The organism is Streptomyces sp. enrichment culture, from assembly GCF_964273255.1.
Taxonomy (GTDB): domain Bacteria; phylum Actinomycetota; class Actinomycetes; order Streptomycetales; family Streptomycetaceae; genus Streptomyces.
Genome location: NZ_OZ186835.1, coordinates 2,806,317 through 2,863,987, shown reverse-complemented (window position 1 = coordinate 2,863,987; position 57,671 = coordinate 2,806,317). Strand labels below are relative to the sequence as shown.

Sequence of the window (57,671 nt, the reverse complement as noted above, 5' to 3'; positions counted from 1 at the left end):
GCCCCGCCCCCCAGTCGGGGGCGGCCGGACTCACGGCCTGGCCGCCGCACCGGACCCCGGTGCCGGGCCCGGACCGGGGGGATGCTTGGGTGCAGACGTCGTCGACGAACTCCGGGACCGGGGTGGTGTCCGAAGGGGCGGACGCCGGTGTCCCGGGGCCGTCCACCCCCTCTGAGAGACTGAGCGCGATGAACGAGACACCTGCCTCACCGGGGGCCGCGCAGCTGCGGGCCCGTGCAGAGATCGACCTCGCCGCGGTGCGCGCCAACGTGCGCAGCCTGCGGTCCCATGCGCCGGGCGCCGCCTTCATGGCCGTGGTCAAGGCCGACGGGTACGGGCACGGCGCGCTCCCCTGCGCGCGGGCGGCCGTCGAGGCCGGGGCGACCTGGCTGGGCGCGGCCACTCCGCACGAGGCGCTCGCGCTGCGCGCCCCCGGGTCCGGCGTGCCGGCCGACGTGCGGGTGATGTGCTGGCTGTGGACGCCGGGCGGTCCCTGGCGGGAGGCCGTCGAGGCCGACATCGACGTCTCCGTCAGCGGCCCGTGGGCCCTGGAGGAGGTCACGGCCGCCGCGCGTCTGGCCGGGCGCCCGGCCAGGGTGCACCTCAAGGCCGACACCGGCCTCGGCCGCGGTGGCTGCCAGCCCGCCGACTGGGCGGACCTGGTCGCCGCCGCGCTGCGCGCCGAGGCCGACGGGCTGGTGCGGCTCGTCGGCATCTGGTCCCACCTGGCGTGCGCCGACGAGCCCGGCCACCCGGCCACCACGGACCAGCTCACCCGGTTCCGGGAGATGACCGCGGCCGCCGAGGCACGGGGCGTCCGGCCCGAGGTCCGGCACATCGCCAACTCGCCGGCCGTCCTCACCCGCCCCGACAGCCACTTCGACCTCGTACGGTCCGGCGTCTCGGTGTACGGCATCGCGCCGAGCCCCGCCCTCGGCACCCCGGCCGACTTCGGACTGCGCCCCGCGATGACCCTGTCGGCGTCCCTGGCCCTGGTGAAGCGCACCCCCGGCGGCCACGGCGTCGGCTACGGCCACCGGTACGTCACCCCGGGCCCGACCACCCTCGGCCTGGTCCCGGTCGGCTACGCGGACGGGGTGCCGCGGCAGGCTTCCGGCGCGGGCCCGGTGCTCGTCGACGGCAAGCTGCGCACGGTGGCCGGCGGGATCGCGATGGACCAGTTCGTGGTCGACCTGGGCGGGGACGAGCCCCCGGCCGGCGCCGAGGTGGTGCTCTTCGGCCCCGGCGACCGGGGTGAGCCCACCGCCCAGGACTGGGCCCAGGCCGCCGGTACGATCGCGTACGACATCGTCACCCGGATCGGCGCCCGGGTCCCGCGCGTCCACCTGAACGAGGTCCCGGAAGGCGCCGGGGCCCCGTCCCCGGAGGGCGGCCGGGAGCACGGCGGCCCGCGGGACGGGAGCGGCGCGGACGCCCGGCGGGAGGGCGCCGGCGCATCCGGCACCCCCTGAGCGGGCATCCGAGGAACGAGGCCCCGGCGGCCGGGTGAACCACGCCCGGCGCGGGGGCGTCACACGACGTGAGACGGCGTCCGGCGGGACCGTTCCCGCCGGACCGGCCCCGGGAGCCCGCCCGTGAGACCCACAGCCCCTGCGACCAGCGGCCCGGGGACCCCGGCCGGCCGGGTGCGCCCGGAGCGTCCGGTGAGCCCGGAGAACCCGGAGAACCCGGAGAACCCGGGGAACCCGGTGAAGAGGAGCGGTACGTGAGCGAGACGAGTGCCCAGGCCGTGGCGACGGCCGCCACGGCGGCCGCCGCCTCCGCCGCCGGGGCGTCCGCCGGCTGGCGCCGGGCGACCGGTGTGGCCGGCGTCGCGATAGGCGTGCTCGCCACCGGCGCCGCGGCCGGGGTCGCCCTGGAGCGGATGACGGTCGGCCGGGGCATGCGGCGCAAGGCGCGGCTGGTCCTGGACTCCGCCGGCCCCTACGGGGCGCTGCGCGGCACCCCCGGCAAGGCGTACGCCGACGACGGCACCGAGCTGTACTACGAGGTCGACGACCTCGATCCGGAGCCCGCTCCGGCCCGACGGCGGCGGTTGTTCGGCCGCAGGTCCCCGGCCCCGGTCACCGTGGTCTTCTGCCACGGCTACTGCCTCAACCAGGACTCCTGGCACTTCCAGCGGGCCGCCCTGCGGGGCGTCGTGCGCACCGTCCACTGGGACCAGCGCAGCCACGGCCGCAGCGGCCGTGGGGTGGCCCAGACGGAGCGGGGCGAGCCCGTCACCATCGAACAGCTCGGCCGGGACCTGAAGGCGGTCGTCGACGCGGCGGCGCCGGAGGGACCGATCGTGCTGGTCGGGCACTCCATGGGCGGCATGACGGTGATGGCCTTCGCCGACCTCTACCCCGAGCTGGTCCGCGAACGGGTCGTCGGCGTGGCCCTGGTCGGCACGTCCTCGGGACGGCTCGGCGAGGTCAACTTCGGGCTGCCCGTGGCCGGGGTCAACGCGGTGCGGCGGGTGCTCCCGGGCGTGCTGAAGGCGCTGGGGCAGCGCGCCGAACTCGTGGAGAAGGGCCGCCGGGCCACCGCCGACCTGTTCGCGGGGATCATCAAGCGCTACTCGTTCGCGTCCCGGGACGTCGATCCGGCCGTCGCCCGGTTCGCCGAGCGGATGATCGAGGGCACGCCCATCGACGTCGTCGCCGAGTACTACCCGGCGTTCAACGACCACGACAAGACCGAGGCCCTCGCCCACTTCGCGGACCTGCCGGTCCTGGTGCTGGCCGGGGTGCAGGACCTGGTCACGCCCAGCGAACACAGCGAGGAGATCGCGGGCCTGCTCCCGGACGCGGAGCTGGTCCTGGTGCCGGACGCCGGGCACCTGGTCATCCTGGAGCACCCGGAGGTCGTCACCGACCGCCTCGCCGACCTCCTCACCCGTGCGGGAGCGGTGCCGGCAGCGGCTACCGTGAAGGGCTATGGAAGCACCAGCAGCACCGCACGGCCCGGCTGAGCCGCCGTCCGCGCCTCCCGTAGAGCTGACCGTCACCTCACCCGAGCAGATGCGGGACCTCGGCCGCAGGCTCGCGAAGCTGCTGCGCGCCGGTGACCTCGTGATGCTGAGCGGCGAGCTCGGTGCCGGGAAGACCACGCTGACCCGCGGGCTCGGGGAGGGGCTCGGGGTGCGCGGCGCCGTCACCTCCCCGACGTTCGTGATCGCGCGCGTGCACCCGTCCCTCGGCGACGGGCCGCCACTGGTCCACGTGGACGCCTACCGGCTGTCCGGCGGGCTGGACGAGATGGAGGACCTCGATCTCGACGTCTCGCTGCCCGAATCGGTGGTCGTGGTCGAGTGGGGCGAGGGCAAGGTCGAGGAGCTGACCGACGACCGCCTCCAGGTGGTCATCCACCGGGCCGTCGGGGACACCACCGACGAGGTCCGGCACGTGACGCTCACGGGCGTGGGTGACCGCTGGGCGCACACCGACCCGAGCGTGCTGTCGGCCTGAATCCTGCGCACCCTGAAACCGTGGAACCTGCGCACCCTGAAACCCTGAAACCCTGAAACGCGGACGCGGGCCTCGCCCGGCCGGCCGCTCCTCCGCACACGGGGTCGGCGAGGCCGGCGAGGCCGGTTGGGGTCGCCGGGCCGGGGCGAGAGGGCCGTGGGGGCGCAGGGCGGTCCGGGCCCGGTCGGATCGGCCCGGGCGCGGCACGCGGGGCGCCGTGAAGACGCTGGCGCCCGGGTGCGCCCGGGGTGAGCGCCCAGCTTCCGGAGCCCGGCTTCCCGCGCGCCGGGGTCATGGCGCCCGCATCCCCGCCCGCCCGCGGCACGGCGCCCGAATCCCGCGCGCCCGGCTTCTTCCGTTCGTGCGCAGGTCCTGCGCGCGTCCTGCGCGGGTCCCGGCGTGACGGGTGCTGCGGGCCGCCGTGAACGCGCGGCGCCGGGGCCGGAAACGCCGCGTCGGTGCGGACCCGAGGGGTCGCGCCGGGCTTTCCGACATCGCGTCGGGAAAATGTTGCGTTCCGCCTCTCCGGCGTGGTCACATGGTATCCAGATCGTGGTTAGGTCTACCTAACCACGCCCGCCCCCGACTTCACAGGAGGCGTCCGTGGCAGCCAACGAGAGCGCCCGCCCGGCCCCGGCGCGGCCGATGTCCCCGCAGTCGTCGTCCGTGCTGTCCATGCGTGAGCTGCTGGCGTCCTGCGACGCCGCCACCGCGGTCTCGACTCCGCCCCCGGCTCCGGCACCGCGCCCGTACGGGCCCGAGGAGCAGCATCGCGAGGCCGCGTGACCGCGGCCCGGAACGACCGCACCGCCGGGAACGGGGGACGTCGCCGCCGGTGAAGGGCGGCGGTGCCGGCGAAGGGAGGTCGGCGGCCGTCGGCGGTGTCAGCGGACGACGACGACCGTGCGCCCGATCGTCGCGAACGTCCACATCGCCGCGCCGTCCGCGCGTTTCTCGCGGATGCCGCCGGTCCGCACGCCGGGATCGAGCGCGGGCGTCGACCCGTCCACCGCCGCGCTGAACCCGATCACCGTGCCCTCGACGCTCGTGAACCGGACGACGTGCTCGACCGGAATACCGTCCGAACCGGTGATCCGCTTGGAGCGCGAGGTGACCTGATAGGTGCCGGGCGCCGGGTCCACCGTGCTGGGGCTGACCGTGAACGTGCGCTTGACCCGGCCGCCGTCGCCGACGAGCCACACCCGGTCGGCACCGAGCGAGTAGACCACCCGGACACCTTGACCGGAGCGAGCGGGCAGGGCCTCCGGACCCCGCTTGGCCCCGGGTGCCTCGGAGGCCGCGGCCGGGGCCGCACCGGAGGAGGCCGCCCGGCGCAGGTCGGCGGGGACGTTCGCCGACGCCTGGTAGCCGAGGTAGCCGACCGCCGCGAGGGCAGCCGCGGTGAGTCCCGCGACGATCGCCGAACTGCTGCCTGCCACCGTTGTCACCTCTGTCCCGATCTGCCCCTTGTGTGCGTGCGCCGCACCGACGGTAGCAGTCCGTGACCGTTCGCCCCGTGCGGCCGTGGCGCCGCCGCGAGCGCCGTAGGCTGTTTGCGTGCTCTTGCTCGCTCTGGATACCGCCACCCCCGCCGTCACCGTCGCGCTGCACGACGGCGACGACGTCATCGCCTCCTCCAGTCAGGTGGACGCCCGCCGCCACGGGGAGCTGCTGCTGCCGGCGATCGACCGGGTCCTCGCCGAAGCGGGCCGGGGGCTGGACGCGGTCACCGGCATCGTCGTCGGCATCGGGCCCGGTCCGTACACGGGACTGCGCGTCGGCCTGATGACGGCCGACACCTTCGGGCTCGCCCTCGGGGTCCCCGTGCACGGCGTGTGCACGCTGGACGGCCTCGCTCACGCCGCCGCGGTGGACGGCCCCTTCGTGGTGGCGACCGACGCCCGCCGCAAAGAGGTCTACTGGGCGCGGTACGCGGACCCGCACACCCGGGTGACCGACCCGGCCGTGGACCGGCCCGCCGACATCGCCGAGCAGGTCAAGGGCCTGCCCGCGGTCGGCGCGGGCGCGCTGCTCTACCCCGAGACGTTCCCCCGTGCCCACGAACCCGAGCACGTGTCCGCCGCCGCGCTGGCCCGGCTGGCCGCCGGGAGACTCGCGTCCGGAGCGGAACTGCCCGCCCCCCGGCCGCTGTACCTGCGCCGTCCCGACGCCCAGGTCCCCAAGAACTACAAGGTGGTCACCCCGAAGTGACCGGAGCCGAGACTGTCGTGCTGCGTGAGATGCGTTGGTGGGACATCGAGCCCGTCCTGGAACTCGAACGCGAACTGTTCCCGGAGGACGCCTGGTCCCGCGGGATGTTCTGGTCCGAGCTCGCCCATGCCCGCGGCCCGGGGGCGACCCGGCGGTACGTGGTCGCCCAGGAGGGCGACCGGATCGTCGGCTACGCCGGGCTCGCCGCCTCCGGCGCGGCGCAGGACGGGGAACCGGACGGGGCCGCGGCCGGTGAGCGCGCGGGCGATTCACCCGGCGGCGGGTTGGCCGGCGGCGACTCCCCGGCAGGCGGCTCACCGGGCGGCGGCGCCGACGTCCAGACCATCGCCGTCACCCGGGACCACTGGGGGACCGGCCTGGGCTCGCGGCTGCTGACCGACCTGCTGCGCGCCGCGACCGCGTTCGAGTGCTCCGAGGTGCTGCTGGAGTGCCGGGTCGACAACGTCCGCGCCCAGAAGCTCTACGAGCGCTTCGGGTTCGAGACCATCGGGGTCCGGCGCGGCTACTACCAGCCGGGGAACGTGGACGCCCTGGTGATGCGCCTGACCGACCCCTCCACCCCGCCCACCGCCCCGGACCGATCCGCGAACGGCGTACAAGGAACCGAGAACCATGGCTGACGAACCCCTCGTTCTGGGGATCGAGACCTCCTGCGACGAGACCGGTGTCGGTGTCGTGCGCGGCACCACCCTGCTGGCCGACGCCGTCGCGTCCAGCGTCGACGAGCACGCCCGCTTCGGCGGTGTGGTCCCGGAGGTGGCCTCCCGCGCGCACCTGGAGGCGATGGTCCCCACCATCCGCCGTGCGCTGAAGGACGCCGGGGTGAGCGCCCGCGACCTCGACGGCATCGCCGTCACCGCCGGCCCCGGCCTGGCCGGCGCGCTCCTGGTCGGCGTCACGGCGGCCAAGGCGTACGCCTACGCGCTGGGCAAGCCGCTGTACGGGGTCAACCACCTCGCCTCCCACATCTGCGTCGATCAGCTGGAGCACGGCTCGCTCCCCGAGCCGACGATGGCCCTGCTGGTGTCCGGCGGGCACTCCTCCCTCCTGCTGTCCGCCGACATCACCTCCGACGTCCGCCCCCTGGGCGCGACCATCGACGACGCGGCGGGCGAGGCCTTCGACAAGATCGCCCGGGTGCTGAACCTCGGCTTCCCCGGCGGCCCGGTCATCGACCGGTACGCGCGCGAGGGCGACCCGGACGCCATCGCCTTCCCGCGCGGCCTGACCGGCCCGCGCGACCCGGCGTACGACTTCTCCTTCTCCGGGCTGAAGACGGCCGTGGCCCGCTGGATCGAGGCCAAGAGGGCGGCGGGGGAGGAGGTGCCGGTGCGCGACGTGTCGGCCTCGTTCCAGGAGGCGGTCGTGGACGTCCTCACCCGCAAGGCCGTGCGCGCGTGCAAGGACGAGGGCGTCGACCACCTGATGATCGGCGGTGGGGTCGCCGCCAACTCCCGTCTGCGGGCCCTGGCCCAGGAGCGCTGCGACGCTGCCGGCATCCGGCTGCGTGTCCCCCGCCCCAAGCTGTGCACGGACAACGGCGCGATGGTCGCCGCCCTGGGCGCGGAGATGGTGGCCCGCAACCGGCCGGCCTCCGACTGGGACCTCTCGGCCGACTCGTCCCTGCCGGTGACGGAACCGCACGTGCCAGGCACCGCGCACCTCGAGGACGACGGGCGGGCCCCCTCCCACGGGCACCCGCACGGTCACAGCCACAGCCACAGCCACAGCCACGACCACGTGCACGAGACGGCCAAGGAGAACCTGTACTCATGACGGTCGCCCTGATGTGGGAGGCCCGCGCGCTCCCCGGGCGCGGCCCCGGCCTGCTGGCCTGGGCCGAGGAACGGCTGCGGGACCTCCCCGGGGAGCCTGTCCGCCGCGAGATCCTCCGGGCCCCGCAGGACCGGGTCCTGGTGATCACCTGGTGGGACGCCCCGTACGACGCGGACCTGCCCGAACTCCCCGAACCGGACGAGGGGACGACCGCCCGGCCGGTGCACCGCTGGCGGTTCGAGTCCGTCGGCGGCGCGTGACGCCCCGTCCCGCCGGGGAGGAATGAGCCGGGCCGGAACGGGCGGGGAGGGGCGGACAGGGACGGGGAGTCGGCGGGCCGGGAACGCGTGGGGAACGACGGGGGAGTCGGAGGGCCGGAACGCGCGGGCAGCGATGAGGGAGTCGGCGGCCGGGCGGAGACGGCTTCGGCCGGGGGTGGCCCCGCCGCGGAGGCCGGCCGGTGCGGCGCCTCCGGCGCTGCGGAGCCCCGCGAGAACCGACGACCGCGAATGTTTAGCCCCTGAGGGCGAAAGTTCCGGGCACAGGTCGTTTCTTATATGGCTTCCCGAGCACTTCGCCACCGGCCCCCACGGGGTTACGATCGCCGCCATGACTTCCCCGCAGCCTGCCGAAGCCCGGCCGCGACGGCGCACCGCACAGTCCGCGACCCTCGCCGAGATCGCCCGTGAGGCGGGTGTCTCCGCGCCGACTGTTTCGAAGGTGCTCAACGGCCGCGCCGACGTCGCGCCCGGCACCCGCAACCGGGTGGAGGAGCTGCTGCGCGCCCACGGGTACCGGCGCCGCCGGGCCGAGGCCACCCGCTCGCCGCTGATCGACCTGGTCTTCCACGAACTGGAGAGCGCCTGGGCGATGGAGGTCATCCGGGGCGTGGAGAACGTCGCCAGGAGCACCGGGCTGAGCGTCGTGCTGTCCGAGAGCGCCGGACGGCTCACTCCGGGCCGCACCTGGGCCGACCAGGTCGCCGCCCGCCGCCCGCACGGCGTGATCCTCGTCCTCTCCGGCCTGGACGCGTCCGGGCAGGCGCTGCTGACCAGCCGTTCGATCCCTTTCGTGGTGATGGACCCGGCCGGCGACCCGGGCACCGACGTGCCGTCCATCGGCGCCACCAACTGGCAGGGCGGGCTCGCTGCCACCCGCCACCTCATCGAGCTCGGCCACACCCGGATCGGCGCCATCAGCGGGCCCTCCCGGATGATGTGCAGCCGCGCCCGCGTCGACGGCTACCGGGCCGCCCTGGAGACCGCCGGACTGCCGGTGGACCCGGGGCTGGTCGTCACCGGCGACTTCCACCACGAGGCCGGCTACCGGCAGGGCCTCGCCCTGCTGCGCCGGCCCGACCGGCCCACCGCCGTCTTCGCCGGCAACGACCTGCAGGCGCTCGGGCTGTACGAGGCCGCGCGCGAGCTGGGACTGCGGATCCCGGAGGACGTCAGCGTGGTCGGGTTCGACGACCTGCCGATCGCGCGCTGGGTGGGACCGCCGCTGACGACCGTCCGGCAGCCGCTGACCGAGATGGCGGAGGCGGCGGCGAGGCTGGTGCTCGACCTCGGCCGCTCCGACGAGGCGCCGGCCGCGACCCGGGTCGAACTGGCCACCAGCCTGGTCGTGCGCAGCAGCACGGCACCCCCGGGGGGCGCCGCGTAGAGCCTCCGGGGAGGCCGTCCGGCCGCTTGCGGCGCTCCCGGCGGGCCGCTGACGCTCCGCCCGGTGAGACGCTGACGGTCGCCCGGCGGTCGCGGGCAGGGCGAGGCCGGTCGCGGGCGGGGCGCTCACGGCGCTGGGGGCGCGTGGGGAACTGGCGAGCGCGGGCGGGCGCGAGGATCTGACGCGGGTGCGCGGGTGCGCGGGCCATCGAGGGCCGCGGGCGGGTGCGCGGGAAACTTCGGAGAATGTCCGGGAGGCGTGTCGAATCCGGCGTCGTCCGTTCGACGCAGGGGTGAGAGGCCGGGAAGGACCCGGTCCGCACGACACGAGGAGTCACCATGCCGCGTTACCTCTCCATGATCCGGATCGACGAGAACAACGCCCCCGCCGAGGGCCCCAGCCCGGAGCTGATGCAGCGCATGGGCGAGCTGATCGAGGAGATGACCAAGGCGGGCGTCCTGCTGGACACCGCCGGACTCACCCCGACCGCACAGGGGGCCCGGGTGCACTACGAGGGCGGTGAACTGTCCGTCACCGACGGGCCGTTCACCGAGAGCAAGGAGGTCGTCGGCGGCTACGCCCTGCTGCAGGCCAAGGACAGGGCCGAGGCGATCGAGTGGACCAAGCGGTTCCTGAAGGTCCACGAGCCGCACTGGACGGTGACCTGCGAGGTGCGCGAGGTCGTCGAGGCCTGAGCGGGCGGCGGCTGGACCCGGGACGCGCGGGAGGGCCCGTCCCGTCGGACGCAGGCCGGTCCGGCCCGCCCACCCCGCCTGTTTGGCCCGGCCGCCGTACCGGTGTCTGATGGTGGGCTGTGACACCGCAGCCCACCACAGGCCCCTGTGACGGCGGAGGCGGAGACGGGACCGGCGGCACCGCCGGCGCCCGTTCCTCCGGGCGGCCGGACGCCCCCGCGCCCGTCGATGCCGCCGCGCCCTCGGGGCCGGAGCCCACCGGGACCGCCGCGACCCCGCCGGCCGCGCCGCGCGCCGGTACCGCCCCGGGCACCGGCAGTGCGCCGGCCGACGCCGCCGCGCGGACCATCGACGCCGTCTTCCGCATGGAGTTTCCCCGGCTGGTCGCCGGGGCCGCCCGGATCGTCCGGGACGTCGGCATCGCCGAGGGGCTCGCTCAGGACGCCCTCGTCGCCGCGCTGGAGCGGTGGCCGTCCGACGGCGTGCCCGACAACCCGGGCGCCTGGCTGATGACCACGGCCCGCCGCCGTGCCGTCGACCTGATCCGGCGTCGCGAGACGTACGCCCGCAAGCTGGCGGAGATCGGGCGGGACCTCCCGGCCGCGGTGCCGCCCGAGGAGCCCGCCGACCCGGACGCGATCGACGACGACCTGCTCCGGCTGGTGTTCACCGCCTGCCACCCCGTGCTGTCCGCCGAGGCCCGGACCGCCCTCACCCTGCGTCTGCTCGGCGGGCTGACGACGGCCGAGATCGCCCGGGCGTTCCTGGTCCCGGAGCCGACGGTCGCCCAGCGCATCGTGCGCGCGAAACGCACGCTGGCCACCCGGAACATCGCCTTCGAGGTGCCCGGCGGCCCCGACCGTGAGGCCCGCCTCGGGTCGGTCCTGGACGTCATCTACCTGATCTTCAACGAGGGCTACGCCGCCACGGCCGGCGACGACTGGCTGCGCCCCGCCCTGTGCGAGGACGCGCTGCGGCTGGCCCGGGTGCTGTCCGGGCTGATGCCGGACGAACCGGAGGTGCACGGACTGACCGCACTGCTGGAGTTCCAGTCCGCCCGCGCCGCCGCGCGCACCGGCCCGGACGGCGAGCCGGTGCTGCTCAAGGACCAGAACCGGGCCCGCTGGAACCGCCTGCTCATCGCCCGGGGCGTCACCGCCCTCGGCCGCGCCGAGGCCGTCTCCGCCGGGGCACCGGGGCCGTACGCCCTCCAGGCCGCCATCGCGGCCTGTCACGCCCACGCGCTCCGCTACGAGGAGACCGACTGGGCCCGCATCGCCACCCTGTACGGCGTGCTCGCCGCCCGGGCGCCGTCGCCGGTCGTCGAACTCAACCGCGCGGTCGCCGTGTCCATGGCCGAGGGTCCGGCCGCCGCGCTGCCCCTCGTCGACGCCCTGACCGGGGTGGCGGCGCTGCGCGACTACCACCTGCTGCCCAGCGTGCGCGGCGACCTGCTGGCCCGCCTGGGCCGCACCGGGGAGGCCCGCGCCGAGTTCGCGCGGGCCGCCGCGCTCACCCGCAACGAGCGGGAACGGCGGATGCTGCTGCGACGGGCGGAGGAGACGGGCGCATAGGCGCACGAAGAGGGCACGCGAAGACGGCACGTGAAGACGGCGCGCGAAGAGGCGCGAGCAGACCCGAGCCGGTGCGGAAGTCCGGCGGCCGTGCTCTCCGCGACGCCCGCCGACTCCGTGACCGCCCCGGCGACCGCCCCGGCTCTTCCCGGGCCGCCCCGGCGTCGCCCCAGTGGCTCCGGCTCCGGCCGCGTCCGGGAGGAGGTCGCGGAACCCGAGGGCGCTGACCCCGAGGGCGCGGTACCCGAAGTCGCGTAACCCGGGGGCGCGGGACCCGGGGCAGGAGCTTTCGCGGGGGAGGACCCCAGGGGTGCGGCGCGCCGGTGTTGGTGTCACGTCACGGGGTGGCCCAGCAGCATCGTCGGGGCGCCCGCCACGCGGGTCAGGAAGACCGTGACGGCGGCGCTGCCGTGGGGCTTGGGCAGGACCTTGCGGCGCAGCTCCTCCGGTTCCACCGCCGAGCCGCGCTTCTTCACGGTCAGCGTGCCGACCCGGCGCTCCCGCAGGAGGGCCTTCAGCTTCTTGGCGTTGAACGGCATCCGGTCGGTGATCTCGTAGGCGGTGGCGTACGGCGTCGGGCGGTGGGTGTCGGCGGTGACGTACGCGATGGTCGGGTCGAGGAGCCCGCCGTCGAGCTCCTGGGCGACCTCGGCGACCAGGTGCGCGCGGACGACCGCGCCGTCCGGCTCGTACAGGTACCGGCCGGGCGGACGCACCGCCGGGTCGGGCAGGCCGCGCGAGAGGAGGGTGCGCGGCCCGGGCAGCAGGGTCGCCCGGACCGTGCCCGGGGGCACCTGCTGCTCGGGGCCGCACCACAGCACGGCCTCCTTCACCTCCCCGCCGTCCGAGATCCACTCGGCGGCGAAGTCCTCGGGAACGGCCTCGTGCGGAATGCCGGGCGCGACCTTGAGCGCGGCGGCGCGTGTCGCCGCGCGGGCCGCCCCGACGGCCCAGGACAGCGGGGGCGAGTACGCCTCGGGGTCGAAGACCCGGCCCCGGCCGCCCCGCCGGGCCGGGTCGACGAAAACGGCGTCGTACCCGCCCGTGTCGACATCAGCGACGTCGGCCTCCCGCACCTCGATCAGACCGTCGAGCCCCAGGGCCTGCGCGTTCGCCCGCGCCACCGCCGCGGTCAACGGGTCCCGGTCCACCGCCAGGACCCGGATCCCGGCGCGGGCCAGCGCGACCGCGTCCCCGCCGATGCCGCAGCACAGGTCCGCCACCGAGGTCACGCCCCGCTCCACGAAGCACCGCGCCCGGTACGCCGCCACGCTCGCCCGGGTCGACTGCTCGACGCCGTGGGGCGTGAAGAACATCCGGGCGGCGTCCTCCTCCCCGAACTTCGCCACCGCCCGTTGCCGCAGTCGCGCCTGGCCGAGTGCCGCCGACACCAGCTCCGCCGGGTGGGTGCGGCGCAGCCGGGTGGCGACGGCGAGTTCCTGCGCGGGGGAGGTGTCGCGCACCTCGTCGAGGAGGGCGCGGCCTTCGGGGGTGAGGAGCGGGGCGAGGTCGTTCACCGGGTCATTGTGGGCCAGTCGGTGGACCGCGCGCGTCCCGCCGCGGTGTCGGGCCGGGGCCGGGGGGACGGGCTGCGAGGATCCGGCACCATGCGAGTAGTAGGACAAACTGATAAAAGGTCGGCGCGCGGAAGGAGGCGGACCGGTCTCGCCGCTCTCGCCCTCGCCGCCCTCGCCGCGGGCTGCGGCCAGGGTGCCGCCACCGAGGTCCAGGGGGCCGGGGGCCGGCAGCCCCTGAACGCGCCCCCGGCCCGCGCCCTCGACTCCTATGCCGACAAGCTCCACGCCCGCCACGCGGCCCGGGCCGCCGCCGCCCGCAGCTGGGGCCTGAAGCAGACACCGCTCACCGCCCCGGCACCGCCCGCGCGCAAACCGACGATCACCACCCGCAAGGGCTTCGAGGTGGAGGGGCACCGGCGGCTGGGCCTCCCCCCGGTCTTCACCACGGTCCCGACGGACCAGAAGGTCGTCTTCCTCACCATCGACGACGGCGCCGAGAAGGACCCGGCCTTCCTGCGGATGATGAACGAACTGCAGGTCCCGTACACCGCCTTCCTCAGCGACTACGTGGTCAAGGACGACTACGCCTACTTCGAGAAGATGCGGGACCTGGGCGTCGGCCTGCACAACCACACGCTCCACCACCCCTACCTGCCCAAGCTCTCCTACGACCGGCAGAAGCGCGAGATCTGCGGTATGCAGCGGGTGATCGAGAAGCGGTACGGCGAGCGCCCCGTCCTGTTCCGCCCGCCCTTCGGCAACTACAACAAGGACACCCTGCGCGTCGCCAAGTCCTGCGGCATCACCCACGTGCCTCTGTGGAACGAGGAGGTGTTCGCCGACCGCTGGGACTACCGCGAGTGGGACCGCAAACTGCGCCCCGGCGACATCGTCCTCAGCCACTTCCGGGGACGGGACGACTGGAAGGGCACGATGCCCGACATGATCCGCCGCTTCCTCGACAAGGTCACGGCCGAGGGCTACGCGGTGGGACGCCTGGAGGACTACCTGTGAGGCGGGGCCCGGCGACCACGCTCCGCCTCCTGGCCGCCGGTGCCGCCGCCCTGCTCACGACCCTCGCGGCCTGCGCCACCCCCGCCGCCGGACCCCCCGGCGGCACCGCCCGGCACGGACACGGCGCCGCAGCACACGGAACGGGCGGCCACGACGGCCCCGGGGCGGACGGCGGCGCCGGGGCGGACGGCGGCGCCGGGGCGAGTGACGGCACCCGGGCAGGGGACGGACCCGGGAAGGGTGACGGAACCGGGGACGGTGACGGGTCCGGGGACCGTGACGGGTCCGCAGCGGACGCCGGCGCCGGCGTCGGTGCGGGTGAGGACGCGGGGGCACGGGCCGGGACCGGGGCAGGCGCGGGGGACGGCACCGGAAGCGGAGCGGGGCGGTCGGCGGGCGGGGGCGGGGAAGCCCGGGCGGGGAATCACCTTCCCCCCGTGATCGACCGTGTCCCGACGCGCGACCGGGTCGTGTTCCTGACCTACGACGACGGTGCCGGACGCGACCCCGGGCTCATCGACCTGATCCGCGACCGCCGTCTGCCGGTCACCCTGTTCCTCACCGACGCCGTGGCCGGTCCCGGGTACGGCCGCTTCGCCCGGCTGCGGGCGGTCGGCGCCGGCCTGCAGAACCACACCCTGGACCACCCCTCCCTGCGGGGCCTGCCCTACGCGGGCCAGCGCGCCGAGATCTGCGGCCAGCAGCGCAAGCTCAGGGCCCGCTTCGGGGTCCGGGCCCGCTTCCTCCGCCCGCCCCACGGCACGTACGACTCCACGACGCTGCGCGCCGCCGCCGACTGCCACATCGCCGCGGTGGTCCTGTGGAGGGCCACCGTGCAACCGGACGGCACCCTCGCCGACGCCCGCGGTCCGTACCGGCCGCGCCCCGGCGACATCATCCGCGTCCCGTCGGACGGAGCGCCGGCGCCGTCCCTCCGGGAGCGCACGGAACGGCTCCTGGCCGAGCTGGACGGGCACGGCCTGACGGTGGCCTCCCTGGAGGACCACTGGGACGCCGCCGGGTCACCGGCCGCCGACGGACACCGCGACGCCTCGGCCCCGCCCTCCGGCGGCACGCCACCCGGCGATGCGCGGCCCCGCGGGACGGCCCCCGGGAGCACCTGAGGCCCGGCGCGGACGGCGCACCCGTCTCCGACGCGCGGCACGCAATTGGCACTCCGCTTGACCGAGTGCTAATCGCGGTCATAGTCTCGGGTCTGGCACTCCCCCCTGGAGAGTGCCAACAACGCGACGGGCAGGTCCGGCACCCGCGACGACGGATCGACCTGGTCGCCACCTCAGACAGTTAACCCCGTGAGATCTCCGAAGGGGGAGGTCGGATCGTGACGACCGCCAGCTCCAAGGTTGCCATCAAGCCGCTCGAGGACCGCATCGTGGTCCAGCCGCTCGACGCCGAGCAGACCACGGCTTCGGGCCTGGTCATTCCGGACACCGCCAAGGAGAAGCCCCAGGAGGGCGTCGTCCTGGCCATCGGCCCGGGCCGGATCGAGGACGGCAAGCGCGTCGAGCTCGACGTGAAGGTCGGCGATGTCGTGCTCTACAGCAAGTACGGCGGCACCGAGGTGAAGTACAACGGCGAGGAGTACCTCGTCCTCTCGGCTCGCGACGTCCTCGCGATCGTCGAGAAGTAAGCCACCTCGAAGCACATTTGCTCGAACTGCGCCCCTGGCCCCCGCCATCGCTGAGAAGCCGGGCGCCCGGGGCGCAGTGTTGTCATCCAGAATTCCGAGAGGGCTCCCGCTGCCATGGCGAAGATCCTGAAGTTCGACGAGGACGCCCGTCGCGCCCTCGAGCGCGGCGTCGACAAGCTGGCCGACACGGTGAAGGTGACGATCGGCCCCCGGGGCCGCAACGTCGTCATCGACAAGAAGTTCGGCGCCCCCACCATCACCAACGACGGTGTCACGATCGCCCGTGAGGTCGAGGTCGAGGACCCGTACGAGAACCTCGGCGCGCAGCTGGTGAAGGAGGTGGCGACCAAGACCAACGACATCGCTGGTGACGGCACCACCACCGCCACCGTGCTCGCCCAGGCCCTGGTCCGCGAGGGCCTGAAGAACGTGGCCGCCGGTGCCTCTCCGGCCGCCCTGAAGAAGGGCATCGACGCGGCCGTCGCCGCGGTCTCGGAGGACCTGCTCGCGTCGGCCCGCCCGATCGACGAGAAGTCCGACATCGCCGCCGTGGCCGCGCTGTCCGCCCAGGACCAGCAGGTCGGCGAGCTCATCGCCGAGGCCATGGACAAGGTCGGCAAGGACGGTGTCATCACCGTCGAGGAGTCCAACACCTTCGGCCTGGAGCTCGACTTCACCGAGGGCATGGCCTTCGACAAGGGCTACCTGTCGCCCTACTTCGTCACCGACCAGGAGCGTATGGAGGCCGTCCTCGACGACCCGTACATCCTGATCACGCAGGGCAAGATCAGCGCGATCGCCGACCTGCTGCCGCTGCTGGAGAAGGTCATCCAGGCCAACTCCTCCAAGCCGCTGCTGATCATCGCCGAGGACGTCGAGGGCGAGGCCCTGTCGACCCTGGTCGTCAACAAGATCCGCGGCACCTTCAACGCCGTCGCCGTGAAGGCCCCCGGCTTCGGTGACCGCCGCAAGGCGATGCTCCAGGACATGGCCGTCCTCACCGGCGCCACGGTCGTCTCCGAGGAGGTCGGCCTCAAGCTGGACCAGGTCGGCCTGGACGTGCTCGGCTCCGCCCGCCGCGTAACCGTCACCAAGGACGACACCACGATCGTCGACGGCGGTGGCAACAAGGAGGACGTGACCGGTCGCGTCGCCCAGATCAAGGCCGAGATCGAGACCACCGACTCCGACTGGGACCGCGAGAAGCTCCAGGAGCGCCTCGCGAAGCTGGCCGGCGGCGTGTGCGTGATCAAGGTCGGCGCCGCCACCGAGGTGGAGCTCAAGGAGAAGAAGCACCGTCTGGAGGACGCCATCTCCGCGACCCGCGCCGCGGTCGAGGAGGGCATCGTCTCCGGTGGTGGCTCCGCGCTGGTCCACGCCGTCAAGGTCCTCGAGGGCAACCTCGACAAGACCGACGACGAGGCCACCGGTGTCTCCGTGGTCCGCAAGGCCGCCGTCGAGCCGCTGCGCTGGATCGCCGAGAACGCCGGCCTCGAGGGCTACGTGATCGTCTCCAAGGTCGCCGAGCTGGAGAAGGGCAGCGGTTACAACGCCGCCACCGGCGAGTACGGCGACCTGATCAAGGCCGGCGTCATCGACCCGGTCAAGGTCACCCGCTCCGCCCTGGAGAACGCCGCTTCCATCGCCTCCCTGCTCCTCACGACCGAGACCCTGGTCGTCGAGAAGAAGGAAGAGGAGGAGCCGGCCGCCGCGGGCCACGGCCACGGCCACGCCCACTGAGGCACCCGCCCGTCCGGTGAAGCCCCCGCTGCCCGTCAGGGCGCGGGGGCTTCCCCATGCCCTGCACGCGCACGACCGGGCGCGGGCGGGCGTGCGCCGCAGCCGCCCGGTCGCGCGGTCGCGCGGTCGCGCGGCCGACGCCGGGATCTCGGAACTCCGGCGGGGCTCGCGTCCGGGGTGAGGATTTCGTGGGGCTCGCGTCCGGGGTGAGAGCTTTGGCGCGGTCCGCGCACGGGTTGAGGGTTTCGGCGGGGCTCGCGTCCGGGCAGAGGGGGGCTTCGGCGCGGTCCGCGCACGGGCTCAGAGCTCCGTGGGCTCCAGGGCACCGAGTTGCGCCATCAGGCCCAGCCGGTCGTACTGCCACCAGCCCTCGGCGATCCGGCCGCGGTCGTCGAAGCGGAAGACGGTCGTCCCCGTCATGGCCGCCTTCTTGCCCGTGGCGGGGATGCCCAGGAACTCGCCCTTCTGCGTGCCCTCCCAGGACCACCGCGTGCACACCCGGTCGCCCTCGGCGAACTGGTCCTCGATCCGGAGGACGAAGTCGAACCCGTCCCGCCAGACGTCCATCTCGCGCCGCAGGTGGTCCAGCCCGATCACGTCCTGTTCGTTGGCCGGATCGTGGTCGCGGTAGTGCTCCGCGACGATCCCGGCCATCGGGGACAGGTCGCCGTCACCGGCCAGCACCTCGAAGAACCTCCGCGCGGTACCGGTGTGCAGCTGTGCGTCCCGTACGACGTCCAGGTTCGTGAACGTCGGGGAGCCGTCGCACAGGGCCACCATCTCCCGGAAGATGCGGTCGGTCTCCGGCAGCCGCGAGTTGCGCATCGCCTCCTCGTACGACGGGAACTCCACGATCTCGATGAGGTGCGACGCATCCGAGCGGTCCTTGGCGACCACCGCGTGCGTCGCCGTCCGCTTGCCCCTGGACTGCTCGACCCACTGGTCCATGAGCCGGTTGATGTCGTCGAAGCGGTTGGTCCTGCAGTCGATGAGCTGGACGAAGGTCATCACGTTCACCTCCGGCCCCCCTGCGTTCCGGGTCCGGGTCCGGTCAGAAGCCGCCACCTCATTTTCCCACCGGACCCCGGTCGCCACATCGCCTCACCGGGCGGGCGGCGACCGGACACCGTCGCCCGGTGAGCGGCCGGCGCACCTGCCGTGCGCCGGCACACCCCTCGCGGGCACCGCCTCCCGGGCACCGCCGGCAATGCGGCAGGCCGGCCGCCGAGCGCGGCACCGCACCGGCACGCACCCCGCCACCGCTTCCGCCGGTGGCCCGGGGAGAGGGGGCCGGGTGTCACCGGCGCTGCCCCTGGGGCTTCGCCACCGCTTCTGCCCGCACCTTGTCCGACGGCACTTTGTCAGCCGGTACCGACGGCACTTTGTCCGCCGGTACCGGCGCGGCACGGGCACCGGCGCCGGCACCGGCACCGGCACCGGCAAGGACCCTGGCGCCCCGGCAAGGCCCCTGGCGCCCGTGCGTTCCTGGATGGTGACGTGCTGGACGGAGCTGTTCTCCCCACAGCGTCCCGTCCGTCCCGTCGTCCCGTTCGTCCCGTCCGGAACCGGCCGCTTCCCCTGTTCGCGCCAGGCCCTACTGCGGGCCGTATTTCCGTCCCGTACGGGAGGTGATCCCGCCGAGCAGCCCGCGCGGGACCAGCTTCGCCGCACCCATGAGCGCCTTGTAACGCGGGTCGGGGATCGACACCGACTTGCCGCGGGCCAGATCCGCCAGCCCGGCCTCGGCCACCTTGTCGGCGTCCAGCCACATCCAGTTGGGGATGCTGTCCGTTCCCATCCCCGCTCGCTCGTGGAATTCGGTGCGCACGAATCCCGGGCACAGTGCCATCAGGCGTACCCCGCTGCCGGCCAGGTCCTTGGCCGCACCCTGGGTGAACTGCACGACCCACGCCTTGGACGCCCCGTAGGTCCCCCGCGGTACGAACGCCGCCACGGAGGCCACGTTCACCACGCCGCCGCGTCCACGTTCCCGCATCGCCTCGGCCGCCGCCGAGGTCAGGCGCAGCACGGCCTCGCAGTGCACCTTGATCATCCGCAGCTCGTCGGCCATGGAGACGTCCAGGTAACGGCCCTTGTTGCCGAATCCGGCGTTGTTGATCAGCAGGTCGACGGGGTTCTTGCGGTCCCCGAGACGGTCGGCCACCGCCTCGATGCCCTCGTCCTCCGCCAGGTCGGCCGAGAGCACCTCGGCCTCGATGCCGTGCAGGTCGTGCAGCTCGGTCGCCTGCTCCCGCAGCCGGGCGATGTCTCGGGCCACCAGCACCAGGTCATGTCCGTCGGCCCCCAGCCGCCGCGCGAACGCGGCACCGATGCCTGCCGTCGAACCCGTAATCAGAGCCGTTGTCATGGCGCAAGACTAGTTACCCGGAGGCAAGCCGTCCGCTCGGTGTCCCCGCCTCCGGCGGTGCACGGGAGCCCGGCCCGCCTCCACCGTGCGCCGCCCCGCGCCCGTGGCCCTGGTGCCTCGCGTGGTCTGCGTGACCGGGGTGGGCGCGCCGGGTGACCACCGGACTCACCACGGCATCCGTCCACCACCGGGCGAACAGGGCGCCGATGGTCACCGCCAAGGCGGTGACCATCGAACTCAGTGCGACGACGAGGCGCTTCCGGCGGAAGCCGCGACGGGAGGCACCGGGCGGGACTTCTCCGCCCGGCGCCGCGCTGGGGGTCGGGTAACGAGGCATGCAACGAGCCTCGTGGATCACTGTCCTCCGGACATCGGGGAACCGCCCCCAGTCACCCCGGAGACAACCCGCGGCCGCGGTCCGGGGTTTCCCCTTAGGAGCCGTCTGCGGTCTGCCATCCTGCCGTCAGCCGAGCGTCATCTGCCGACCGTCATCTGCCGTCAGCCGACCGTCATCTGCCGTGTGGCGTCGGCCCTGTGACTCAGCCGTGTGGCGCCGGCCGTCTGGCGTCGGTCGTCCGCCGTCCCCCGCGTGCCATGCCCGTGGCTGTCGGCCCGTCAGCCCGCGCGCACAGTTCCGGACTCCGCGGAGTCCTGGCGCTTCTCGGCCCTGCCGGACTTCCTGGTCGTGTCGGGCATCCCGCCGTCGTCGTCGTTCTCGTCGGCCCTCTCGTTCCTGTCCGGCCTTCCGGCCTCCCTGGACCTCTCCACGTGGGCCCGTGCAGCCGCCAGGGACTCCGGGTGGAGCGCCGGCCCCGCCGCCAGCAGCCGGGGGAGCAGCGTCCGGTCCGTCGTCATGGCCCGGAACTGCAGGGCGACCGTCACGTCGTGAGCAGGGCGGTGCACGATGCGCACCGGGTCGCCCGCCCGTATCTCACCCGGGCGCACGACGCGCAGATACGCCCCCGGCGCACCCCGCTCGGTGAACCGCTTCACCCAGCCCTTCTCACCCAGATGCCCCTGGAAGGTGCGGCACGGAATGCGTCCGCTCGTGACCTCCAGGATCACCTCGTCGCCGATGGCCCAGCGCTCGCCGATCAGCGCGCCGGACACCTCGACGCCCTCCGTGGTCAGGTTCTCGCCGAAGCATCCGTGGGACAGGGTCCGCCCCAGGGTGCGTTCCCACGCGTCGAGATCCTCCCGGGCCATCGCGTAGACGGCCTGGTCGTTCCCGCCGTGGTGCCGGGTCTCGCACACCGCGTCCCCGGCCAGCCCGCTGCCCCCGACACCCTTGGGTCCGGGTGCGGCCACCCGGACGGGCCCGTCCACCGGTCGCTTGTCGATGCCGGTCACGCCCTCGGGCTGGGACGTGTAGGTGACGGGCCGGGGGCGCCCCAGGTTCACAGAGAGAAGCCGCATGAGCGAACGGTAGGCGATGCGGGTCAAAGCGTCGACGGAGTTCGGGGCCGGACGTCAAAGGATCGCTTATCCTTGCCGGTGTGATCGAAGCCCGTCACCTCCGTGTGCTGCGCGCCGTGTCCGCCAGCGGTTCCTTCTCCGCGGCGGCCCGCGAGCTGGGCTGCACCCAGCCCGCCGTCAGCCAGCAGATGAAGGCTCTGGAGGCGTCCGTCGGCACTCCGCTGCTCGTCCGCAGCGGCCGCGAGATGCGTCTGACCCAGGCCGGCGAGGCGCTGGTGCGGCACGCGGCCGGGATCCTCGCCGGGCTCACCGCCGCCGAGGAGGAGGTCGCGGCCATCGCCGGGCTGCGGGCGGGACGGGTGCGACTGGTGTCCTTCCCCAGCGGCAGTTCCACCCTGGTGCCGGCGGCGCTGGCCGCGCTGCGCGACGCGCACCCCGGGACCCGGGTGTCCCTGGAGGAGGCGGAGCCGCCCCGTTCCGTCGGACTGCTGCGGGACGGCGACTGCGACGTGGCCCTCGCGTTCCGCTACGAGGGGGCGGCGGGCGCCGAGGAGTGGGACGACCTCGTCGTCCGGCCGCTGCTGTCGGACCGGCTGGTGGGCCTCGTCCCGGAACGGCACCGGCTCGCGCGCGCCGAGTCCGTCGCCATCGGGGAACTCGCCGACGAGCCGTGGATCGCGGGCTGTCCGCGCTGCCGCGGGCAGTTGGTGGAGGTGTGCGAGACGGCCGGCTTCACCCCGCACATCGACTTCGCCACCGACGACTACCCGGCCGTCGCCGGTCTGGTCGGCGCCGGCCTCGGTGTGGCGGTGCTGCCGCAGCTGGCCGTGGAGTCCGTCCGGCCCAGGGGCGTGCGCACGGTCCGCCTGGAGCCCGCGGTGCGGCGTGAGATCGTCGCCCTCACGCTTCCAGATCTCGCCCAGGTCCCGGCGGTCGCCGCGACGCTCGACCACCTCGCGCGGGCTGCCGCCCGGTAGCGGAGCGGCGCGGCCCGGCCGTCACCCCCGCCGCGCGATCGCCTGCGGCGGCCGAACGGTGATCACCTCCAGCGACAAAACAAGGGCACCTGCGTGCCCCCTGCGGAGAAACGTTCCTTCAGTTGTTCGAAGCGGCGTGCCCGCCGCCGGCCGACGCCGACACCAGCCGGTGCCGCGCCCGCCCCATCAGTTCTTCGCGCTCGTCCTCGGTCAGTCCGCCCCACACGCCGTACGGCTCGCGTACCGCCAGCGCGTGGGCCGCGCACTCGGCGCGCACCGGGCACCTCATGCAGACCTCCTTGGCCGAGTTCTCGCGAGCGCTTCGCGCCGCACCGCGCTCGCCCTCGGGGTGGAAGAAGAGGGAGCTGTCCACCCCGCGGCACGCAGCCAGGAGCTGCCAGTCCCACAGGTCCGCGTTCGGTCCGGGAAGGCGGGAGAAATCTGCCATTGCGTGACCCCTTGTAGCCGTTCTGGGCGGATCTGGTGTCCACGACCGTACAACTACGATCCAAGGAGATGAAAATATGACTCATTGCGAATCTAGTCGCAGACACCAACAAGAGGGAAGAAAAGGGTCTAAATGGGGCACGGGTTGTGATGAATCGTGGAGGGTCTGCGCGCATGTCTGCACCGTGTCCGCGTCCTCACGTAGAGTGCCGAAGATGGCAGACGGCCCCGTAACTCTTTCGAGTGACCGTCGTTGAGAGTGCGAGGCGGTTGAAGGAACAAGCGCTCGGGCGGGCGTCCGAGACGGTCGACCGCACAGGTGACGATTTCGTACCAGCCTGGAGGCTCAAGGTGACGCGCATCAGCTGCGGAGGGCGGCCATGACTTCCGTCCTCGTCTGCGACGACTCCCCGCTTGCCCGAGAGGCGCTTCGCCGCGCGGTCGCGACCGTGCCCGGCGTGGAGCGCGTGACGACGGCGGCCAACGGCGAGGAAGTCCTCCGCCGCTGGGGCGCCGACCGCTCGGACCTGATTCTGATGGACGTACGCATGCCCGGCCTGGGCGGCGTCGAGACGGTCCGGCGGCTGCTGTCCGCCGACCCCGGTGCACGCATCATCATGCTCACCGTGGCCGAGGACCTCGACGGCGTGGCGCTCGCCGTCGCCGCCGGGGCCCGCGGCTACCTGCACAAGGACGCCTCCCGCGCGGAACTGCGCGCGACCGTCACGCAGGCCCTCGCCGACCCGACCTGGCGGCTCGCCCCGCGGCGGCTGCGCTCCGCCGAGATGGGGGCCGCGCCCACACTCACCGCACGGGAGATCCAGGTCCTGGAGGGCATGAGCCACGGCCGCTCCAACGCGGAGATCGGCCGTGAGCTGTTCCTCTCCGAGGACACCGTGAAGACGCACGCGCGGCGCCTGTTCAAGAAGCTGGGCGCCTCGGACCGGGCCCACGCGGTGGCGCTCGGATTCCGGTGGGGTCTGGTGCGCTAGGGCCTGTCCTTCGGATCGGACCGGACGCGGTGCCCGGCACCGTACGGCGACCGGCGAGCGGGGGCACGCCGATGCCCCCGCACGGCCCGCACCCGCCGTCACCGGTGACCGACGGCGCCTGTGGCGCGGCGGCCGGCCCGTCGCTCCGGCGGGGGCCGTGGCCGGGCCGGAGGAGACCGGGGCCCTGCGACGCCGGGCCGATCCGAACGACAGGTCCCAGGGCCTCCCGGAGCTGCCGTGACGCACCCCCCTCGACGTGCCCCCACCAGGGCGGGGAGGGTGCTCGCCGGATGCCCGCTGCTCGTTTCGCCGCGGATGACGCATCCTTGAGGTGTGGAGTTCCTCGGGGACGGGTCGGTCGAGCGGAAGGGGAGGGCGCAAGGGATGAGTTTCGGCGCACCTGCTCATAACGCTTCGGTGCACAACCAGGGACGCGGTGCCGCGGACCCGACGGCCGCAAGGCACCATGGACCGATGCGCGACGACGAGGCGGGCACTGCCCAGGGGGCGATCGGTGCGCTCGTCCATCGCGCGGTCGACGGCGACGAGCAGGCCACCCATGATCTGCTGGCGCACGTCCACCCCCTGGCCCTGCGCTACTGCCGCACCCGGCTGTCCCGCCTCCCGGGCGACGCCCGGCACTTCGTCGAGGACCTCGCCCAGGAGGTCTGCGTCGCGGTGCTGCTCGCGCTGCCCCGCTACAAGGACACCGGGCGCCCCTTCGAGGCGTTCGTCTTCGCCATCGCCGCGCACAAGGTCGCCGACCTGCAGCGGGCCGCCATGCGGCACCCCGGATCGACGGCCGTGCCCTCCGACGAGATGCCCGAGCGCCCCGACGACTCGCTGGGGCCGGAGGAGCGTGCCCTGCTCAGCAGTGACGCCGAATGGGCCAAGAAGCTGCTGGCCAACCTGCCCGAGAACCAGCGCGAGCTGCTCCTGCTGCGCATCGCGGTCGGCCTCACGGCGGAGGAGACCGGTCAGATGTTGGGAATGTCACCCGGCGCCGTCCGGGTCGCCCAGCACCGTGCGCTCAGCAGACTGCGCGCCCTGGCCGAGCAGTAACCCTGCACCGCGGCCGCCTCTTCGGCCCCTGAACGGGCAGCGGAGCGGACCCGTACGAACATACGAAGACCGGAGCCCTGCTTGATCGTGGAATGAGCCACCCGTCCTTCCCGTTAGCATGGGCATCCGCACCGATCAAGGCCATTTGGGGAAGGTGTCATGACTGCCAACGTCGACGGAGTGCCCGGAAAATTCGCGACACTCGGGCTGACCTACGACGACGTGCTGCTGCTGCCGGGCGCGTCGGACATGGCGCCCGACGACATCGACACCGCCTCGTACGTCTCCCGGAACGTGCGGGTCAACATCCCGCTGCTGTCCGCCGCCATGGACAAGGTGACCGAGTCCCGCATGGCGATCGCGATGGCCCGCCAGGGCGGCGTCGGTGTCCTGCACCGCAACCTGTCCATCGAGGACCAGGCCAACCAGGTCGACCTGGTGAAGCGCTCCGAGTCCGGCATGGTCACCGACCCGATCACCATCCACCCCGATGCCCTGCTCGCCGAGGCCGACGCGCTGTGCGCCAAGTTCCGCATCAGCGGCGTCCCCGTCACCGACGGCAACAAGCGGCTGCTCGGCATCGTCACCAACCGCGACATGGCCTTCGAGACGGACCGCTCCCGCCAGGTGCGCGAGGTCATGACCCCCATGCCCCTGGTCACCGGCAAGGTCGGGATCTCCGGCACGGACGCCATGGAGCTGCTGCGCCGGCACAAGATCGAGAAGCTGCCGCTGGTCGACGACCACGGCGTGCTCAAGGGCCTGATCACGGTCAAGGACTTCGTCAAGGCCGAGCAGTACCCGAACGCCGCGAAGGACGGCGAGGGCCGGCTCCTGGTCGGCGCCGCGGTCGGTGTCGCCGGTGACGCGTTCGAGCGCGCCCAGGCCCTGATCGAGTCGGGCGTCGACTTCATCGTCGTCGACACCGCGCACGGCCACTCCCGGCTGGTCGGCGACATGGTCGCCAAGATCAAGTCGAACTCCTCCGGCGTCGACGTCATCGGCGGCAACGTCGCCACCCGCGACGGGGCCAAGGCCCTCGTCGACGCGGGCTGTGACGGCATCAAGGTCGGCGTCGGCCCCGGCTCCATCTGCACCACGCGCGTCGTCGCCGGCGTCGGCGTTCCGCAGGTCACGGCGATCTACGAGGCCGCGCTCGCCGCCAAGGACGCCGGTGTCCCGGTCATCGGCGACGGCGGCCTGCAGTACTCGGGCGACATCGCCAAGGCCCTGGTCGCCGGCGCGGACACGGTCATGCTGGGCTCGCTGCTCGCCGGCTGCGAGGAGTCCCCCGGCGAGCTGATGTTCATCAACGGCAAGCAGTTCAAGTCGTACCGCGGCATGGGTTCCCTCGGCGCCATGCAGACCCGCGGCGACCGCAAGTCGTTCTCCAAGGACCGCTACTTCCAGGAGGGCGTCGCCTCCGACGAGCAGCTCGTCCCCGAGGGCATCGAGGGCCAGGTCCCCTACCGGGGCCCGCTCGCCTCCGTCGTCCACCAGCTGGTCGGCGGCCTGCGCCAGTCGATGTTCTACGTCGGCGGCCGGACCGTGCCCGAGCTGCAGGACAACGGCCGTTTCGTCCGGATCACCTCCGCGGGCCTCAAGGAGAGCCACCCGCACGACATCCAGATGACGGTCGAGGCACCGAACTACAGCCGCCAGTAGCGGCCGTCTCAGGCGAGGGCGGCTCCGGACGGATCCGGGGCCGCCCTCGCCGTACGTCCGGGGCGGTGGCCGTCGTCACCGTCGGGGATACTGGAAGGCGCTGCAACGCATCAGGGAAAGGCCACAGACGTGACTGAGATCGAGATCGGGCGCGGCAAGCGCGGCCGCCGGGCGTACGCCTTCGACGACATCGCGGTCGTCCCCAGCCGCCGTACGCGGGACCCGAAGGAGGTCTCGATCGCCTGGCAGATCGACGCCTACCGCTTCGAGCTGCCGTTCCTGGCCGCTCCCATGGACTCGGTCGTCTCGCCGGCCACGGCGATCCGCATCGGCGAGCTCGGCGGCCTCGGTGTGCTGAACCTCGAGGGCCTGTGGACGCGCCACGAGGACCCGCAGCCGCTGCTCGACGAGATCGTCGGCCTCGACGCGGACACGGCGACCCGCCGCCTGCAGGAGATCTACGCCGCCCCCATCAAGGAGGAGCTGATCGGGCAGCGCATCAAGGAGGTGCGGGACTCCGGCGTCGTGACCGCCGCCGCGCTCTCCCCGCAGCGCACCGCCCAGTTCTCCAAGGCCGTGGTGGACGCGGGCGTCGACATCTTCGTCATCCGCGGGACCACCGTGTCGGCCGAGCACGTCTCCAGCTCGCACGAGCCGCTGAACCTCAAGCAGTTCATCTACGAGCTCGACGTGCCGGTGATCGTGGGCGGCTGCGCCACCTACACGGCCGCCCTGCACCTGATGCGCACCGGCGCGGCGGGCGTCCTCGTCGGCTTCGGCGGCGGCGCCGCGCACACCACGCGCAACGTGCTGGGCATCCAGGTGCCGATGGCCACCGCGGTGGCCGACGTGGCCGCGGCCCGTCGCGACTACATGGACGAGTCCGGGGGCCGGTACGTGCACGTCATCGCGGACGGCGGCGTCGGCTGGTCCGGCGACCTGCCCAAGGCGATCGCCTGCGGTGCCGACTCCGTGATGATGGGTTCCCCGCTCGCGCGGGCGACCGACGGCCCCGGCAAGGGCCACCACTGGGGCATGGAGGCCGTCAACGAGGAACTGCCGCGCGGCAAGAAGGTCGACCTCGGTACGGTCGGCACCATCGAGGAGATCCTCACCGGCCCCTCGCACACCCCGGACGGTTCCATGAACTTCTTCGGCGCCCTGCGCCGCGCCATGGCGACCACCGGGTACAGCGAGCTCAAGGAGTTCCAGCGCGTCGAGGTCACGGTCGCGGACTCGGAGCACAAGCGGTAACGACGCCGCGCGTTTCCGCCGCCCACGCCGACGAAGGCCGGCCGCCCCCACGACGGGGGCGGCCGGCCTTCGTCATGGAGGAGGGCGCGGGGCGGTGCCGGAACCCTCCGACGCGGGAGGCGCATGGGGGCGGGCCCCCGCGGAGCGCGTGGGCAGTGGCAGCGGCAGTGGCAGTGGCAGAGGCAGCGGCAGCGGTAAGAGGCCGCGAGGGCGTGGCGCTCGTCGGGCGGCCCCTCTCACAAGCGGTGCGCCGCCCCCGTCGGGGTCGCGCCGCGCGTGTCCAGCAGCAGCTGTGCCTTCACCGACAGGCCCTGGAGGTCATAGGTGCGGTGCTGCTGGAGCAGGATCGTCAGGTCGGCGTCGGCCGCCGCCTCGTAGAGGGAGTCGGCTCGCGGGACGGGGCGGCCGAGGACGCTCCACGAGGGGACGTGGGGGTCGTGGTAGCTGACCGAGGCCCCCAGCTCCATCAGCCGGACCGCGATCTCCCGGGCGGGACTTCCCTGCTGGTCGGCGAGATCGGCCTTGTAGGTGACCCCGAGCAGCAGCACCCGTGCACCGCGCGCGGACTTGCCGTGCTCGTTGAGGAGGGCGGCGGCACGCTGGACGACGTAACCGGGCATCCCGTTGTTGACCTGCTGCGCCAGTTCGGCCATCCGCAGGGTGCGGCCGGTACCGGTGGTCGGGCTGTGGGGAGCGGCGTGCCCGCCGACGCCCGGGCCGGGGCGGAACGCCTGGAAGCCGAAGGGCTTGGTCTCCGCGCAGCGGATGACGTCCCAGAAGTCGACGCCGAGGTCGTGGCAGAGGACGGCCATCTCGTTGACCAGGGCGATGTTCACGTGCCGGAAGGTGCTCTCCAGCAGCTGCACGGTCTCCGCCTCACGCAGCCCGCGCGCCCGGACGACCTTGTCGGTGAGCCGGCCGTAGAAGGCGGCGGCGGACTCGGTGCAGGCGGGGGTGAGGCCGCCGATGACCTTGGGGGTGTTCGCGGGCGTGAAGTCACGGTTGCCCGGGTCGACCCGGCTGGGGGAGTGGGCGAGGTGGAAGTCGCGGCCGGCACGCAGCCCCGACCCCTGCTCCAGGAGCGGCCGGATGAACCCCTCCGTCGTTCCGGGCACCACCGGGGATTCCAGGATCACCGTGGTGTGCGGACGCAGCCGGGGAGCGAGGGTGCGGGCGGCGGCCTCCACCTGGGACAGGTCCGGCTCGCCGTCGGCGCCGCGCGGGGCCGGCGCGCAGATCAGGACCGTGCGCACCCGGCCCAGCTCGGCGGGGCCGGCGGTCACGCGGAAGCCCTGCGCGAGCATGCGGCGCAGCTCTGCGGGGCTGAGGGAGCCCGCCTCGGGCCCGGTCCGGTAGCCGATGGTGGGGATGCCTGCGGCGACGGCGGCCTGGGCCGTCGGCAGGCCGTACGGGCCGAGACCGATGACGGCGAGATCTGCGGGCATGGCGTGGACCGTCCTTCCCGATAGCCGAAGTGGGACAGGTGCGCAAGCCCGGTGGACAGGACGGGCGAGCGCAATGTCAGACTAGGAGTAAATATGACCGATATGCGGGATTGATCGGCTGAGTTTCGGAGAGTCGTCCTCCGGCGTTGTCCACAGGTCATCGGCCCGTGGTGGCTGAAGTCGGGCATCGCGGGCAGAATTTGGGCATGAGGGAGGGGAAGAACCGGGCTTCGCCCGACGGGTGCGGCCGACGCGACCGATGAGCGGGAGGCAGCAGTGAGGACAGCGACACTGGGGCCGGCGGAACGTGCCGAGTCACTCGCATCCATGGCCGAGCGCGAGCTGGACGTGCTGGTGGTCGGCGGAGGCGTGGTGGGCGCGGGCACGGCGCTCGACGCCGCGACGCGTGGTCTGTCCACGGGTCTGGTCGAGGCGCGCGACTGGGCGTCCGGCACGTCCAGCCGGTCCAGCAAGCTGATCCACGGCGGGCTGCGGTATCTGGAGATGCTGGACTTTCCCCTCGTGCGCGAGGCGTTGAAGGAGCGGGGACTCCTCCTGGAAAAGCTCGCTCCGCACCTCGTGAAGCCGGTGCCCTTCCTCTACCCGCTGCAGCACAAGGGCTGGGAGCGGCTGTACGCCGGGTCGGGCGTGGCGCTCTACGACGCCATGTCCATGGCCCGGGGACACGGCCGGGGCCTGCCCGTGCACCGGCACCTGACGCGCCGTCACGCCCTGCGCGTGGCCCCGTGCCTGAAGAAGGACGCCCTGGTCGGCGCGCTGCAGTACTACGACGCGCGGGTGGACGACGCCCGCTTCGTGGCCACGCTGGTGCGCACGGCGGCCTCGTACGGGGCGATGGCCGCCAACCACGCACGGGTCACCGGCTTCCTCCGGGAGGGTGAACGCGTCGTCGGCGCCCGGGTCCAGGACCTGGAGGGGGGCGGAGAGTACGAGATCCGCGCCAAGCAGGTCGTCAACGCCACCGGCGTGTGGACCGACGACACCCAGGCGATGGTGGGGGAGCGCGGGCAGTTCCACGTGCGGGCCTCCAAGGGCATCCACCTGGTCGTCCCCAAGGACCGCATCCACTCCACCACCGGCCTCATCCTGCGCACCGAGAAGTCCGTGCTGTTCGTCATCCCGTGGGGCCGTCACTGGATCGTCGGGACCACCGACACCGACTGGGACCTCGACAAGGCCCACCCGGCCGCGTCCAGCGCCGACATCGACTACCTGCTGGAGCACGTGAACGCGGTGCTCGCGGTGCCGCTCACCAGGGACGACGTGCAGGGTGTGTACGCCGGTCTGCGACCGCTGCTGGCCGGTGAGTCCGACGCCACCAGCAAGCTGTCCCGCGAGCACACGGTGGCGCACCCCGTGCCCGGACTCGTCGTGATCGCGGGCGGCAAGTACACGACCTACCGGGTCATGGCCAAGGACGCGGTGGACGAGGCCGTGCACGGCCTCGACATGCGGGTCGCCGACTGCGTCACGGAGGATGTACCGCTGCTGGGCGCCGAGGGCTACCGGGCGTTGTGGAACGCCCGGGCACGGATCGCCGCCCGGACCGGGGTGCACCCCGTGCGCGTCGAGCACCTGCTCAACCGCTACGGCTCGACGGCGCAGGAGGTCCTGGACCTCATCGTCTCCGACCCGGCACTGGGTGAGCCCCTGCAGGCCGCCGACGACTACCTGCGGGCCGAGATCGTCTACGCCGCCTCCCACGAGGGCGCGCGGCACCTGGACGACGTGCTGACCCGCCGCACCCGCATCTCCATCGAGACCTTCGACCGGGGGACACGCAGTGCCCGGGAAGCGGCGGAGCTGATGGCGCCGGTCCTGGGGTGGGACAAGGACCAGGTCGAGCGCGAGGTGCAGCACTACGAGAAGCGGGTGGAGGCCGAACGGGAGTCGCAGCGGCAGCCCGACGACCTCACGGCGGACGCGGCGCGGCTGGGCGCGCCGGACATCGTTCCCCGGTAGCGGCTGGGCTCGCGCCGGTGCCCCGGGACGGGGGGGCTGCCTCGCCCGGGTGGGGCAGGGGCTCGGGGCGCCGACTGGGGTGGGTGGGTGGTTGTGGGCTCGGGGCGCCGGATGACGTGGCTGGTTGTGGACTCGGGGTGCCGGCTGGGGTGGCGGGTTGTGGGCACCGGGCGTCCGTTCGGGTGGGTGATCGCGGCTCCGGGGCGTCCGTTCCGGGTGGCGGGCGGGTGCGCGTCCGCCCCTGTGCTGGTGGGGCGGACGGCGGGATGCGTGGTGCTGTGAGGGCGGACCGCCTGACTGGGCCTGCACGCCGCCTGACGGGGCCTGCACGGGGTGGCTCGGGTACGCGCCGGTCCGGGCTGGTCGGCCCAGCATGAAGGGCTGCGGGGGTGCCGGGCTGCCGGCGGGGCCCCGGCCGCGCTGGGACGGGCGCACCGGTTCACTCGAACGAGTGCAGGAATCCGGGATCTTCGTTCGGAACCGGGTCGTTCTACGAGGTGCGGGGGCAGAACTCGGCGGCGAGCATCGCGGGCTCGAGACCGGGATCGCTTATGGCGTCCGTGTTCACCCGGAGGGTGAGGACACGCCGGCCGTCGACGGTGGCCGCGGTGCGCACGTAGCTGCCGGATATCCGGCCGTTGTGTCCCCACACCGTGGTCCCGCACGGCAGCTCCTCGGGGAACAGGCCCAAGCCGTACGAGCCGTGTGCGGCACGGGTGTCGAGCATCTCGCGCATCCAGCGCGGGGGCAGCAACTCACCGCTGAGCAGGGCCGAGTAGAAGCGGTCCAGATCGGCGAGCGTGGTGACCAACTCACCTGCGGCTCCGGCCACCCGCGGGTCGAGTTCGGTCACGTCGGTTCCGTCGGCGGCGTAGGCCCGGCCGTGCGGCGCGGGAAGGGAGGTGCGGGATCCCGGAAAGGAGGTGCCCGTCAGACTCAGCGGAGCGATGATGCGCCGCTCGGCCTCGGCGGCGTAGGAGTGGCCCGTGATCTGTTCGACGACCTCGCCGAGCAGCACGTAGTTCGTGTTCGAGTAGGAGTAACGGCCGGGATCGGCCGGAGGGTGGGTGAGTGCCAGACGTATGGACTGACGAGGAGTGAGAGGGATCGTTCCTCGGGTGTCGGCGGCGAAGTCGTGGAGGCCGCTGGTGTGGTTGAGCAGAGAACGCAGGGTCAGCGCGCGGCCGTCGTTGCCGGCTCCCCGCACCACGTCCGGCAGGTGCTCCTCCACCGTGTCGGACAGGGAAAGGCGGTGCTCCTCGGCCAGTTGGAGCACCACGGTCGCGACGAAGGTCTTGGTGATGCTCCCGGCGCGGAAGTGGTCGGACCGCGCCACACCGGGTCCGGCGTCGGCATAGCGGTACCCGCTCCCCTCCTTCGCCAGGAGGGCCGCGGCGGGCGCCTCGCCCCCGGTGACCAGCAGGGGGAGGAGCGCGTCCGTGGGCGGGTCCGCCGGCGCCGACGACGCGGCCGGTGCCATCGCCAAGAGGGCCAGGGACACAGGAACGGCCAGTAGCCTGCGCAATGACGGCATCCCGGTTCCTCCCTGGTCGGATGCACATCATGCAAGGCGCCTTTACGCGGCCTTCATCCGGGGCCGTGATCCTCTGGGGCCGGAGGCCCGGGCCCGGACACCCTGGGCGTCGGGCACTTGTCGGGTGAGGGACAATGAAGGCTCTGTCAGGGCGGGTTGCATGAGGGGACGCATGTCGGAGCCGGAGCGGGCGGGGACATCTCGTCAGGACAAGAGCGCACGCCTCCTCGCCGGGCGGTACCGGCTGGGAGATGTGCTCGGCCGCGGCGGCATGGGGACGGTGTGGCGTGCCGAGGACGAAACCCTGGGCCGGACCGTCGCCGTCAAGGAGCTCCGCTTCCCGTCGAACATCGACGAGGAGGAGAAGCGCCGGCTGATCACGCGGACCCTGCGCGAGGCCAAGGCGATCGCCAGGATCCGCAACAACAGTGCGGTGACCGTCTTCGACGTGGTCCAGGAGGACGACCGGCCCTGGATCGTGATGGAACTCGTCGAGGGCAAGTCGCTCGCCGAGGTCATCCGCGAGGACGGCCTGCTGGAGCCCAAGCGGGCCGCCGAAGTGGGCCTCGCCGTGCTGGACGTCCTGCGGTCCGCACACCGTGAGGGCATTCTGCACCGGGACGTCAAGCCGTCGAACGTGCTGATCGCCGAGGACGGCCGCGTCGTGCTCACCGACTTCGGCATCGCGCAGGTCGAGGGCGACCCGTCCATCACCTCCACCGGCATGCTGGTCGGCGCTCCCTCCTACATCTCCCCGGAGCGGGCCCGCGGCCACAAGCCGGGGCCGGCCGCCGATCTCTGGTCGCTCGGCGGACTGCTGTACGCGGCGGTGGAAGGGGCGCCGCCGTACGACAAGGGGTCCGCGATCGCCACGCTCACGGCGGTCATGACGGAGCCGCTCGAGGAGCCGAAGAACGCCGGGCCTCTTCGGGACGTCATCCACGGGCTCCTGACCAAGGACCCCGCGCAGCGGCTCGACGACGCCGGGGCGCGGGCGATGCTGAACTCGGTCATCCACGCGCCCGCGCCGCGCGGTGAGGCCGAACCGGCGGACGCGACCAAGGTCGTGCCGTTGCCCGAGCAGATCGGTGGGCGGGCCGACGAGCGGGGCGAGGAACCCGGGGAGCGGCTGCGGGGCGCCTTCAGTTCCATGCGCAAGGTGGCTGCCGCGGCAGGGGCGGCCGGTGCCGCCCTCGCTGGGCGCGCCAAGTCCGACGGGAGTGCCCCGAGTTCGGGCTCGGGCGCTGTTCCGGGCCCCCGGGAGCGGGGTGGACCGGCCGCGCCTGCCGCCCGCACGGCGTCAGCAGGCTCAGCCGCTTCCTCTCCCACTGCGCCGCCTGTTCCGGCCGGCAACCCGTCCGCGTCCCCGTCCGCCTCCTCGCCCTCACCATCTTCCGGCTCACCTTCCGCTTCCCCCTCCCCCTCCCCCTCCCCCTCCCCCTCCCCCTCCGCCTCCGCTCCGGGAGCGGCGTCGGTGTCGGGCGCCGGGCACCCTGCCGGTGCGGAGCGTCAGGCGAAGGACGGTACGGGCGGGCGGAGTTCGGGGTGGCCCGTGATGACGCCTCCGGACCTTCCACCGACGCCGGTGCGCCGCGCGCCGCTGACCGACGTCGTACCACGGCGGACGCTGATCATCATCGCGGTGGTCGTGGCGCTCGCGGTGCTCGGCACCGTCCTCGCCCTGACCCTCGGCGGTGACGAGGACACCGGCGGCGCCAAGGGCGGCACCGGTGACAAGACGGTGGCCGGCGCGACACCCAGCGCCAGCACCAAGGGCGACGAGGACGACAGCGCCCAGCCCAACGGTTCCCCGGGCGGTGCCGAACAGGACGCCGGCGACGATGCGGAGGACGACGCCCCAGGGGCCGGCCAGGACGAGGACGGCAGTGACGAGGGCGGGAAGGAGGACGGGGCGGGCGACGACGCCGGTGACGTCGCGGTGGACCGGACCCACCAGGGCAAGCAGGGTTACTCGATCGGGCTGCCCGCGGGCTGGAAGTACGTCTCGACGGGTGCCGCGGGCGACCGGTTCACCGGCCCCGACGGCCAGAAGCTCCTCGTCGCCTGGACCTCCACGCCGAAGAGCGATCCCGTCGCGGACTGGAAGAACCAGGAACGCTTCATGCGGCGTTCGCAGTACCGGCAGATTCGTATAGAGAAGGTGGACTACCGAGGCTGGAACGCGGCCGACTGGGAATTCACGTATTCCGAGGGCGGCACGAAGTACCGCACCATCGACCGGGGATTCGTCGTCGACGGCCGGGTCGGCTACGCGTTGATGTACACCGCCAAGGCAGGTGACTGGGACGGCGACCGGCGTGAGACGACGTGGCGGACCCTCACGGAGACCTTCCAGCCCAAGTCCTGACACGGCGTCGCGCCGCAGCCGCCGGACTGCCCTTGCGTGCCACGGCAGTCTCGGCGCAGCCCGCAGCCCGCAGCCCGCAGCCCGCAGTCCACGGGGCACAGCACACAGCGCACACCGCCCACGGCACGGTGCACGGCGAGGTCCGGGCGACCTGGACCACGGCGGAGCCACAGCTCATGTGGCGTCCCAGGCATGAACCGCTCCCGGAATGGGGAGGCAGATGTGGCATCCCCGCTCTGCGGGTTGCCTCCGGCACGTATCGTGAGTGCTTGCGGACCGTACGCAGCGGGAATGGTCCGCCGTACGAACGGAATTGACCGACCGTACCGCCGGGGGAGGCATCGTGGACGAATACGCGGGACGTGTTCTCGCCGACCGCTACCGCCTGCCCCTGCCGCCCTCCGACGAGTACGAACTGACCGAGACGCGGGCCTTCGACACCTACAGCGGTCAGGAAGTGCTGGTCAGGCAGGTCCCCTTGCCCGAGGTGGTCGAGGCGGAGGTGCTCGACGCCGAAGGGCTGCCCGACGGCTTCACGGCCCGGGACGGTGGTGTACGGCGCCCGTCCGGGCGTTCCTCCGCGCGTACGGGCACGCGGCGGCCGGCGGACCCGGTGGTGCGCCGCGCGGTCGAGGCCGCGCAAGCGGCGGCTGCGATCCCCGACCATCCGCGGCTGGACCAGGTCTTCGACGTGTTCGCGGAGGGTGGTTCGCTGTGGGTCGTCAGTGAGCTGGTGCCTGCCCGTCCGTTGTCCGCCCTGCTGGCCGAGAAGCCGCTGTCGCCGTACCGGGCGGCGGAGGTGGCCGCCGACGTCCTGATGGCGCTGCGGGTGCTGCACGCCCACGGCTGGGTCCACCGCAACATCACCGCGCGCACCGTGCTGGTCTGCGACGACGGCCGGGTGGTGCTCACCGGTCTCGCGGTGGGCGCAGCGGAAGAGGCGCTGTGCGGCTACGACCCTGTTCCGGAGGCCGAGGCGGATGACCCGCAGCCGGGTGCGGAACCCGGCCGGGCCGGGCCGCGGCCGGACGGTCCCGGGGGGACCTTCGGGGGACCGGTCACCGGGCCGCCCGTCCCGGGAGCGCCCGTCGCAGGGACACCGGTCGCCGGCACTCCGGGGATGCCGCACGGTTTGACGCAGGTGATGCCCGGGGGCGCAGCGATGCATCCCGGCGGTGTGGCGGGAGGTCCGGGCGTCCCCGGCGCTGCCGGCATCCCTGGTGTTCCGGGGCCCGGCCGTCGGGTGGGCCCGGAGCACACCGAGGGGCGCGGGCCGGGCGGTGGGCCGTCCTGGCCGCCCGGCTTCTCCGCGGACCCCGCCCTCGGACCCCATCCCGGCACGGATCCCGACGCCGCACGGCGGGCCGCCATCGAGGCGCGGGCGGGCCGGCTGCCCGCCGCCGGTGCCGACCCGGCCCACGGGCTTCCCTCCGCCACCGCCCCGCGGGCTCTGGACCGGGCGGGCGACGTGCGGGCGGCCCGCGCCGGTGCCATCGCCGCCTACCGGGCGGGAGCCCGGGCCGCCGCCAGGGTGCAGGAGGCCCAGCAGACCGGCAGAACGGCGCTGCCGGGTGCCCGTCCCGCCCCCGAGGGCGGGCCTGCCTCCGCGGGCAGTGCCGCTCCGCCGGGGCAGATAGCGGACCCGTACGGTGTCGGCGCCACCGGGTGGCACCGCGCGGCTCCTCGCCCCGGCCCCGCCGGACCGGGCGCCGGCGAGGATCTCGGCACCGCGGCCGCCTCCGGCGACGACGCCACCGGACCGGGACGAGGCGCGGCCCCTCGCCCCGGCGCCGCCGGACCGGGCGCCGGCGAGGATCTCGGCACCGCGGCCGCCTCCGGCGACGACGCCACCGGACCGGGACGCGCTGCCCTGGCCCCCGGAGCCGGACCCGCGCAGGCGCTCGGTCCGGCCGCCGGTACCTCCGCGACGGGCGGGACACCGGACACGGCCCGCTGGGACGACCTCGTGGCCCGCACCCCCGCCCGAGGTGGGCCCACCACGGCCCTGGCGGCCGAGCGGGCGCGCCAGGCCCGGATGGCCGTGGTCGGGCCGGTGACGGAGCGGTGGGCGCCCGAGCAGGCCGGTCCGGTGCACGAGAACTGGCAGCTGGCCGCCCCGATCGGTCCCGCGACGGACCTGTGGGCGCTGGGTGCGCTGCTGTTCCGGGCGGTGCAGGGGCACGCCCCCTACCCGGAGGAGTCGACGGCGGAACTGGTGCAGATGGTGTGCGCGGAGCCGCCGGCGTTCGCCGAGGAGTGCGGGCCGCTCCGGCCGGTGGTGGAGTCGCTGCTGCGGCAGGATCCCACCGAGCGCAGCGACGTCGAGGAACTGCGCGGCTGGCTGCGTTCGTTGGTGCGGTCGGCCCCGGAGCCGGAGGCGGGCGTCAACGTCATCACCGCGCCGCCCGTGGACGCCCGGCGGCTGCCGGTCATACGGCGCCGGGGCGAACTGGTGCGCAGGCGGCGTGCGGGACTCCCCGCTCAGCAGGCACGGCACAAGCGGAGCAGGGAGAAGAGGGGCTCGCCCCGGCGCCTGGGGCGCACCCTGCTCCTACTGGTGCTGCTCGGCATGGCCGCGGCGATCGCCTACGCGATGCTCTTCATGCCGAAGGCGGGCGAGGACACCGGGGGAGCGGCGACCGACCGCACCGGCGCCGTCGGCGCGACACCGGGACCGCCGGACGCCGGTGGCGACGCCTCCGCGGGACCGGGCTCCTCGCAGCCGTCGGACGACGGAGAGGACGGCGGGGCAGCGGGCGGCGACAAGGAGTCGGCGCCCTCGGCGGAGACCCAGACCACGGGCCCGGAGGTGGCCGAGGGCTTCACGCTGCGCAAGGACCCCGAGGGCTTCCGGATCGCCGTGGCCGAGGGCTGGACGCGCACCGCGAAGAACGGCAGCGGCCAGGTCGTCTACTCCCAGGGCGACTTCGAGCTCATCGTCGTGCCGGGCCGGGACAGCGCCGCCCGGTACGGCAGCGACCCCATGGCTTACCAGCGGGACGCCGAGCGGGAACTCCAGCCGTACCGGGACTCCAGCTGGGCCACGTCGACCGGGCTGAAAAGCATCGAGGTGGGTGGACGGAGCATGGCCGAGGGACAGTTCACCTGGACCGGGTCGAGCGGTGACCTCTACGTCCGCAACCTCGCGGCATTGATCGACGGCCGCTACCACGTGGTCCAGGTACGCGGACCCGAGAGCCGGCGCGACGAGGTGACCCGGCACTTCGAACAGGCCTCGGCGACCTACCAGCCGACGGACTGACAGTCACGGACTGACAGTCACGGACTGGCGGTCCCGCACGGCCGGGCACGGACCGGCGGTCACGGACAAGGGTCCCGGATCAACGGTCCCGGATCGGCGGTCCCGGAGCGGCGGTCCCGGAGCGGCGGTCACGGACTGATGGCCCTGGATTGACGGGCACGCTGACGGTCACCGACTGACGGAAACGGCCGGACACGGACCGACGTGCCGGAACCGATGTTCGCGACCGACGGGGACCGACCTACGGCCGGCCGTGGAACGAGAGGCCCACGGACGGATTTTCCCGCACTTCGGTTGCCCGGTGAGGCGTATCGCGACAACCGTCACAGTGCGGTCTCCTTGGTACCTCGTCGGTTCCCAGGAGGGGACTAGATCCTTACGCTGACCCTGTCAAGACCATTGCGGGGCAACGTGAATCAGATGCAGGGCCGACTCGTCGCGGGCCGTTACCGGCTCGGCGAGGCCATCGGCAACGGTGGCATGGGCCGGGTGTGGCGGGCACGCGATGAGGTGCTGCACCGGTCGGTCGCCATCAAGGAGTTGACCGCGGCGCTGTACGTCTCCGACAGCGAGCAGGCCATGCTGCTGGCCCGCACCCGCGCCGAGGCACGGGCCGCCGCGCGGATCAACCACTCCGCCGTCGTCACCGTGCACGATGTCCTCGAGCACGACGGTCGGCCGTGGATCGTCATGGAGCTGGTCGAGGGGCGTTCGCTCGCGGACGCCGTAGAGGAACAGGAGCGCGTCGAACCGCGGGAGGCGGCGCGCATCGGCCTGTGGGTGCTGCGCGCCCTGCGCGCCGCGCACCGGGCGGGAGTGCTGCACCGGGACGTGAAGCCCGGCAACGTGCTGCTCGGCCGGGACGGCCGGGTGCTGCTCACCGACTTCGGCATCGCGCAGATCGAGGGCGACACGGCCATCACCCGGACCGGCGAGGTGGTCGGCTCGGTCGACTACCTGGCGCCCGAGCGGGTCCGCGGCCACGACCCCGGCCCCGCCTCCGACCTGTGGGCTCTCGGGGCGACGCTGTACACGGCGGTGGAGGGCAGGTCCCCGTTCCGGCGCACCTCGCCGCTGACGACCATGCAGGCGATCGTCGAGGAGGACGTCGACGACCCCCGCCACGCAGGGCCCCTCCTCCCCGTCATCGCGGCCCTCCTCCGCAAGGATCCGGCCGCCCGGCCCGACGCCGAACGTGCCGAGGAGATGCTCGTCGACGCCGCGGAGGGCCGCCGGCCGGACGGTGCGCAGGCATATGTACCGACTCGGCCCGTCACCCCGCCGGGAGCGCCCGGGCACGGCACGCGGCCGGACACCGCCGCGCCACTGCCGGCCGCTCACGGTTCCACGGCCGTTCCCGCCCCCGCCCCCACCCGCCCGGGTGCTCCGGGTCCCGGTCCCGGGCCCGGGCCGGGGCCCGGTGGCGGGCCGCGGGCCGCGGGGCACACCGTCCCGCACACCGCGAGCGCTCCCGGTACCGCCGTCACAGGCGGCGGCCGCCGAGGGGGACGGCGGCGTATGGTCGCGCTGGTGGTGGCGCTGGCGGCGATCATCGGCGGAGGCACCGCGGTGGTCCTGCAGCAGCGGGGTGACAACGGCCGGCCGGGCGGCGGGGCGTCCGCCGCGTCGTCCGCCTCCCCGGCGGCCGAGGCAGCGGAGGAGACGGGGTCGCCGGGCGGCCTCCCGGCGGGCTGGGTGCGCCGCACCGACCCGTTCGGGTTCAGCGTCGTCCTCCCGGGTGCCGACTGGGAGCGCGTCGCACCGGACGGGAACAACCGCCAGGTGGACTACACGCCCGACGGCGGCAAGCACTTCCTGCGCATCGCCGTCGACGACTCACCGGATTTCGACGACCCCTACGAGCATCTGAGTGACCTGGACCAGCAGATAGGACAACGGCTGGTCGACTACCGGCGGACCGGGTTGCGGCGCCTCCTCTACCGGGACCGCGACGCGGCCCGGCTGGAGTACACCTGGACGGCGCTGCCCAAGGACACCGAGTTCCCCGGCCCGTACCGGGCGGTCGACCAGATGTACCTGGCGCGCGACGGTGTCGAGTACGCGCTCTACATGGCCGGGCCGGCCGAGGACTGGGACACCACGCGGGCTCAGTTCGAGACGGTGCTCAAGGGCTGGCGCGAGCGCTGAGGGCCTGAGGGAACGCGGCGCCCGACGGTCCCGGCGGCCCCGCGTCAGCGACCCGTCGGACCCCAGGGGCCTCCTCCCGGCCGTCCGCAGGGGCGGGCTCGGCTCCGCCTGCCTCTGCGGTCACGCGCGCCGCGAGCCCTGAACACCGACTCGCCGTCTCGCGGAGGCCCCGGCCGTCCGGCCCCGGCTGCCCGGCCCCCCGCCCCGCTTCCCGGGCGACGGACAACGGCCGAGCGCCAACCCATAACCGCCAACCGCCAACCGCCACACGCCAACGGGCAAGGGCTCGTCCGCTCGGTTCCCGCGCCGCGCCGGGCCGGCGCCGGGCGCCCCGCACGCGCAACGCATCGGACGCACCGCCGGACACACGCGCCCGGCACGCACCGCGGACACACGCGCCCGGCACGCACCGCGGGCACACGCGCCGGGCAACCCCGTCCCGCACCTGCGAGGGCGCTCCCCGCTTGGCCGAATCGCCGTACCGGAGGGGGGACATCCGGTGGGGCATGATGGGCGCATGGTGACCGAGGGGGCGTCTGGAAACGGGAACGCTCGGCACAACGCCCGTGTCATAGCGGGCCGTTACCGGTTGGAGGAGAAGCTCGGGCGCGGCGGGATGGGAGTGGTGTGGCGGGCGACCGACGAGTTGCTCGGCCGGGGCGTCGCCGTCAAGGAACTCCCGGTGGACGAGACGCTCTCGGCCGCGGAGGCCCGCAAGCAGCGGGACCGCACCCTGCGCGAGGCCCGCGCACTGGCCCAGTTGCACCACCCGCACATCACGGTCGTCCACGACGTCGTGGAGGACGACGACCGTCCGTACATCGTGCTGGAGTTGATCGACGGCGTCTCGCTCGCCGAGCGGATCGCCCGGGACGGACCGGTCGGTGCGGACGAGGCCGCCCGCATCGGCATCGACCTGCTGGGCGCGCTCCGGGCCGCGCACACGGCGGGCGTACTGCACCGGGACCTCAAACCGGCCAACGTCCTGCTGGAGGACGGCACCGACCGCGTCGTGCTGACCGACTTCGGCATCGCCCGGGTCGCGGGCGCCACGACGCTCACCGAGCACGGCTCCTTCGTCGGCTCGCCCGAGTACACCGCGCCCGAGCGCATGGCGGGGGCCCGGACCGGCCCGGAGTCCGACCTGTGGTCGCTGGGCGCGCTGCTCTGCACGGCCCTCAGCGGCGAGTCGCCCTTCCGGCGCGACTCGCTCGGCGGGGTCCTCCACGCGGTCGTGGTCGACGAGGTGCGGCCGCCCGCGCAGGCCGGCCCGATCCTGCCCGTCGTCCAGGGCCTGCTGGAGCGAGAGCCAGGACGGCGGCTGGACGCGGACGCGGCGGAACGCATGCTGCGGGCCTTCCGCGAGACGGGGCGCACCCCGGACGTGCCGCCGCTCGACGGGCCGCCCCCCGGCCGGGAACCGCGACGGCGTCGGAGCCGGATCCGACGGGAGGGTGCCGCGGGGCGCACCCACGACGACGGGCTCCGGCCACCTGGGCCCGACGCCGGAGGGCGCCCGGCCGGGCCGCCCGCACGGAGCCGGCTGGTGGCGGTGCTGGCGGTCGCCGCGATGGCGGTGGCCGGTGTCTCGGCGGCGGCACTGCTCATGGACCATGACGGCGACGGCGGTCTCCCCCCGTCCACCACCTCCCCGGAACCTCCCGCGACCACCACTCCGGAGTCCCCTACGGCCACCGTCCCGGCACCCCGCACGGCCACCGCGCCCGAGAGCCCGGCGGATACCGAGCCCGAGGGCCCGGAGGGCACGGCGCCAGGGAGCCCGGCGGGCACGGTGTCGGAGACGCCCGCACGGTCGACGTCCCGGACGGCCGAGACCAGGCCCGCGACGGACCGTCCGGCCACCGCTGCGCAGGACGCCTCACCCGGGCTCCCGCGCCCGGCGCCTTGAGCACACCTCCCGCGGCCTCCCGGTCGGCGCCGTACCCGCCGCCCTTCGCGCGGGCGTCCGCCCGCTCCCTCGCCGCGCCACTCACGCCGTTCGCAGCACCGACCGCCTCCGTCCGGGCCGCGGCAGTGCCCCCACGCCCCCGCCCGGTCCTCTGACCGGCGCACCAGCGATCCCCCCGTGGGCGGGAAGCCCAGCGCACCAGCGCCCCCCCCGGTGACGGGAAGCCCGGAGCCCGGAGCCCCGGAGCCCCGGAGCCCGGCGCCCCGGAGCCCCGGCGGCGGTCCCTGCCCCGCCGCCCGCCCGGTGGACGGCACCACTAGGGCGGGTCAGTAGGTCCCCGTAGGGGTTCAAAGGGGATATATGGGGCGCTCCGGGGTCACGGGTCTGTGACCGGACACGGCCCCCTGTGGAACCGTGGGGGCCCGGCGCGATATGGATGGACCATGAGCAACAACGGGGGACCCCGCCACGGCGCCGACGAACCGACCAGTTTTGGTCTGCAACCGCCGAACCCGCAGCCGCCCGCGGCCGCACCGCACCCCGGCAACCCCTACGCGATGCCGACCCGGGTGGTCCCTCCGCAGGACAACGGCCGGGCGGGGGCAGGGGAGCGGCAGCATCCCGCGTCCTCCGGGCAGGAGCCCCCGGCGCCCCCCGCCCAGGAGCACCCGGCGGTCCCGGCGCCCGATGATCCCCGGTCCGTGCCCCCTGCCCCGCCGCAGTCGCGGGCGTCGCACGACCCCGGCACGGGGCGGCTCATCGCGGGCCGGTACCGGTTGCTCGGCAAACTCGGACACGGCGGCATGGGCACCGTGTGGCGGGCGAAGGACGAGACGGTGGACCGGGAGGTCGCGGTCAAGGAGCCGCGCGTCCCGGACCATCTTCCCGACCGCGAACGCGCCAACGTCTTCGAGCGGATGCGGCGCGAGGCCCGTGCGGCGGCCCGGCTCGACCACCCGGCGGTCGTCACCGTGCACGACGTCGCGGTCGTCGACGGGCAGCCGTGGATCGTCATGGAACTGGTCCAGGGCCGCTCCCTGGGCGCGGTGCTCCAGGAGGAGGGCACCCTGGCGCCGCGCGAGGCGGCCCGCGTCGGCCTGGAGGTGCTCGGCGCCCTGGAGGCCGCCCACGCGGCAGGCGTCCTGCACCGGGACGTCAAGCCGGACAACGTGATGCTCGGCCGGCACGACCGGGTCGTCCTCACCGACTTCGGCATCGCCCAGATCGAGGGCGAGACCAACCTCACCGACACCGGCGGCTTCGTCGGCTCCCCCGAGTACATCGCTCCGGAGCGCGTGATGGGCCGGCGTCCGGGCCCGGCCTCCGACCTGTGGTCGCTCGGTGTCGTGCTCTACGCGGCGACGGAGGGCGTGTCGCCGTTCCGCCGCAGCAACACGCCGGCCACGCTGCAGTCGGTCCTCAACGCCACTCCGGCGCACCCGGCCGCCGCCCAGGGGCCGCTGGCCGAGGTCATCACCGCGCTGCTGGACAAGGATCCGGCGCGTCGGCCGAACGCCGCCCGCGTCCGTGCCCTGCTGGAGGCCGCGGCGAACCCGCCCGCGCCACCGGCCCCCACCCGGATCGCGCAGGTGCCCGTGCCCGGCTCCGGCGGGAAGGGGATCCGGCTCGGCCGCAAGGCGCTGGCCGGGCTGGGCGCGGCGGTCGTCGCGGCCGCGGTGGCCGCGTACCTCGTGATCGCGGACCCCTTCGCGGGTCCGCTGCCGGACGGCTGGAAGACCCGCGTGGAGAAGGACCTCGCGGTGAGCATGGCCGTTCCGGAGGGCTACCAGCGGTCGGTGCCGGACGAGGACTCCACGAACAAGGGTCACTGGGTCCGCTACACCGACTGGAGCGGCAGCATCTGGGTCGGTCTCACACTGGACCGGAAGAGCGAGGACACCGGCAACGACATCGCGGGCTCGGCGGACGCGGAGATGTACGACGACGACGCCGAGTTCAAGGAACGCGGCAACTACAACCTCGGCATGCCGTCGGACCCGAAGACCGACCCCCGGCCGAACCTCACCCATCAGGGCAGGAAGGCCGCGGAGAACACCATCGTCTACACCACCGACGACTCCCGGGACCCGCGCCCCCGCGAGATGCGGATCTTCTACTACCGGTCCTCCGCGGGCGACATGTACAAGCTGACGGTCAGCTACCCGGGCAAGGGTGACTTCACGGAGCGCGGGCGGGACGTGGCGAAGACCGTCATCGAGAACCTCGACGTCACCAAACCCTGACCGGACGACGCGCCACCGCCGACCCGGAACCGACTCCGGCGATCCCCGGCGATCCCCGACGCCCCCACGTCACCGGCCGCTTCGGGCCGCGGACCCGGCGCCCCTCGCCGGCGCCCCTCTCCGGCGTCCGTCGCATCCGGCCGGACGCCGGCACTCCGGGCCCGTCCACGGCACGTCCACGGCACGGAGGGCCGGCGCAGAGCCCGCTCCTGCTCCGGCCCTTCGCTCCTGCGCCGTGGACGGGCCCTGCGCCGGCCCCCGAAAGCGCTCCGGGCCGGCCGGGAGGTTCCGTGACCGAGTTGAGACCCGGTCGTGTGGGCCGGGTGCCCGGCGTTGGTCAATGCCCTGATCAGGGCCTTTGTTGCCAGCGTTCACTGGCGGCGTGTGAGCGGTCGGTGAATCTGTTACCGACGGGTACACAAAGTGTTCGCCCCGGCATACCCTGCGGCACATGACCGACGCGCAGACCCGGGAAACGACCGGCACCAATCCCCTCGCCCCCGCCCCCGAGGGTGTCCGCACCGCCGCCGACGTGGTCACGCCGGAGCTGGTCGCCCAGCTCACCAAGGGCGTCGTCGGATCGGGGCGCACCGCCAACCACACCCCGTTCACCGGCGAGAAGCTGGCCGACCTGCCCGAGTCGACGCCCGAGGACGTCGCGCTGGCCTTCGAGACGGCGCGGGCCGCCCAGGCCGTGTGGGCGAGGACGCCGGTCCGGCAGCGTGCGGCCGTCCTGCTGCGCTTCCACGACCTGCTGCTGGAACGCCAGGCCGAGGTGCTCGACCTCATCCAGCTGGAGACCGGCAAGGCCCGGCTGCACGCCCACGAGGAGGTCCAGGCGGTGGCCGTCGCCGCGCGCCACTACGGCCGCCGGGCCGCCGCCTACCTGCGGCCCAGGCGGCACGCGGGGGCCGTCCCGGCACTGACCAAGGTCATCGAACTGCGCCACCCGCGCGGTGTGATCGGCCAGATCGTCCCCTGGAACTACCCCCTCGAACTGTCCGTCGGTGACGCGCTGCCCGCCCTGGTGGCCGGCAACGCGGTGGTCATGAAGCCCGACACCGAGTCCTGCCTGACCGCCCTGTGGGCCCGGGACCTGCTGATCGAGGCGGGGCTGCCCGCGGACGTGCTCCAGCCCGTCATCGGTCTCGGCCCGGTCGTCGGCCCGGAGGTCGTCAAGCGCGGCGACTACGTCTCCTTCACCGGCTCCACCCGCACCGGCCGCGAGGTCGCCACGGTCGCCGCCGACCGTCTCGTCGGCGTCTCCCTCGAACTGGGCGGGAAGAACGCCATGGTGGTCCTGGAGGACGCCGACATCGAGAAGGCGGCGGCCGGTGCCGTCCGCGCCTGCTTCTCCTCGGCGGGGCAGCTGTGCATTTCCATCGAGCGGCTGTACGTCCACGAGTCGATCGCCGACACCTTCCTGGAGCGCTTCACCGCCCGCACGCGCGCGATGCGGCTGGGCAGCGCCCTCGCCTACGGCGCGGACATGGGCTCGCTGGTCAGCGGACACCAGCTGGAGACGGTGACCCGGCACGTGGACGACGCCGTAGCCCAGGGCGCGACCGTGGTCGCAGGCGGGGTCGCCCGGCCCGACATCGGCCCCTTCTTCTACGAACCGACCATCCTCGAAGGCGTCACGGAGAGCATGAGCCTGTGCGCCGAGGAGACCTTCGGCCCCGTCGTCTCCGTCTACCGCTTCGGCACCGACGACGAGGCGGTCGAGCGTGTCAACTCCACTCCGTACGGGCTGAACTCGTCGGTCTGGACGAAGACCCCCCGGCGCGGCCGGGACATCGCCGCGCGGCTGCGCACCGGAACCGTGAACATCAACGAGGGGTATGCCTCCGCCTACGGCAGTGTCCAGTCGCCGATGGGCGGCATGAAGGATTCCGGGCTCGGCCGCCGGCACGGCTCCGAGGGCATTCACAAGTACACCGAGTCCCAGACCGTCGCCCACCAGCGGCTGCTGCCGATGGCTCCCTCGCTCGGCATGGACGACGCGCAGTACGCGGCGTTCATGAGCCGGAGCCTGCGCCTGATGAAGGCGTTCCGGTTCCGCTGAGCCCCTTCCCGCACCACTCCGGCGGCGGGCCCACCCCGCCGCCGGCCGGCTTTCGACGAGGAGAGCACGTGCCCCAGGACCACTCCGCCCCCGAGCCCGCAGACACCGCGCGGCCCACCGCCGCCGACGCCGCCCCTGCCCAGGACGCCCCGGCGGCCGACGCCCCCGCGGCCACCACGCAGGACGTCCCGGCGGACGCACCCGGCCCCCGCCGCGCCCCCGACGCCGACGCCGACCCCGATCCCGATCCCGGTCAGGCGTACGACTACGACGTCCTCGTCGTGGGTTCCGGCTTCGGCGGGTCCGTGTCGGCGCTGCGCCTGACCGAGAAGGGGTACCGCGTCGGCGTCCTGGAGGCCGGCCGCCGCTGGACCCGGGAGACCCTGCCGAAGAACTCCTGGGACCTGAAGAACTACCTGTGGGCTCCCAAGCTGGGCATGTACGGCATCCAGCGCATCCACCTCCTGGGCAACGTCATGGTGCTGGCCGGCGCGGGCGTGGGCGGCGGCTCCCTCAACTACGCCAACACCCTGTACGTACCGCCCAAGCCGTTCTTCGAGGACCCGCAGTGGCGGGACATCACCGACTGGCAGGACGAGCTGAAGCCGTACTACGACCAGGCCCGGCGCATGCTCGGGGTGCGTCTGAACCGGACGATGACCCCTTCCGACGTCCACCTGAAGGCGGCGGCCGAGCGGATGGGCGTGGGGGACACCTTCCACATGGCCCCGGTCGGCGTCTTCTTCGGCGACGGCGAGGACGCCGACGGGACCGTGAAGGCAGCACCCGGTCAGGAGGTGCCCGACCCGTACTTCGGCGGGGCGGGGCCGTCGCGGCGGGCCTGTGCCGAGTGCGGCGAGTGCATGACCGGCTGCCGGCACGGCGCCAAGAACACCCTGAACGAGAACTACCTCCACCTTGCCGAGAAGGCGGGCGCCGTCGTCCACCCCATGACGACGGCCGTGGCGGTGACGGAGGACGGACGCGGCGGTTTCGCCGTGACCACCGTGCCGACCGACCGGCGCCGCAAGGGCCGCGGCCGCACCTTCCGGGCGCGCCGGGTCGTCCTCGCCGCGGGCACGTACGGCACCCAGACGCTGCTGCACCGCATGAAGGAGGCCGGGCGGCTCCCGCACCTCTCCGACAAGCTGGGCGAACTCACGCGCACCAACTCCGAGGCCCTGGTCGGTGCCCAGACCGACAACCGCCGCTACCGCAGGGCGACGGGCGCGCCGCGCGCCGACTTCACCCGCGGAGTCGCCATCACGTCCTCGATCCACCCCGACGAGAACACCCACATCGAGCCGGTCCGCTACGGCTACGGCTCCAACTCGATGGGTGCCCTGTCGATCCTCCAGGTGCCCTACGCGCGCAGCGGTTCCGGCGCCGCCCGGGTGCTGGGCTGGCTGGGGAACGCCGCACGGCACCCGGTGCTGACGGTGCGGTCGCTGTCCAACCGGCGCTGGTCGGAGCGGACCATCATCGCCCTGGTGATGCAGTCGCTGGACAACTCCCTCACGACCCGGCTGAAGCCGTCCGGCGTCGGCAAGGGGCTGCTCACCGCCCGCCAGGGCCACGGGTCCCCCAACCCCAAGCAGATCAAGGCGGCCACCGAGGGCGCGTCCGCGCTGGCGGCCGAGATCAACGGCTTCGCGGGCTCCAACGTGGGTGAGCTCACCGGGATGCCGCTCACCGCCCACTTCCTGGGCGGCTGCCCGATCGGCGCCTCCCCGGACACCGGGGTGATCGACCCCTACCACCGGCTCCACGGCCACCCCGGCATCTCCGTGGTGGACGGTGCCGCCGTCTCGGCGAACCTGGGCGTGAACCCGTCGCTCACCATCACCGCCCAGGCCGAGCGGGCCATGTCGTACTGGCCCAACAAGGGGGAGACCGACCCGCGACCCGCGCAGGGGGAGCCGTACCGGCGCCTCCGGCCGGTCGAGCCGAAGTCCCCGGCGGTCCCGGCGGACGCCTTCGGCGCGCTGAAGCTGCCGTTCCTGGGGATCCCCGCGGTGCCGCCGAAGAAGTGAGCCGGGCGGGTCGGAGCCGGAAGGGCTCCGGACAGGGCTGCCGAAAAGGTGAGGACCTGCGCCCCCCTCCGAGCGCAGGTCCTCCGACGGCCCCGGACGGGGCCCGTGGCTTCGGAGGGTTTGATCGCTGAGCCCCACGGATGGTTGTCCCGTCAATCACGAATTGCCGTGTGACGTGGATCACAGCCGCTTTCCGGGTTCGCGTACAGGTCAGTGGCTTGTGGCTTGGGGTCCTGTCCCTATTGCCTCTATTGCCCCTCTTGCCCCTGCTGTTCTGCCGGGCCTGCTGGGCCTGCTGGGCCGGTCCCCGTCCTGGGTCCGTGTCCGGGCGTGCGAAGGGCCCCGCGGGACGGAGCCGCGGGGCCCTTCCTTCCGTCAGCACCGGCGTCAGGGGCTGCGCCGGTGCCTGGGAGCGGCGCCGGGGGGCAGCGCCGCTGGTCTCGAACGCCCTGTCGCCGCCGCGACCCGGAGTCCGGCGGGCACGCAGGGGTGGGGTCCCGGCAGTGTCCGGCGGTCTACCGGTCGTGGGCCGGCTCAGGGCGATGCAGTTGTCTGCGGGGGGACGTGGGCGCGTACGCATTGTCCTCGACGTGCGCCGCCCCCGCTGCCTGGCGATGCGGACCCGGATGCGGTCCCGCCGGCCGGCTCCGGGCGTCCCCGGAGCCGGCCGTTCTCTTGGGTGACCGGGCTGCTGTCCCCTGCCGTCCGGTCACTTGTCCGGAGCGAGGTCCCACGACGCACGGCACGATCCGCACGTCTCATCGCTCCGGCGAGCCACGCGTGGTTCTTTCGGGCCCGCCCCTGGCTGGCACGGACATCGGTTCCAACGAAGCGGTTCCCCCGGCGGTCACGCGCCGTACGGGTGAGAAGGATGCGTACGTCTGTGCCGTGGACGTCAGATCCGGCCCCGGCACAGCTCCAGCAGGGTCATGGCCAGGGTGGTGCCCGGCTTGCCCAGTGCGTCGCGGTAGTGGGCGAGGACCTCCATCTCGCGGGACAGGTTCACCCGGCGCCCGCCGGAGGCGATCCGTTCCTTCTGGATGACGGCCGAGACGGCCATCCGTTCCTGGACCAGGCCGATGATCCGGTCGTCGAGCGCGTCGATCCGCTCCCGCGCGCCGGTGATCAGCGCGGCGGCCTCGTCGGTGCGGGCACCGGTCCGCTCGGGGGACGGTCCGGCCGGGGCGGCGGCCGGGCCGGGGGCGGCGGGACCGGTGGTGGACGGGCCGGTCGCGGTGGCCGGGGCGGTCGTGGCGGTGGCGGCGGTCATGAGGGCTCCTCGCGGTACGGGACGCGGTGCCCCGGAGCGACAGGCCCCGGACGAACGCAGACGCCCCGGGCCTTGTCGGCCCGGGGCGCCTGGGAAGTCGCTTGTCAGATGCTCAAGCAGCACGACCATGGCAGCCGGCGGGCCGGGTGCCATAGGTAAAGAGGAAGGTCGGGTGCGTGAGCATGGGGTCAGTATGCCGCGCCGCGTCCGCACGTCCAACCCGGACCGGATGATGAGACGGGGCCGGACGGCCCGGTGTGCGTCCCCCGGTAGAATCGGGACGCACAAGCTCCCGCCCCACCGCCGGAAGGCACCCCGTGTCCTCAGCGACTCCCGCTGCCCCCGCGCCCGACACCGTTCTGGTCGTCGACTTCGGCGCGCAGTACGCCCAGCTCATCGCCCGTCGCGTCCGCGAGGCGCGGGTCTACAGCGAGATCGTGCCGAGCACCATGCCGGTCGAGGAGATCATCGCCAAGAACCCCGCGGCGATCATCCTCTCCGGAGGCCCCTCGTCCGTGTACGAGGCCGGTGCCCCGACCGTCGACCCGGCGCTGTTCGAGGCCGGTGTCCCCGTCTTCGGCATGTGCTACGGCTTCCAGCTGATGGCGCAGAGCCTCGGCGGCCAGGTGGACAACACCGGGGCCCGCGAGTACGGCCGCACAGAGCTGCACGTCTCCAAGGTGTCCTCCACCCTCTTCGAGGGCACGCCGGCCGAGCAGGCGGTCTGGATGTCCCACGGCGACGCCTGCTCCGCCGCCCCCGAGGGCTTCACCGTGACCGCTTCCACGGACGTCGTGCCCGTGGCCGCGTTCGAGAACGACGAGAAGAAGCTCTACGGCGTCCAGTACCACCCCGAGGTGATGCACTCCACGCACGGGCAGCAGGTGCTGGAGCACTTCCTGTACCGGGGCGCGGGCCTGACGCCCGACTGGACCACCGGCAACGTCATCGAGGAGCAGGTCGCGGCCATCCGCGAGGCGGTCGGCGACAAGCGCGCCATCTGCGGTCTGTCCGGCGGCGTGGACTCCGCGGTCGCCGCGGCCCTCGTGCAGAAGGCCATCGGGTCCCAGCTGACCTGCGTCTATGTCGACCACGGCCTGATGCGCAAGGGCGAGACCGAACAGGTCGAGAAGGACTTCGTCGCCGCGACCGGCGTGCAGCTGAAGGTGGTCGACGCGAGCGAGCGGTTTTTGGCCGCGCTCAAGGGGGTGTCCGACCCCGAGGAGAAGCGGAAGATCATCGGCCGCGAGTTCATCCGGGTCTTCGAGCAGGCCCAGGCCGAGATCGTCGCCGACGAGGGCCCGGCCGTCGAGTTCCTGGTCCAGGGCACCCTGTACCCGGACGTCGTCGAGTCCGGCGGCGGCACCGGCACCGCCAACATCAAGTCGCACCACAACGTCGGCGGGCTGCCCGAGGACCTTGAGTTCAAGCTGATCGAGCCGCTGCGCCAGCTGTTCAAGGACGAGGTGCGGATGGTCGGCCAGGAGCTCGGCCTGCCCGACGAGATCGTCCAGCGCCAGCCGTTCCCCGGCCCCGGCCTCGGCATCCGGATCGTCGGCGAGGTCACCAAGGAGCGGCTGGACCTGCTCCGCGAGGCCGACGCCATCGCCCGCGAGGAGCTCTCCGCGGCCGGCCTCGACCGTGACATCTGGCAGTGCCCGGTGGTCCTGCTCGCGGACGTCCGCAGCGTCGGCGTCCAGGGCGACGGCCGGACCTACGGCCACCCGATCGTCCTGCGGCCGGTGTCCTCCGAGGACGCCATGACCGCCGACTGGTCGCGGCTGCCGTACGACGTCCTCGGGAAGATCTCCACCCGCATCACCAACGAGGTGCGCGACGTCAACCGGGTCGTCCTGGACGTGACCTCCAAGCCGCCGGGGACCATCGAGTGGGAGTGAGCCCCCTGCGGGCTCAGGTCCGTTTGAGCGTGCGCACCGGCGCTCCGGGCTTCCAGACCTGCACGACGAGGTACTTCTCGTCCTCCACGTAGGTCCGTACGACCTCCGTCAGCTCGGTGCGGAAGAGGTGGAACGGCTCCGGCGGTTCCATCTCTTCGCTGTACGCGGCCCGGCTCTCCGCATCCTCGACCTCCACCGCCCGGCCGCAGACGCGTACGTCGCCCCCGCCCATGGCGGTGCCCTCCCCGGGATTCGCCTGAAGGGCGAAGCGCGGATCCCGCCGCAGGTCAAGCGCCTTGAGCGAGCCCGGCATCATGCCGAGCCACAGTTCGCCGCCGAGGAAGCGCACCTCCAGGCCGCTGGTGCGGGGCGAGCCGTCCTTGCGCAGGGTGGCCAGGACGTGGTGGGTGTGGGCGCCGAAGCGTTCCTCGACGGTCCTCGCCAGGCCGGGTTCGGCGGTGGCGAAAGTCTCCCAGTTCGTCGTCATGCCAGGAGTGTGCCTCGGATACCGGACACCGACTGTCTGCATTTCTCCCGGTAGCGCGGCGCGCCGCATCTTCACGGGAATGATCCACGGACAGCGCCCACGGACAGCGCCCACGGACAGATCCCCACAGACAGATCCCTCGCGGAAAGTTCCACGGACAGAACGCCACGGACAGAACGCCACGGACAGAACCCCACGGACAGATCCACCAACGGATCCACGGACAGAACTACCGAACAGATCTGTCGTGCGCGGCGTCCCGACGGTAACTTCCGCCCCGTACGCACATCTCCGCGGAGGACTCATGCACGGGCCCACACCGCCCCCGCCGCTGCCCAGCGACAAGCTGCGGTTCGCCATGCCGCCGATGCACGAGTCGGTCGAGGACGAGCGCCGCCACCGCAAGGAGCGGCTGGCGGGTGCCCTCAGGCTGTTCGGCCGGTACGGATTCGAGGACGGCGTCTCGGGACACATCACCGCACGCGATCCCGAGTACAGCGACTGCTTCTGGGTCAACCCGTTCGGGATGCCCTTCCGCCACGTCACCGTGAGCGACCTCGTCCTCGCCAACCGGGAGGGCCAGGTCGTCGAGGGCGGACACCACGTGAACCAGGCCGCGTTCACCGTCCACGCCCAGGTCCACACGGCCCGGCCCGACGTCGTCGCCGTCGCCCACTGCCATTCCGTGCACGGCCGTGCGCTCGCCGCCCTGGGCGACCTCCTGGAGCCGCTCACCCAGGAGAGCTGCGCGTTCTACGAGGACCAGGCGCTGTACGACGCCTACAGCGGCGTCGCGGTCAACGCCGAGGAGGCCCGGCGCATCGCGTCCGTCCTCGGTTCCCACAAGGCGTTGGTGCTGCGCAACCACGGGCTGCTGACGGTCGGCGACTCGGTGGACGCGGCGGCCTGGTGGTTCGTGTCCATGGAACGGTCCGCCCAGGTCCAGCTCACGGCGAAGGCCGCGGGCCGGCCGCTCCGGATCGACCACCGGCAGGCGGTGGCGACCCGGGAACAGGTCGGCGGAGACCTGGTGGCCTGGATCAACTACCAGCCGCTGTGGCAGGACATCTGCCGCAGTGAGCCTGATCTGCTGGATTGACATCCTTGCCGCCCTGAAGGACGGCGATTCCCGCCTACCGCGCCGTTGATGGCTGCGGTGTCGGGTGGGTTCCTGCTTCGCTGCGCGGTGCCGGGAGGAGTCCCGGTCCTACCTGCGCTCCACAGGCTGATAAGGGCGTCTCTTCCCGGCGGCTGCGCCAGGAGTCCCCCGATCTCGTCCGCCCCTACTGGCGGGCGCAACGCCTGTGGTCCGGCTCGTACTTCGCCGGGTCCGTCGGCGGCGCACCACTCAGCATCGTGAAGCAGTACATCGAGCAGCAGAACCGGCCACTCTGACCCGGACCGAGGTGAACAGTGCAGATCCATGCCCACAGTTGAGGCCAGAGCAGACCTCAGATTCGCTTCACCACCGGGCTGAAGCCCGGTGCACTGCGAAGAGATCCGGTAGCAGCGGTGGCTGTGGGGTCTCGGGGGCGTCGGAGTAGGGGGACTTCGGGGCCGTGGGGGTCGTCGGGGGTGCCGGGGGCCGCGAGTGCGGGGCGGCCGGCAGGGCGGGGCGGCCGGGTGCCGGGCCCCTGACCTGCCGGATCAGCCGCTGCCGCCCCGCCGGGCCGGAGAGTCCGGGTATCCGGCCCTGGTACGGCCACCGGGGCAGCGGCCCAGAGGGTCAACATCGCGCCCTGGAATTCACTCGTGCTGACCACACCTGCTGAACGGTCGGGCCGTGTCGTAGGGCACAATTCGCTGTCGTCGCCGGGGAGTTGCACCGGGCGGCGGGAGGGTGTGGGAACGCGGTGCGGGAGAGGCGGGCTTCGGGCGTGGCGGTGCAGGAGGCGAGAGAGGGCGGCGTGGCCCCTGGCGCGCACGACGGCGGCTGCACCTGCGGGGACTGCCCGCACGGGGCGCGTGAGGGGCACCGGCGCGCGGCCGCGGCGTTCCTGCTGCGCCGGGACGAGTTCGCCGCCGGTCAGGGGCTTCCGGCCGCGGTTGCGCACTCGGCATCGGCCTCCCGGCAGTGGGTTTCCGAGGAACTGACGCAGGCTGCCGAACTGGTCGCCGAACGCAGCCGCGCGGAGGGTGCCGCCTGGCTGGCACGATTGTGGCGCCGCACGGTCGTGACGGTGTGGGCCGGGGTGGTCGTACTGCTCCTGGTCCAGGCGCTGACGGCGATCGGGGCCGGGTGGACCGGCGCGCGCTCGGCCGGGCTGGTGGCCGCACTGGTGGTGGCCGGGGCGCTCTCCGCCGCGTCGTGGTTCCACCGGGCGCGTGGCGGAGCGCTGGCTCCGGTGATCGGCGAGGACAACCGTCTCTCCACGTCCCGTGCCGTGGCGGCGGCCTGGGTGCTGTTCCTCGCCTACGCGGTGCTGGTCCTGGCGGGGCGGCTGGCGGCCGCGTCCGGTCCCGCGGAACGGGACGCGCTGATCGCGGGACTCGAACTCGCCCGCGGGGCGGGGGTGGTGACCGTCCTCGCGGTGGTGTGCGGCATCGCCGTGCTGGTCCGGCGGGTGATCGGACTTCGGGTCCTGGGACAGCGGTTGCAGAAGGTCCGCGCGGACCGGCCCCGGGCGGCCGACCTGCTGACCGACGACGCGGGCCGGGGCAGCTTCGCGGACATCCAGTACGTGGTGATCGGGGCCGTGGCCCTGGTGTTCGCGGCCGTACGGCTGGCCCGCCGTCCGGACCAGTTGCCGGACCTGCCGTGGGGGCTGGCCGCCGTCGTGCTGGTGTCCGCGGCGACCTATCTCGCCGGGAAGTACGCCGAGGTCGGACGGCCGGTGATCCTCTCGGTCGTACGGGCCCGCGAGGCGGGTGACCTGGACGCGCCGATCCGGACCGGGGACGACATCGAGATCCGCGGCACCGGCTTCGTGCCGCCGGGCGCCCAGGGCGCCGAGCGGCTGTCACGGATGGTCGTCCGGGTGGGTGCCGTGAACGTCCACGTGCCGCTGGTGCCCGTCACCGGCGGTTTCGACAACCCGACGGACACCCTGCTCACCGTTCCGGTACCGGCGGAGGTGGAGCCCGGCCGGGTGGAGGTCCAGGTGGTGACGGCAGCGGGCGTGGAGACGAACCGCTACGCGATCGACGTGACGGACTGACCGGGCCGGATCCGTTCTGGGACACCGCCTGGCCTCACCGTCGTTGCACGCCGCCCGCCGCCCGCCGCCCGCCGCCCGCCGCCCGCCGCCTGCCGCCCGCCGCCTGCCGCCTGCCGCCCGCCGCCTGCCGCCTGCCGCCTGCCGCCTGCCGCCCGCCGCCCGCTGCCCGCTGTGCGTGCGCTGCTCGCTGTGCGCTGTTCTGGCTCGTCGTGCCCGCGTCTGTCCTCGCGCTGCTCGGCTCGGGGCGTCTCCGGGGAGGGCAGGGACGGAGCCGGGGCGGGCCCGGGAGGGGGCCGTTGTCCTCCGGCGCGCAGCCACATGTCCGCCCCCGGCCGCGCGTCGTCGACGTGTGCGGCAACTCCGTCGGCCACGGTCGGTCCGCCCGCTTCCCGGTGCGCGTTCTTCCCGTGCGGACCTGTCGGTTTGCTGTTGATCTCCCGTGAATACTGGGCGGTCACGGTTGAGCCGTGGTGGATTGTCGTACGTATGGTCTGTTGAGGGGGTCTCGACAGGCGGCGAGAGGCGGCAGGCAGCGATGACTCACGGCAGGCGCACGGACACCTACTCCCTCCCCTCGGACGGCGGCGGCGACTGGCGGGACACGGCCACCCGCTACGCACTCCTTCCCCTCCGGATCTTCCTGGGCGTCACCTTCGTCTACGCCGGGCTGGACAAGCTCACGGACAGCGCCTTCCTGAAGGACTCGGGTGCCGGATCGATCGGCGACATGATGCGGGCCGTCCGCGACTCGTCCGCGATTCCCGCGCTGATCGACCTGTCCCTGAAGAACCCGGTGGGCTTCGGCTACGCCATCGCCTTCGGGGAACTGGCCGTCGGCCTGGGAGTCCTGGTCGGCCTCCTCACCCGCCTCGCCGCGCTGGGCGGCGTGCTGATCTCCCTGAGCCTGTGGCTGACGGTGAGCTGGGCCTCCGACCCGTACTACTACGGCAACGACCTCCCCTACATGATGGCCTGGATCCCGCTCGTGCTGGCCGGCGCACCCGTGCTCTCCCTGGACGCCGCTCTCCGGGCGCGACGCAGGCGCGGGTCCGCCGAGTACAGCTGACCCGCGGGCGAGGCATCGGGACTCGCGGGCGGCCATTCGGCCACGTGCCACGGATTGGCTCCGGTCCCGGCAACGTGCCACGGTTTGGCTCCGGTCCCCGGCACGCGTCGGCGGGTTGCACCGGTCCGAGGTACTCGTGGGCAGGTGGCTCCGGTCCCGAGTACGGGGCGGCGGGTCGTTCCGCCCCCCGGCACGCGTCGGAACGTCGCCCCGGTCACCCGAGTCGGGTCAACCGGTCAACCGGAGGCGGGCCGCCCCGGAGGCGGGGCATCGCCGCTCGCAGCGGTGCGGGCCGAACGGCGGCGCCGGCGTATCCGGCCAGTCACCAGGGCCACCGAGCCGGCCAGGCACAAGCCGCCTCCGACGACGGGGAACAGCACAAACCAGGGAGTCTCCCAGGCGCCGCCCGAGTCCCCGAGGAAGAGCACCGCGGCCGCGACCAGCGTGGCGCCGGCGACCAGCTTGCCCGGCTGGAACTCATGACCTGGCACGGCTGACCTCCGCCTGTCCGGCACCGACATAAAGATCCAGTTCCAACGTGCCGCCCTTCTTGACGCCCGCGGGCGGAGCCAGGGTGACCTCCTCGTGCTTGCCCGGAGCCACGTCGACGTCCCGCTTCCCCTCTCCGGGGAGTTGGATGTCGCCCACGCCGACGTCGACGGTCAGCCGCACGGTCACGTCCTCGGGCACGATCACGTGGACGCGGCCCAGCCCGACCTCCGCCAGGGTGGACACCGTCTCCCCCTCGGGCACCCGGACACCCGACAGGTCCAGGGTGCCGGTGCCGGTGCCCAGGTCGTAGGCCGGGCGTATCTGTGCGACCGAGGCGGGCTCCCAGGTGGTGCGCATCCACTCCGTGCCGATGTCCTTGGGCAGGGTGGACGCCCCCGCGAGCAGCCCCGCGGTGATGACGGCCAGGACGATGGATCCTGCCCCGGTGCGACCGAGGAACGCGCTGACCGCGATGCCGAGGCCGAAGACGGCGAGCGCGGCGGCCAAACCCGTCTGCAGACTGCTGCCGAGGGGCTGGTCGTGCCAGGTCAGGCCGGTGCCCAGACCAGCCGCGAGCAGGGCGAACAGGAAGACCCAGCCACCGATCCAGCGGGGCCCGCGCTGTTTCGGCCGCTGCGGCGGTGGAGCATCGGCCCTCTTGTGCAGATGGGGTGCGAGGGCGATCGAGACGGCCGCGGTGGCGTCGTGGGCGCCCGATCCCCACGGGCCCCACAGGTAGCCGGTGGCGCCGACGTGCCGGCCGTCCTTGACGATCGGATCGCGCCACCAGGACGG

General features: G+C 73.5%; 42 protein-coding genes and 3 pseudogenes (1 of these 45 only partly in view). 33 read left to right on the top strand and 12 right to left on the bottom strand.

Going from position 1 to position 57,671, the window contains the following annotated elements; genetic code table 11:
- The first annotated feature begins 188 nt into the window (after positions 1 to 188).
- The 4 genes from alr to ACSU53_RS12055 all read left to right on the top strand — a co-directional run bounded on the left by alr (position 189) and on the right by ACSU53_RS12055 (position 4,256).
- Positions 189 to 1,472 carry an alanine racemase gene (gene alr, locus ACSU53_RS12070; protein ID WP_437027200.1) on the top strand — a complete coding sequence of 428 codons (1,284 nt, stop codon included), beginning with the start codon at positions 189 to 191 and terminating at the stop codon, positions 1,470 to 1,472.
- A gap of 254 nt (positions 1,473 to 1,726) precedes the next feature.
- Entirely contained in the window at positions 1,727 to 2,974 is a 1,248-nt protein-coding gene (locus tag ACSU53_RS12065; protein ID WP_437027198.1) for an alpha/beta fold hydrolase, read from the top strand.
- Positions 2,940 to 3,470 carry a tRNA (adenosine(37)-N6)-threonylcarbamoyltransferase complex ATPase subunit type 1 TsaE gene (gene tsaE / locus ACSU53_RS12060; RefSeq protein ID WP_437027196.1) on the top strand — a complete coding sequence of 177 codons (531 nt, stop codon included), beginning with the start codon at positions 2,940 to 2,942 and terminating at the stop codon, positions 3,468 to 3,470. Before ACSU53_RS12065 ends, tsaE begins: the two co-directional genes overlap by 35 nt.
- Before the next feature lie 603 nt (positions 3,471 to 4,073).
- The gene (locus ACSU53_RS12055; protein WP_437027194.1) at positions 4,074 to 4,256 is read left to right on the top strand and encodes a hypothetical protein; all 183 of its coding nucleotides are present in this window, start codon (positions 4,074 to 4,076) and stop codon (positions 4,254 to 4,256) included.
- A 98-nt stretch (positions 4,257 to 4,354) separates the two neighbouring features.
- On the opposite strand, the gene ACSU53_RS12050 is transcribed toward ACSU53_RS12055, so the two are convergent.
- Positions 4,355 to 4,909 (bottom strand): hypothetical protein, encoded by a 555-nt coding sequence (locus tag ACSU53_RS12050; RefSeq protein ID WP_437027192.1) that lies wholly within the window; start codon positions 4,907 to 4,909, stop codon positions 4,355 to 4,357.
- Between the two features lie 118 nt (positions 4,910 to 5,027).
- Between ACSU53_RS12050 and tsaB the strand changes: the two genes are divergently transcribed.
- The 7 genes from tsaB (at position 5,028) to ACSU53_RS12015 (ending at position 11,412) form a co-directional block, all read left to right on the top strand.
- Positions 5,028 to 5,681: a tRNA (adenosine(37)-N6)-threonylcarbamoyltransferase complex dimerization subunit type 1 TsaB gene (gene tsaB / locus ACSU53_RS12045; RefSeq protein ID WP_437027190.1), complete on the top strand. Its 654-nt coding sequence runs from the start codon at positions 5,028 to 5,030 to the stop codon at positions 5,679 to 5,681.
- The gene (locus tag ACSU53_RS12040) at positions 5,678 to 6,322 is read left to right on the top strand and encodes a GNAT family N-acetyltransferase (RefSeq protein ID WP_437027188.1); all 645 of its coding nucleotides are present in this window, start codon (positions 5,678 to 5,680) and stop codon (positions 6,320 to 6,322) included. The genes tsaB and ACSU53_RS12040 overlap by 4 nt, the downstream gene beginning before the upstream one ends.
- The gene (tsaD, locus tag ACSU53_RS12035) at positions 6,315 to 7,478 is read left to right on the top strand and encodes a tRNA (adenosine(37)-N6)-threonylcarbamoyltransferase complex transferase subunit TsaD (RefSeq protein WP_437027186.1); all 1,164 of its coding nucleotides are present in this window, start codon (positions 6,315 to 6,317) and stop codon (positions 7,476 to 7,478) included. Before ACSU53_RS12040 ends, tsaD begins: the two co-directional genes overlap by 8 nt.
- Positions 7,475 to 7,738: a hypothetical protein gene (locus ACSU53_RS12030; protein ID WP_437027184.1), complete on the top strand. Its 264-nt coding sequence runs from the start codon at positions 7,475 to 7,477 to the stop codon at positions 7,736 to 7,738. The genes tsaD and ACSU53_RS12030 overlap by 4 nt, the downstream gene beginning before the upstream one ends.
- 349 nt (positions 7,739 to 8,087) lie before the next feature.
- Positions 8,088 to 9,143, top strand: a complete 1,056-nt coding sequence (locus ACSU53_RS12025; protein ID WP_437027183.1) for a LacI family DNA-binding transcriptional regulator — start codon at positions 8,088 to 8,090, stop codon at positions 9,141 to 9,143.
- A gap of 338 nt (positions 9,144 to 9,481) precedes the next feature.
- Complete coding sequence (locus ACSU53_RS12020; RefSeq protein WP_437027181.1) at positions 9,482 to 9,838, top strand: YciI family protein; 357 nt, start codon at positions 9,482 to 9,484, stop codon at positions 9,836 to 9,838.
- 365 nt (positions 9,839 to 10,203) lie between these two features.
- On the top strand, positions 10,204 to 11,412 hold the full coding sequence (locus ACSU53_RS12015) for an RNA polymerase sigma factor (RefSeq protein WP_437027179.1): 1,209 nt from the start codon (positions 10,204 to 10,206) through the stop codon (positions 11,410 to 11,412).
- Positions 11,413 to 11,744: 332 nt separating this feature from the next.
- Here the strand turns inward: ACSU53_RS12015 and ACSU53_RS12010 are convergent, their stop codons facing one another.
- Positions 11,745 to 12,929, bottom strand: coding sequence for a class I SAM-dependent methyltransferase (locus ACSU53_RS12010; protein WP_437027177.1), 1,185 nt, complete (start codon positions 12,927 to 12,929; stop codon positions 11,745 to 11,747).
- Between the two features lie 90 nt (positions 12,930 to 13,019).
- Here ACSU53_RS12010 and ACSU53_RS12005 point away from each other — a divergent pair, with 90 nt between their 5' ends.
- From ACSU53_RS12005 to groL, 4 genes and pseudogenes are all read left to right on the top strand, one after another.
- Positions 13,020 to 13,943 carry a polysaccharide deacetylase family protein gene (locus tag ACSU53_RS12005; protein ID WP_437027175.1) on the top strand — a complete coding sequence of 308 codons (924 nt, stop codon included), beginning with the start codon at positions 13,020 to 13,022 and terminating at the stop codon, positions 13,941 to 13,943.
- Positions 13,944 to 14,254: 311 nt separating this feature from the next.
- Positions 14,255 to 15,067 (top strand): annotated as a pseudogene (locus tag ACSU53_RS12000) (polysaccharide deacetylase family protein); the annotation flags it as partial.
- A 218-nt stretch (positions 15,068 to 15,285) separates the two neighbouring features.
- Entirely contained in the window at positions 15,286 to 15,594 is a 309-nt protein-coding gene (gene groES, locus ACSU53_RS11995; RefSeq protein WP_073932713.1) for a co-chaperone GroES, read from the top strand.
- A gap of 114 nt (positions 15,595 to 15,708) precedes the next feature.
- Positions 15,709 to 17,334 carry a chaperonin GroEL gene (gene groL, locus ACSU53_RS11990; RefSeq protein WP_437027173.1) on the top strand — a complete coding sequence of 542 codons (1,626 nt, stop codon included), beginning with the start codon at positions 15,709 to 15,711 and terminating at the stop codon, positions 17,332 to 17,334.
- A 300-nt stretch (positions 17,335 to 17,634) separates the two neighbouring features.
- Here groL and ACSU53_RS11985 read toward each other — a convergent pair whose 3' ends face one another.
- The 3 genes and pseudogenes from ACSU53_RS11985 to ACSU53_RS11975 all read right to left on the bottom strand — a co-directional run.
- Complete coding sequence (locus tag ACSU53_RS11985; RefSeq protein ID WP_437027171.1) at positions 17,635 to 18,342, bottom strand: ester cyclase; 708 nt, start codon at positions 18,340 to 18,342, stop codon at positions 17,635 to 17,637.
- Positions 18,343 to 18,928: 586 nt separating this feature from the next.
- Positions 18,929 to 19,702, bottom strand: a complete 774-nt coding sequence (locus tag ACSU53_RS11980; RefSeq protein ID WP_437027170.1) for an SDR family NAD(P)-dependent oxidoreductase — start codon at positions 19,700 to 19,702, stop codon at positions 18,929 to 18,931.
- Between the two features lie 759 nt (positions 19,703 to 20,461).
- Positions 20,462 to 21,118, bottom strand: a pseudogene (locus ACSU53_RS11975) (MOSC domain-containing protein); the annotation flags it as partial.
- An 80-nt stretch (positions 21,119 to 21,198) separates the two neighbouring features.
- Between ACSU53_RS11975 and ACSU53_RS11970 the strand changes: the two are divergent.
- Positions 21,199 to 22,095, top strand: a complete 897-nt coding sequence (locus ACSU53_RS11970) for a LysR family transcriptional regulator (protein ID WP_437027168.1) — start codon at positions 21,199 to 21,201, stop codon at positions 22,093 to 22,095.
- A 118-nt stretch (positions 22,096 to 22,213) separates the two neighbouring features.
- Here the strand turns inward: ACSU53_RS11970 and ACSU53_RS11965 are convergent, their stop codons facing one another.
- Positions 22,214 to 22,543: a WhiB family transcriptional regulator gene (locus ACSU53_RS11965; protein WP_362090676.1), complete on the bottom strand. Its 330-nt coding sequence runs from the start codon at positions 22,541 to 22,543 to the stop codon at positions 22,214 to 22,216.
- A 379-nt stretch (positions 22,544 to 22,922) separates the two neighbouring features.
- On the opposite strand from ACSU53_RS11965, the gene ACSU53_RS11960 reads away from it, so the two are divergent.
- From ACSU53_RS11960 to ACSU53_RS11945, 4 genes are all read left to right on the top strand, one after another.
- Positions 22,923 to 23,534, top strand: coding sequence for a response regulator transcription factor (locus ACSU53_RS11960; RefSeq protein WP_003948568.1), 612 nt, complete (start codon positions 22,923 to 22,925; stop codon positions 23,532 to 23,534).
- A 474-nt stretch (positions 23,535 to 24,008) separates the two neighbouring features.
- On the top strand, positions 24,009 to 24,596 hold the full coding sequence (locus ACSU53_RS11955; RefSeq protein ID WP_164338721.1) for a sigma-70 family RNA polymerase sigma factor: 588 nt from the start codon (positions 24,009 to 24,011) through the stop codon (positions 24,594 to 24,596).
- A 159-nt stretch (positions 24,597 to 24,755) separates the two neighbouring features.
- The gene (gene guaB, locus ACSU53_RS11950; protein WP_437027165.1) at positions 24,756 to 26,261 is read left to right on the top strand and encodes an IMP dehydrogenase; all 1,506 of its coding nucleotides are present in this window, start codon (positions 24,756 to 24,758) and stop codon (positions 26,259 to 26,261) included.
- 129 nt (positions 26,262 to 26,390) lie between these two features.
- Positions 26,391 to 27,515, top strand: a complete 1,125-nt coding sequence (locus ACSU53_RS11945) for a GuaB3 family IMP dehydrogenase-related protein (RefSeq protein ID WP_432055045.1) — start codon at positions 26,391 to 26,393, stop codon at positions 27,513 to 27,515.
- 236 nt (positions 27,516 to 27,751) lie between these two features.
- On the opposite strand, the gene ACSU53_RS11940 is transcribed toward ACSU53_RS11945, so the two are convergent.
- Positions 27,752 to 28,960, bottom strand: a complete 1,209-nt coding sequence (locus ACSU53_RS11940; protein WP_437027163.1) for a nucleotide sugar dehydrogenase — start codon at positions 28,958 to 28,960, stop codon at positions 27,752 to 27,754.
- Positions 28,961 to 29,236: 276 nt separating this feature from the next.
- Here ACSU53_RS11940 and ACSU53_RS11935 point away from each other — a divergent pair, with 276 nt between their 5' ends.
- Positions 29,237 to 30,943, top strand: a complete 1,707-nt coding sequence (locus tag ACSU53_RS11935; protein ID WP_437027161.1) for a glycerol-3-phosphate dehydrogenase/oxidase — start codon at positions 29,237 to 29,239, stop codon at positions 30,941 to 30,943.
- A gap of 490 nt (positions 30,944 to 31,433) precedes the next feature.
- Here ACSU53_RS11935 and ACSU53_RS11930 read toward each other — a convergent pair whose 3' ends face one another.
- On the bottom strand, positions 31,434 to 32,477 hold the full coding sequence (locus tag ACSU53_RS11930; RefSeq protein WP_437027160.1) for a serine hydrolase domain-containing protein: 1,044 nt from the start codon (positions 32,475 to 32,477) through the stop codon (positions 31,434 to 31,436).
- 172 nt (positions 32,478 to 32,649) lie between these two features.
- Between ACSU53_RS11930 and ACSU53_RS11925 the strand changes: the two genes are divergently transcribed.
- The 7 genes from ACSU53_RS11925 (at position 32,650) to ACSU53_RS11895 (ending at position 48,505) form a co-directional block, all read left to right on the top strand.
- Positions 32,650 to 34,845: a serine/threonine-protein kinase gene (locus ACSU53_RS11925; RefSeq protein WP_437027158.1), complete on the top strand. Its 2,196-nt coding sequence runs from the start codon at positions 32,650 to 32,652 to the stop codon at positions 34,843 to 34,845.
- A gap of 343 nt (positions 34,846 to 35,188) precedes the next feature.
- Complete coding sequence (locus tag ACSU53_RS11920; protein WP_437027156.1) at positions 35,189 to 38,107, top strand: protein kinase; 2,919 nt, start codon at positions 35,189 to 35,191, stop codon at positions 38,105 to 38,107.
- Between the two features lie 420 nt (positions 38,108 to 38,527).
- On the top strand, positions 38,528 to 40,255 hold the full coding sequence (locus tag ACSU53_RS11915; protein WP_437027154.1) for a serine/threonine-protein kinase: 1,728 nt from the start codon (positions 38,528 to 38,530) through the stop codon (positions 40,253 to 40,255).
- Positions 40,256 to 40,772: 517 nt separating this feature from the next.
- Complete coding sequence (locus ACSU53_RS11910; RefSeq protein ID WP_437027152.1) at positions 40,773 to 42,164, top strand: protein kinase domain-containing protein; 1,392 nt, start codon at positions 40,773 to 40,775, stop codon at positions 42,162 to 42,164.
- Positions 42,165 to 42,607: 443 nt separating this feature from the next.
- Positions 42,608 to 44,407 carry a serine/threonine-protein kinase gene (locus ACSU53_RS11905; RefSeq protein WP_437027150.1) on the top strand — a complete coding sequence of 600 codons (1,800 nt, stop codon included), beginning with the start codon at positions 42,608 to 42,610 and terminating at the stop codon, positions 44,405 to 44,407.
- 451 nt (positions 44,408 to 44,858) lie between these two features.
- Entirely contained in the window at positions 44,859 to 46,472 is a 1,614-nt protein-coding gene (locus tag ACSU53_RS11900) for a succinic semialdehyde dehydrogenase (protein ID WP_437027148.1), read from the top strand.
- A gap of 281 nt (positions 46,473 to 46,753) precedes the next feature.
- Positions 46,754 to 48,505 (top strand): GMC oxidoreductase, encoded by a 1,752-nt coding sequence (locus tag ACSU53_RS11895; protein WP_437033147.1) that lies wholly within the window; start codon positions 46,754 to 46,756, stop codon positions 48,503 to 48,505.
- An 895-nt stretch (positions 48,506 to 49,400) separates the two neighbouring features.
- On the opposite strand, the gene ACSU53_RS11890 is transcribed toward ACSU53_RS11895, so the two are convergent.
- Positions 49,401 to 49,775: a chorismate mutase gene (locus ACSU53_RS11890; protein WP_437027146.1), complete on the bottom strand. Its 375-nt coding sequence runs from the start codon at positions 49,773 to 49,775 to the stop codon at positions 49,401 to 49,403.
- A 317-nt stretch (positions 49,776 to 50,092) separates the two neighbouring features.
- Here ACSU53_RS11890 and guaA point away from each other — a divergent pair, with 317 nt between their 5' ends.
- On the top strand, positions 50,093 to 51,673 hold the full coding sequence (gene guaA, locus ACSU53_RS11885) for a glutamine-hydrolyzing GMP synthase (RefSeq protein WP_437027144.1): 1,581 nt from the start codon (positions 50,093 to 50,095) through the stop codon (positions 51,671 to 51,673).
- A gap of 13 nt (positions 51,674 to 51,686) precedes the next feature.
- Here the strand turns inward: guaA and ACSU53_RS11880 are convergent, their stop codons facing one another.
- Complete coding sequence (locus ACSU53_RS11880; RefSeq protein WP_437027142.1) at positions 51,687 to 52,160, bottom strand: pyridoxamine 5'-phosphate oxidase family protein; 474 nt, start codon at positions 52,158 to 52,160, stop codon at positions 51,687 to 51,689.
- Positions 52,161 to 52,464: 304 nt separating this feature from the next.
- On the opposite strand from ACSU53_RS11880, the gene ACSU53_RS11875 reads away from it, so the two are divergent.
- From ACSU53_RS11875 to ACSU53_RS11860, 4 genes and pseudogenes are all read left to right on the top strand, one after another.
- On the top strand, positions 52,465 to 53,259 hold the full coding sequence (locus ACSU53_RS11875) for a class II aldolase/adducin family protein (protein WP_437027140.1): 795 nt from the start codon (positions 52,465 to 52,467) through the stop codon (positions 53,257 to 53,259).
- A 131-nt stretch (positions 53,260 to 53,390) separates the two neighbouring features.
- Positions 53,391 to 53,555 (top strand): annotated as a pseudogene (locus ACSU53_RS11870) (IS200/IS605 family transposase); the annotation flags it as partial.
- A 482-nt stretch (positions 53,556 to 54,037) separates the two neighbouring features.
- A complete protein-coding gene (locus ACSU53_RS11865) occupies positions 54,038 to 55,318 on the top strand; it encodes a hypothetical protein (protein ID WP_437027138.1) in 1,281 nt (426 codons plus the stop codon).
- Positions 55,319 to 55,853: 535 nt separating this feature from the next.
- Positions 55,854 to 56,384: a DoxX family protein gene (locus ACSU53_RS11860; RefSeq protein ID WP_437027136.1), complete on the top strand. Its 531-nt coding sequence runs from the start codon at positions 55,854 to 55,856 to the stop codon at positions 56,382 to 56,384.
- Positions 56,385 to 56,620: 236 nt separating this feature from the next.
- Here ACSU53_RS11860 and ACSU53_RS11855 read toward each other — a convergent pair whose 3' ends face one another.
- A complete protein-coding gene (locus ACSU53_RS11855; protein ID WP_437027134.1) occupies positions 56,621 to 56,875 on the bottom strand; it encodes a hypothetical protein in 255 nt (84 codons plus the stop codon).
- A protein-coding gene (locus ACSU53_RS11850; protein WP_437027132.1) for a PspC domain-containing protein crosses the window boundary here: on the bottom strand, positions 56,862 to 57,671 show its 3' portion. 705 nt of this gene lie beyond the right edge of the window; only the last 810 of its 1,515 coding nucleotides appear in the window; its start codon lies off the right edge, out of view; it ends in the stop codon at positions 56,862 to 56,864. The genes ACSU53_RS11855 and ACSU53_RS11850 overlap by 14 nt, the downstream gene beginning before the upstream one ends.

Bases quoted from the DNA above. Each gene is read 5' to 3' on its own strand.
- alr (WP_437027200.1), top strand. From the start codon at position 189: ATGAACGAGACACCTGCCTCACCGGGGGCCGCGCAGCTGCGGGCCCGT.
- tsaE (WP_437027196.1), top strand. From the start codon at position 2,940: ATGGAAGCACCAGCAGCACCGCACGGCCCGGCTGAGCCGCCGTCCGCG.
- tsaD (WP_437027186.1), top strand. From the start codon at position 6,315: ATGGCTGACGAACCCCTCGTTCTGGGGATCGAGACCTCCTGCGACGAG.
- ACSU53_RS12030 (WP_437027184.1), top strand. From the start codon at position 7,475: ATGACGGTCGCCCTGATGTGGGAGGCCCGCGCGCTCCCCGGGCGCGGC.
- ACSU53_RS12025 (WP_437027183.1), top strand. From the start codon at position 8,088: ATGACTTCCCCGCAGCCTGCCGAAGCCCGGCCGCGACGGCGCACCGCA.
- ACSU53_RS12020 (WP_437027181.1), top strand. From the start codon at position 9,482: ATGCCGCGTTACCTCTCCATGATCCGGATCGACGAGAACAACGCCCCC.
- ACSU53_RS12015 (WP_437027179.1), top strand. From the start codon at position 10,204: ATGGAGTTTCCCCGGCTGGTCGCCGGGGCCGCCCGGATCGTCCGGGAC.
- ACSU53_RS12005 (WP_437027175.1), top strand. From the start codon at position 13,020: ATGCGAGTAGTAGGACAAACTGATAAAAGGTCGGCGCGCGGAAGGAGG.
- groL (WP_437027173.1), top strand. From the start codon at position 15,709: ATGGCGAAGATCCTGAAGTTCGACGAGGACGCCCGTCGCGCCCTCGAG.
- ACSU53_RS11985 (WP_437027171.1), bottom strand. From the start codon at position 18,342: ATGACCTTCGTCCAGCTCATCGACTGCAGGACCAACCGCTTCGACGAC.
- ACSU53_RS11980 (WP_437027170.1), bottom strand. From the start codon at position 19,702: ATGACAACGGCTCTGATTACGGGTTCGACGGCAGGCATCGGTGCCGCG.
- ACSU53_RS11965 (WP_362090676.1), bottom strand. From the start codon at position 22,543: ATGGCAGATTTCTCCCGCCTTCCCGGACCGAACGCGGACCTGTGGGAC.
- ACSU53_RS11960 (WP_003948568.1), top strand. From the start codon at position 22,923: ATGACTTCCGTCCTCGTCTGCGACGACTCCCCGCTTGCCCGAGAGGCG.
- ACSU53_RS11955 (WP_164338721.1), top strand. From the start codon at position 24,009: ATGCGCGACGACGAGGCGGGCACTGCCCAGGGGGCGATCGGTGCGCTC.
- guaB (WP_437027165.1), top strand. From the start codon at position 24,756: ATGACTGCCAACGTCGACGGAGTGCCCGGAAAATTCGCGACACTCGGG.
- ACSU53_RS11940 (WP_437027163.1), bottom strand. From the start codon at position 28,960: ATGCCCGCAGATCTCGCCGTCATCGGTCTCGGCCCGTACGGCCTGCCG.
- ACSU53_RS11930 (WP_437027160.1), bottom strand. From the start codon at position 32,477: ATGCCGTCATTGCGCAGGCTACTGGCCGTTCCTGTGTCCCTGGCCCTC.
- ACSU53_RS11925 (WP_437027158.1), top strand. From the start codon at position 32,650: ATGTCGGAGCCGGAGCGGGCGGGGACATCTCGTCAGGACAAGAGCGCA.
- ACSU53_RS11915 (WP_437027154.1), top strand. From the start codon at position 38,528: ATGCAGGGCCGACTCGTCGCGGGCCGTTACCGGCTCGGCGAGGCCATC.
- ACSU53_RS11910 (WP_437027152.1), top strand. From the start codon at position 40,773: ATGGTGACCGAGGGGGCGTCTGGAAACGGGAACGCTCGGCACAACGCC.
- ACSU53_RS11905 (WP_437027150.1), top strand. From the start codon at position 42,608: ATGAGCAACAACGGGGGACCCCGCCACGGCGCCGACGAACCGACCAGT.
- ACSU53_RS11900 (WP_437027148.1), top strand. From the start codon at position 44,859: ATGACCGACGCGCAGACCCGGGAAACGACCGGCACCAATCCCCTCGCC.
- ACSU53_RS11890 (WP_437027146.1), bottom strand. From the start codon at position 49,775: ATGACCGCCGCCACCGCCACGACCGCCCCGGCCACCGCGACCGGCCCG.
- ACSU53_RS11880 (WP_437027142.1), bottom strand. From the start codon at position 52,160: ATGACGACGAACTGGGAGACTTTCGCCACCGCCGAACCCGGCCTGGCG.
- ACSU53_RS11875 (WP_437027140.1), top strand. From the start codon at position 52,465: ATGCACGGGCCCACACCGCCCCCGCCGCTGCCCAGCGACAAGCTGCGG.
- ACSU53_RS11860 (WP_437027136.1), top strand. From the start codon at position 55,854: ATGACTCACGGCAGGCGCACGGACACCTACTCCCTCCCCTCGGACGGC.